Annotated in this window: 62 protein-coding genes and 1 pseudogene (1 of these 63 running past the window's edge); 12 read left to right on the top strand and 51 right to left on the bottom strand. The window is 70.0% G+C overall.

The annotated features are described in order from the left end of the window. From HHX31_RS28215 to HHX31_RS28200, 4 genes are all read right to left on the bottom strand, one after another. Nucleotides 1-144 carry the 5' portion of an alpha/beta hydrolase gene (locus HHX31_RS28215; protein WP_169951862.1) on the bottom strand. 909 nt of this gene lie to the left of the window's left edge, so only the first 144 of its 1,053 coding nucleotides appear in the window; its start codon is at nt 142-144; its stop codon lies off the left edge, out of view. Between the two features lie 24 nt (nt 145-168). Further along, nucleotides 169-1,314 (bottom strand): alanine racemase, encoded by a 1,146-nt coding sequence (alr, locus tag HHX31_RS28210; protein WP_169951860.1) that lies wholly within the window; start codon nt 1,312-1,314, stop codon nt 169-171. A gap of 54 nt (nt 1,315-1,368) precedes the next feature. After that, nucleotides 1,369-2,871 carry an NAD(P)H-hydrate dehydratase gene (locus HHX31_RS28205; RefSeq protein ID WP_169951858.1) on the bottom strand — a complete coding sequence of 501 codons (1,503 nt, stop codon included), beginning with the start codon at nt 2,869-2,871 and terminating at the stop codon, nt 1,369-1,371. An 89-nt stretch (nt 2,872-2,960) separates the two neighbouring features. Then, the gene (locus tag HHX31_RS28200; RefSeq protein ID WP_169951856.1) at nt 2,961-3,311 is read right to left on the bottom strand and encodes a holo-ACP synthase; all 351 of its coding nucleotides are present in this window, start codon (nt 3,309-3,311) and stop codon (nt 2,961-2,963) included. 105 nt (nt 3,312-3,416) lie between these two features. Between HHX31_RS28200 and coaA the strand changes: the two genes are divergently transcribed. From coaA to HHX31_RS28170, 6 genes are all read left to right on the top strand, one after another. Next, nucleotides 3,417-4,358: a type I pantothenate kinase gene (gene coaA, locus HHX31_RS28195; protein WP_169951854.1), complete on the top strand. Its 942-nt coding sequence runs from the start codon at nt 3,417-3,419 to the stop codon at nt 4,356-4,358. 10 nt (nt 4,359-4,368) lie between these two features. After that, the gene (locus HHX31_RS28190; RefSeq protein ID WP_169951852.1) at nt 4,369-5,304 is read left to right on the top strand and encodes a DUF389 domain-containing protein; all 936 of its coding nucleotides are present in this window, start codon (nt 4,369-4,371) and stop codon (nt 5,302-5,304) included. Nucleotides 5,305-5,380: 76 nt separating this feature from the next. Further along, nucleotides 5,381-6,307, top strand: coding sequence for an ABC transporter ATP-binding protein (locus tag HHX31_RS28185; protein WP_169951850.1), 927 nt, complete (start codon nt 5,381-5,383; stop codon nt 6,305-6,307). Beyond that, on the top strand, nt 6,304-7,167 hold the full coding sequence (locus HHX31_RS28180; RefSeq protein WP_169951848.1) for an ABC transporter permease subunit: 864 nt from the start codon (nt 6,304-6,306) through the stop codon (nt 7,165-7,167). The genes HHX31_RS28185 and HHX31_RS28180 overlap by 4 nt, the downstream gene beginning before the upstream one ends. Beyond that, nucleotides 7,164-8,117: an ABC transporter ATP-binding protein gene (locus HHX31_RS28175; RefSeq protein WP_311932275.1), complete on the top strand. Its 954-nt coding sequence runs from the start codon at nt 7,164-7,166 to the stop codon at nt 8,115-8,117. The genes HHX31_RS28180 and HHX31_RS28175 overlap by 4 nt, the downstream gene beginning before the upstream one ends. After that, nucleotides 8,114-8,830, top strand: a complete 717-nt coding sequence (locus HHX31_RS28170; RefSeq protein WP_169951846.1) for an ABC transporter permease — start codon at nt 8,114-8,116, stop codon at nt 8,828-8,830. Before HHX31_RS28175 ends, HHX31_RS28170 begins: the two co-directional genes overlap by 4 nt. Nucleotides 8,831-8,853: 23 nt before the next feature. Here the strand turns inward: HHX31_RS28170 and HHX31_RS28165 are convergent, their stop codons facing one another. From HHX31_RS28165 to HHX31_RS28155, 3 genes are read right to left on the bottom strand one after another with little or no spacing between them, the layout of a single operon-like run. Beyond that, complete coding sequence (locus HHX31_RS28165; RefSeq protein ID WP_169951844.1) at nt 8,854-9,612, bottom strand: SDR family NAD(P)-dependent oxidoreductase; 759 nt, start codon at nt 9,610-9,612, stop codon at nt 8,854-8,856. 29 nt (nt 9,613-9,641) lie between these two features. Then, entirely contained in the window at nt 9,642-10,622 is a 981-nt protein-coding gene (locus tag HHX31_RS28160) for an alpha/beta hydrolase (protein WP_169951842.1), read from the bottom strand. Nucleotides 10,623-10,661: 39 nt separating this feature from the next. Beyond that, the gene (locus HHX31_RS28155; protein ID WP_169951840.1) at nt 10,662-10,979 is read right to left on the bottom strand and encodes a putative quinol monooxygenase; all 318 of its coding nucleotides are present in this window, start codon (nt 10,977-10,979) and stop codon (nt 10,662-10,664) included. Nucleotides 10,980-11,123: 144 nt separating this feature from the next. Between HHX31_RS28155 and HHX31_RS28150 the strand changes: the two genes are divergently transcribed. From HHX31_RS28150 to HHX31_RS28140, 3 genes are all read left to right on the top strand, one after another. Further along, a complete protein-coding gene (locus HHX31_RS28150; RefSeq protein WP_169951838.1) occupies nt 11,124-12,029 on the top strand; it encodes an AraC family transcriptional regulator in 906 nt (301 codons plus the stop codon). Between the two features lie 199 nt (nt 12,030-12,228). Next, nucleotides 12,229-13,572, top strand: a complete 1,344-nt coding sequence (locus HHX31_RS28145; protein WP_169951837.1) for an AAA family ATPase — start codon at nt 12,229-12,231, stop codon at nt 13,570-13,572. 2 nt (nt 13,573-13,574) lie between these two features. Beyond that, nucleotides 13,575-14,042, top strand: a complete 468-nt coding sequence (locus tag HHX31_RS28140) for a hypothetical protein (RefSeq protein ID WP_169951835.1) — start codon at nt 13,575-13,577, stop codon at nt 14,040-14,042. 48 nt (nt 14,043-14,090) lie between these two features. On the opposite strand, the gene HHX31_RS28135 is transcribed toward HHX31_RS28140, so the two are convergent. From HHX31_RS28135 to rplM, 5 genes are all read right to left on the bottom strand, one after another. Continuing rightward, entirely contained in the window at nt 14,091-14,981 is an 891-nt protein-coding gene (locus HHX31_RS28135) for an alpha/beta hydrolase family protein (protein WP_396711897.1), read from the bottom strand. 152 nt (nt 14,982-15,133) lie between these two features. Then, entirely contained in the window at nt 15,134-17,974 is a 2,841-nt protein-coding gene (locus tag HHX31_RS28130; RefSeq protein WP_169951833.1) for a LuxR family transcriptional regulator, read from the bottom strand. 106 nt (nt 17,975-18,080) lie between these two features. Continuing rightward, the gene (gene glmM / locus HHX31_RS28125) at nt 18,081-19,466 is read right to left on the bottom strand and encodes a phosphoglucosamine mutase (RefSeq protein WP_169951831.1); all 1,386 of its coding nucleotides are present in this window, start codon (nt 19,464-19,466) and stop codon (nt 18,081-18,083) included. Beyond that, nucleotides 19,466-19,987, bottom strand: coding sequence for a 30S ribosomal protein S9 (gene rpsI / locus HHX31_RS28120; protein ID WP_169951829.1), 522 nt, complete (start codon nt 19,985-19,987; stop codon nt 19,466-19,468). The genes glmM and rpsI overlap by 1 nt, the downstream gene beginning before the upstream one ends. A 29-nt stretch (nt 19,988-20,016) precedes the next feature. Beyond that, entirely contained in the window at nt 20,017-20,460 is a 444-nt protein-coding gene (gene rplM, locus HHX31_RS28115; RefSeq protein ID WP_169951827.1) for a 50S ribosomal protein L13, read from the bottom strand. Between the two features lie 338 nt (nt 20,461-20,798). Between rplM and HHX31_RS28110 the strand changes: the two genes are divergently transcribed. From HHX31_RS28110 to HHX31_RS34760, 3 genes are all read left to right on the top strand, one after another. After that, nucleotides 20,799-21,524 carry a CAP domain-containing protein gene (locus HHX31_RS28110; protein ID WP_169951825.1) on the top strand — a complete coding sequence of 242 codons (726 nt, stop codon included), beginning with the start codon at nt 20,799-20,801 and terminating at the stop codon, nt 21,522-21,524. Nucleotides 21,525-21,565: 41 nt separating this feature from the next. Further along, entirely contained in the window at nt 21,566-22,753 is a 1,188-nt protein-coding gene (locus tag HHX31_RS28105; protein WP_169951823.1) for a hypothetical protein, read from the top strand. Between the two features lie 106 nt (nt 22,754-22,859). After that, nucleotides 22,860-26,261: a hypothetical protein gene (locus HHX31_RS34760; protein ID WP_169951821.1), complete on the top strand. Its 3,402-nt coding sequence runs from the start codon at nt 22,860-22,862 to the stop codon at nt 26,259-26,261. A 20-nt stretch (nt 26,262-26,281) separates the two neighbouring features. On the opposite strand, the gene truA is transcribed toward HHX31_RS34760, so the two are convergent. From truA to HHX31_RS27905, 39 genes and pseudogenes are all read right to left on the bottom strand, one after another. Continuing rightward, nucleotides 26,282-27,172, bottom strand: coding sequence for a tRNA pseudouridine(38-40) synthase TruA (gene truA, locus HHX31_RS28095; RefSeq protein WP_169951819.1), 891 nt, complete (start codon nt 27,170-27,172; stop codon nt 26,282-26,284). A 93-nt stretch (nt 27,173-27,265) separates the two neighbouring features. Beyond that, on the bottom strand, nt 27,266-27,799 hold the full coding sequence (rplQ, locus tag HHX31_RS28090) for a 50S ribosomal protein L17 (RefSeq protein ID WP_169951817.1): 534 nt from the start codon (nt 27,797-27,799) through the stop codon (nt 27,266-27,268). 146 nt (nt 27,800-27,945) lie between these two features. Next, entirely contained in the window at nt 27,946-28,962 is a 1,017-nt protein-coding gene (locus tag HHX31_RS28085) for a DNA-directed RNA polymerase subunit alpha (RefSeq protein ID WP_030508347.1), read from the bottom strand. Between the two features lie 155 nt (nt 28,963-29,117). After that, entirely contained in the window at nt 29,118-29,744 is a 627-nt protein-coding gene (gene rpsD / locus HHX31_RS28080; protein ID WP_030508346.1) for a 30S ribosomal protein S4, read from the bottom strand. 21 nt (nt 29,745-29,765) lie between these two features. Continuing rightward, entirely contained in the window at nt 29,766-30,170 is a 405-nt protein-coding gene (gene rpsK, locus HHX31_RS28075) for a 30S ribosomal protein S11 (RefSeq protein WP_020542285.1), read from the bottom strand. Between the two features lie 34 nt (nt 30,171-30,204). Further along, the gene (gene rpsM, locus HHX31_RS28070) at nt 30,205-30,585 is read right to left on the bottom strand and encodes a 30S ribosomal protein S13 (protein WP_169951815.1); all 381 of its coding nucleotides are present in this window, start codon (nt 30,583-30,585) and stop codon (nt 30,205-30,207) included. 222 nt (nt 30,586-30,807) lie between these two features. After that, a complete protein-coding gene (gene rpmJ / locus HHX31_RS28065) occupies nt 30,808-30,921 on the bottom strand; it encodes a 50S ribosomal protein L36 (RefSeq protein WP_003956441.1) in 114 nt (37 codons plus the stop codon). Between the two features lie 44 nt (nt 30,922-30,965). Next, nucleotides 30,966-31,187: a translation initiation factor IF-1 gene (gene infA / locus HHX31_RS28060; RefSeq protein WP_030508344.1), complete on the bottom strand. Its 222-nt coding sequence runs from the start codon at nt 31,185-31,187 to the stop codon at nt 30,966-30,968. Nucleotides 31,188-31,487: 300 nt separating this feature from the next. Continuing rightward, on the bottom strand, nt 31,488-31,949 hold the full coding sequence (locus tag HHX31_RS28055) for a DUF1707 domain-containing protein (RefSeq protein WP_169951813.1): 462 nt from the start codon (nt 31,947-31,949) through the stop codon (nt 31,488-31,490). 69 nt (nt 31,950-32,018) lie between these two features. Further along, nucleotides 32,019-32,846: a type I methionyl aminopeptidase gene (gene map / locus HHX31_RS28050; protein WP_169951811.1), complete on the bottom strand. Its 828-nt coding sequence runs from the start codon at nt 32,844-32,846 to the stop codon at nt 32,019-32,021. A gap of 88 nt (nt 32,847-32,934) precedes the next feature. Then, on the bottom strand, nt 32,935-33,588 hold the full coding sequence (locus HHX31_RS28045) for an adenylate kinase (protein WP_169951809.1): 654 nt from the start codon (nt 33,586-33,588) through the stop codon (nt 32,935-32,937). Further along, entirely contained in the window at nt 33,588-34,895 is a 1,308-nt protein-coding gene (gene secY / locus HHX31_RS28040) for a preprotein translocase subunit SecY (RefSeq protein WP_169951807.1), read from the bottom strand. The genes HHX31_RS28045 and secY overlap by 1 nt, the downstream gene beginning before the upstream one ends. A gap of 181 nt (nt 34,896-35,076) precedes the next feature. Then, complete coding sequence (rplO, locus tag HHX31_RS28035; RefSeq protein ID WP_169951805.1) at nt 35,077-35,532, bottom strand: 50S ribosomal protein L15; 456 nt, start codon at nt 35,530-35,532, stop codon at nt 35,077-35,079. A 2-nt stretch (nt 35,533-35,534) separates the two neighbouring features. Further along, entirely contained in the window at nt 35,535-35,717 is a 183-nt protein-coding gene (gene rpmD / locus HHX31_RS28030; protein ID WP_169951803.1) for a 50S ribosomal protein L30, read from the bottom strand. 2 nt (nt 35,718-35,719) lie between these two features. Next, on the bottom strand, nt 35,720-36,352 hold the full coding sequence (gene rpsE, locus HHX31_RS28025) for a 30S ribosomal protein S5 (RefSeq protein WP_030508336.1): 633 nt from the start codon (nt 36,350-36,352) through the stop codon (nt 35,720-35,722). 64 nt (nt 36,353-36,416) lie between these two features. Beyond that, nucleotides 36,417-36,800 carry a 50S ribosomal protein L18 gene (rplR, locus tag HHX31_RS28020; protein WP_169951801.1) on the bottom strand — a complete coding sequence of 128 codons (384 nt, stop codon included), beginning with the start codon at nt 36,798-36,800 and terminating at the stop codon, nt 36,417-36,419. Between the two features lie 2 nt (nt 36,801-36,802). Further along, complete coding sequence (rplF, locus tag HHX31_RS28015; protein WP_169951799.1) at nt 36,803-37,345, bottom strand: 50S ribosomal protein L6; 543 nt, start codon at nt 37,343-37,345, stop codon at nt 36,803-36,805. A gap of 18 nt (nt 37,346-37,363) precedes the next feature. Continuing rightward, a complete protein-coding gene (rpsH, locus tag HHX31_RS28010) occupies nt 37,364-37,762 on the bottom strand; it encodes a 30S ribosomal protein S8 (protein ID WP_169951797.1) in 399 nt (132 codons plus the stop codon). A 168-nt stretch (nt 37,763-37,930) separates the two neighbouring features. After that, nucleotides 37,931-38,116 carry a type Z 30S ribosomal protein S14 gene (locus HHX31_RS28005; RefSeq protein ID WP_030451489.1) on the bottom strand — a complete coding sequence of 62 codons (186 nt, stop codon included), beginning with the start codon at nt 38,114-38,116 and terminating at the stop codon, nt 37,931-37,933. 2 nt (nt 38,117-38,118) lie between these two features. After that, a complete protein-coding gene (gene rplE, locus HHX31_RS28000) occupies nt 38,119-38,703 on the bottom strand; it encodes a 50S ribosomal protein L5 (protein WP_169951795.1) in 585 nt (194 codons plus the stop codon). Then, on the bottom strand, nt 38,703-39,008 hold the full coding sequence (rplX, locus tag HHX31_RS27995) for a 50S ribosomal protein L24 (RefSeq protein ID WP_211590452.1): 306 nt from the start codon (nt 39,006-39,008) through the stop codon (nt 38,703-38,705). The genes rplE and rplX overlap by 1 nt, the downstream gene beginning before the upstream one ends. Nucleotides 39,009-39,016: 8 nt before the next feature. After that, nucleotides 39,017-39,385, bottom strand: coding sequence for a 50S ribosomal protein L14 (rplN, locus tag HHX31_RS27990; RefSeq protein WP_030508330.1), 369 nt, complete (start codon nt 39,383-39,385; stop codon nt 39,017-39,019). A 189-nt stretch (nt 39,386-39,574) separates the two neighbouring features. After that, nucleotides 39,575-39,859, bottom strand: a complete 285-nt coding sequence (rpsQ, locus tag HHX31_RS27985) for a 30S ribosomal protein S17 (RefSeq protein WP_169951791.1) — start codon at nt 39,857-39,859, stop codon at nt 39,575-39,577. Further along, the gene (rpmC, locus tag HHX31_RS27980; protein WP_169951789.1) at nt 39,852-40,088 is read right to left on the bottom strand and encodes a 50S ribosomal protein L29; all 237 of its coding nucleotides are present in this window, start codon (nt 40,086-40,088) and stop codon (nt 39,852-39,854) included. The genes rpsQ and rpmC overlap by 8 nt, the downstream gene beginning before the upstream one ends. Next, a complete protein-coding gene (gene rplP / locus HHX31_RS27975; protein WP_030508327.1) occupies nt 40,088-40,507 on the bottom strand; it encodes a 50S ribosomal protein L16 in 420 nt (139 codons plus the stop codon). The genes rpmC and rplP overlap by 1 nt, the downstream gene beginning before the upstream one ends. 2 nt (nt 40,508-40,509) lie before the next feature. Then, on the bottom strand, nt 40,510-41,358 hold the full coding sequence (rpsC, locus tag HHX31_RS27970; RefSeq protein ID WP_169951787.1) for a 30S ribosomal protein S3: 849 nt from the start codon (nt 41,356-41,358) through the stop codon (nt 40,510-40,512). Then, nucleotides 41,358-41,711, bottom strand: coding sequence for a 50S ribosomal protein L22 (gene rplV, locus HHX31_RS27965; RefSeq protein ID WP_036328517.1), 354 nt, complete (start codon nt 41,709-41,711; stop codon nt 41,358-41,360). The genes rpsC and rplV overlap by 1 nt, the downstream gene beginning before the upstream one ends. Nucleotides 41,712-41,744: 33 nt before the next feature. Further along, entirely contained in the window at nt 41,745-42,023 is a 279-nt protein-coding gene (gene rpsS / locus HHX31_RS27960; RefSeq protein WP_030508324.1) for a 30S ribosomal protein S19, read from the bottom strand. An 11-nt stretch (nt 42,024-42,034) separates the two neighbouring features. Continuing rightward, on the bottom strand, nt 42,035-42,871 hold the full coding sequence (gene rplB, locus HHX31_RS27955) for a 50S ribosomal protein L2 (RefSeq protein WP_169951785.1): 837 nt from the start codon (nt 42,869-42,871) through the stop codon (nt 42,035-42,037). A gap of 132 nt (nt 42,872-43,003) precedes the next feature. Next, a complete protein-coding gene (gene rplW, locus HHX31_RS27950) occupies nt 43,004-43,306 on the bottom strand; it encodes a 50S ribosomal protein L23 (protein WP_169951783.1) in 303 nt (100 codons plus the stop codon). After that, nucleotides 43,306-43,956, bottom strand: coding sequence for a 50S ribosomal protein L4 (rplD, locus tag HHX31_RS27945; RefSeq protein ID WP_169951781.1), 651 nt, complete (start codon nt 43,954-43,956; stop codon nt 43,306-43,308). Before rplD ends, rplW begins: the two co-directional genes overlap by 1 nt. Next, nucleotides 43,953-44,609, bottom strand: a complete 657-nt coding sequence (gene rplC, locus HHX31_RS27940) for a 50S ribosomal protein L3 (protein WP_169951779.1) — start codon at nt 44,607-44,609, stop codon at nt 43,953-43,955. The genes rplD and rplC overlap by 4 nt, the downstream gene beginning before the upstream one ends. Before the next feature lie 13 nt (nt 44,610-44,622). Continuing rightward, nucleotides 44,623-44,931: a 30S ribosomal protein S10 gene (gene rpsJ, locus HHX31_RS27935; protein ID WP_012887830.1), complete on the bottom strand. Its 309-nt coding sequence runs from the start codon at nt 44,929-44,931 to the stop codon at nt 44,623-44,625. A 246-nt stretch (nt 44,932-45,177) separates the two neighbouring features. Continuing rightward, nucleotides 45,178-46,371, bottom strand: coding sequence for an elongation factor Tu (gene tuf / locus HHX31_RS27930; RefSeq protein WP_169951777.1), 1,194 nt, complete (start codon nt 46,369-46,371; stop codon nt 45,178-45,180). Between the two features lie 164 nt (nt 46,372-46,535). Further along, the gene (fusA, locus tag HHX31_RS27925; protein WP_211590451.1) at nt 46,536-48,584 is read right to left on the bottom strand and encodes an elongation factor G; all 2,049 of its coding nucleotides are present in this window, start codon (nt 48,582-48,584) and stop codon (nt 46,536-46,538) included. An 84-nt stretch (nt 48,585-48,668) separates the two neighbouring features. Beyond that, the gene (rpsG, locus tag HHX31_RS27920) at nt 48,669-49,139 is read right to left on the bottom strand and encodes a 30S ribosomal protein S7 (RefSeq protein ID WP_142616379.1); all 471 of its coding nucleotides are present in this window, start codon (nt 49,137-49,139) and stop codon (nt 48,669-48,671) included. Between the two features lies 1 nt (nt 49,140). Beyond that, complete coding sequence (gene rpsL / locus HHX31_RS27915) at nt 49,141-49,515, bottom strand: 30S ribosomal protein S12 (RefSeq protein ID WP_030508316.1); 375 nt, start codon at nt 49,513-49,515, stop codon at nt 49,141-49,143. A gap of 569 nt (nt 49,516-50,084) precedes the next feature. Further along, nucleotides 50,085-53,960 (bottom strand): DNA-directed RNA polymerase subunit beta', encoded by a 3,876-nt coding sequence (locus HHX31_RS27910; RefSeq protein ID WP_169951773.1) that lies wholly within the window; start codon nt 53,958-53,960, stop codon nt 50,085-50,087. A 19-nt stretch (nt 53,961-53,979) separates the two neighbouring features. After that, nucleotides 53,980-55,115: pseudogene (locus HHX31_RS27905) on the bottom strand (DNA-directed RNA polymerase subunit beta); the annotation flags it as partial.

The raw sequence follows: 55,115 nt of genomic DNA, 5'->3' as shown, positions 1-55,115 counted from the left end.
GCCGAAGGGCTCACTCGCCTCCAGGTCCGGCCGCAGGCGGATGCGGCCGACGGCGTACCTCTTGGCGAGCGTGGCCGCGGCCACCCCCGCCGACGCCGCGCCGAAGACCGCTCCGGCGATCCCGACCTTGCGACGTGTGCCCATGCCTGCCCTCCTCGCAGCCGCGGCTCAGCGTTCGTCCAGGTGAACGCGAGGCACGCGGGATCCGATCCTCGTCACGATCTCATAGTTAATCGTGCCCAGGGAATCCGCCCAATCCTGACAGGTCGGCTCTCCTTGGCCCCCAGGTCCGAAAAGGAGCACCTCGTCCCCCGCTTCCGCCGGGTCGTCACCGAGATCGATGACGAACTGGTCCATGCACACCCGGCCGGCGATCCGCCGCCGGCGCCCCGCCGCGAGCACCTCCGCCTGGTTGGTCGCGTTTCGCGCGATGCCGTCCGCATACCCGAGAGGGACGAGACCAAGCGTGGTCTCGCGATCAGTTACGTACAGATGCCCGTACGACACGCCGGAGCCGGCGGGGACCTCCTTCACCTGCGCCAGCCGCGCCGCCAGCGTCATGGCGGGGCGCAGCCCGAAGTCCCCGAGCTCGGGGACCGGGCTCAGGCCGTAGATCGCGATGCCCGCGCGCACCATGTCGTACCTCGCCTGCGGCAGCGTGAGGGCGGCGGCGGAGTTGGCGATGTGGCGGATCGCGTCGCCCGGCACACCGGCCTTGCCCGCCACGGCGACGGCCTCGTCGAACGTCGCGAGCTGGCGTGCGATCGACGGATGGCCTGGGATGTCGGCGCAGGCGAAGTGCGACCACAGGCCGGTGATCTCGATGGCCCCGCTCGCCCGCGCGGCGAGCGCGTGCTCGACCAGCGACGGCCAGTCGGCGACCGTGGCGCCGCCCCGGGAGTTGCCGGTGTCGGCCTTCAGGTGCACCCGGGCCGTACGACCGGTGCGCCGGGCGGCGGCGACGATGTCGTCGACGACCCACGTCGCGCCCGCGGACAGCTCGACGTCCGCGAGCAGCGCGGCGTCGAGCGGCTCGCCCGGCGTGATGAGCCACGACAGGATCGGCGCGGTGACGCCCGCCTCGCGCAGCGCCAGCGCCTCGCGGACGAAGGCCGTGCCGAGGCGGGTCGCCCCCGCCTCCAGGCAGGCCCGCGCCACGGGCAGCGCGCCGTGGCCGTACGCGTCGGCCTTGACCACCGCCATGAGATCGGCGCCCGAGGCCCGCTCGGCGAGCAGCCTGACGTTGTGCCGGATCGCGGACAGGTCCACGCGCGCCTCGGCCGGGGTGGCGGAGCGCACCGTCGAGAAGCTCATTTCCCCAGTGTGTCAGGTGGACCCGGGTGCCCGCGCCCACCACGACACCGCACGTCAGAGCATACGCAGGGCCTCGGGAAGCGCCTGGGCCACGTCGAGCGCGGCGATCGGCGCCCGCCCGAGGCCCGTGGCGCCGCCCCCGGCGGCGATCCGCGCCGCCAGCCCGTGGACGTACGCCGCGCACGAGGCGGCGTCGTAGCCCTTCATGCCCGCGGCGAGCAGGGCGCCCGCGATGCCCGAAAGGACGTCGCCGGTGCCGCCCGTGGCCAGCCAGGGCGTCCCCGTCGTGTTGACCCGCACCGGGCGGTGCTCCTCGGCGACGAGCGTGGTCGAGCCCTTGAGCAGCACCGTCGCCCCCAGTTCCGCGGCGGCCCGCCGCACGTGGTCGAGCCGCCCGGCCTCGACCTGCTCGCGCGGCACGCCGAGCAGCCGCGACAGCTCCCCCGCGTGCGGGGTGAGCACGGTGGGGGCGGCCCTGCGCAGCAGCGAGCGGTCCTTGGCGACGAGCGTCAGCCCGTCGGCGTCCACCAGCACGGGCACGCCGGTGGACAGCACGGCGCGGGCCACCGCGTGGGCCTCGGGGCCGGTCCCGAGGCCGGGGCCGAGCACCCACGCCTGCACGCGCCCGACCTCGTCAAGCGAGCTCTTCAGCACCAGCGCCGGGTCGAGCACGGTCGTGATCGCCTCCGGCCACCTGGCCCTGACCAGCCGCACCGGCTCCGCCGAGCTCGCGAACCGCACCAGCCCCGCGCCCGCGCGCACCGCGCCGCCGACCGAGAGCACGGCGGCCCCCGTGTACCTGTCGCTGCCCGCGGCGACCCCGACGACACCCCGCCGGTACTTGTCGCTCTCCGCGCCGGGGCGGGGCAGCGCGTCGGACACGTCGTCGGCGGTCAGCGCCGCCATCTCGGGATCGGGCAGGAAGGGCCCGAGGCCGATGTCCACCAGCTCGACCGCGCCCGCGTGCGAGGCTCCGGGGTCGACGAGCAGGCCCACCTTGTACGCTCCGAAAGTCACCGTCATGTGCGCGCGTACGGCCGCCCCTTCGACCCTTCCGCTGCTCGCGTCCACCCCGCTCGGCACGTCGACCGCCACGACCAGGCCGTCGGCCTCGGCGGTCAGCTCCGCCAGCGTCCCGTACGGCTCGCGCAGCGCCCCGCCGCCCCCGATGCCGACGAGGCCGTCCATCACGAGGTCGGCGCCGCTGACCAGTTCGCGGGCCCGGGCGGCGTCGTACGGGTGGGCGCGGCCTCCCGCCTCGCGCAGCGCGGCCAGCCCGCCCTCGTGGGCGCGGGAGCCCGCGAGCACGGCCTCCACCCGAGCCCCCCTTCGGGCCAGCCGGGCGCCCGCGTACAGGGCGTCGCCGCCGTTGTCGCCGCCGCCCGCGAGCAGCGCCACGCGGGAGCCGTACACCCTGCCGCGGGAGCCGGCGAGCAGGTGGGCGCAGACCGCGGCGAGCCCGGCGGCGGCCCTGTCCATCAGCGTCCCCTCGGGAAGCCTCGCCATCAGCGCGTGCTCGGCAACGCGGATCTGTTCTGAGGTGTAGGCGGTCCGCATGGGTCCGACCGTAGCCTCCCGCGACGGCGAAGGCGATCACCGCCCCAGCGGCGGCGGACCCGGGCGGCGGCCTCGCAGGGGCCGCCGGCTCAGGACTCGGCGACGACGTAGGCGACCGCCATACCGCCGTCGTGTGAAAGGGAGACGTGCCATCTGCGTACGCCCAGGTCGCGGGCCACCTCGGCGGCCCGGCCGGTGATCCTCAGCTCGGGACGGCCGCGCCCGCCCGCCACGACCTCCGCGTCCAGGTGCCGCAGCCCCGGCGGCACCCCGAGGGCCTTGGCCACCGCCTCCTTGGCGGCGAACCGCGCGGCCAGCGAGGGCAGCGCCAGCGTGCCCTCGGCGGCGGTGAACAGGCGTTCCCGCAGCGCGGGCGTGCGCTCCAGGGCCGCGCCCAGGCGCGCCACCTCGACCACGTCCACCCCGATGCCCACGATCACACCGCCAGCGTACGGGCCGACATTCCTTCCCCGTCACGCGCTGAAGTAATCCATCGATTTTTGTCCACAGCCTGTGCACACCCGGCGTCGGGGTACCAGGACGCCATGGTTACGCTTGCCGTCGTGGCAGATGAGGACGCGTACGTCGAGCTGAGCCGCGAGCAGTGGCGTGACCTGCGCAAGAACACACCGCTCACGCTCACGGAGGCGGAGCTGGAGGAGCTTCGCGGCGTCCACGACCCGATCGACCTGTCCGAGGTGACGGACATCTACCTGCCGCTCACCCGGCTGCTGAACCTGCACTTCACGGGTTCGCGGCAGCGCGGCGCGGCCGTCGGCGCGTTCCTCGGCGAGCAGGACGCGCCCCCGCCGTACGTGCTGGGCATCGCGGGCAGCGTCGCGGTCGGCAAGTCGACCACGGCGCGGCTGCTGCACACGCTGCTCGCCCGCTGGCCCGAGCACCCGCGGGTCGATCTGATCACCACCGACAGCTTCCTCTACCCCAACAAGGTGCTCGAAGATCGCGGGATCATGCACCGCAAGGGCTTCCCCGAGTCCTACGACCGGCGGGCGCTGGTGAGCTTCGTGGCCGACGTGAAGGCGGGCCGTCCCTCGGTCGAGGCGCCCGTCTACAGCCACCTGGAGTACGACATCGTGCCCGGGGCGACGCACACCGTCGACCGGCCGGACATCCTGATCGTGGAAGGGCTCAACGTCCTGCAGCCCGCGCCGCCGGACGCCCTCGCCGTCTACGACTACTTCGACTTCTCCATCTACGTGGACGCCAGGATCGAGGACATCCGCACCTGGTACGTCGAGCGCTTCCACAAGCTGCGCCGTACGGCCTTCGCCGACCCGAAGTCCTACTTCCGGCACATCGCGGCGCTCTCGCGCGAGGAGGCGACCACGTTCGCGGAGTCCGTCTGGCGGGACGTCAACGAGCGCAACCTCGTGGAGAACATCACGCCCACGCGTGAGCGGGCCGGTCTGGTCCTCCACAAGGGTTCTGATCACTCGATCACCCACGTACGGCTCCGCCGTACCTGATAATCGTCCGGTGCTGCGGTTGCGGGTGATCGCCCCTTTTGAGCGTACGGACCGGGTCATCGAGATCTTCGACCACGCGCCGGGCGTCACCGACGTCGTGCTCCTCCGCGAGGCGGCGAGGCGGCCGGAGGGCGACGTCGTGCTCGCCGACGTCGCCAGGGAGGCCGCGGACTCGGTCATCGAGCAGCTCAAGGCGCTCGGCCTGGAACGGGACGGCTCGATCACGGCCGCGGACGTCGAGCTGTCCATCTCCCGGCGCGCGGCCGAGGCGGAGGAACAGGCGCCGGGAGAGGGCGACGACGCCGTCGTGTGGGACCAGTTCGAGCAGCGGGTGGCCCTCGACAGCCGCGTCACCTGGGCGTTCCTGGCGTTCCTCGTCATCGCCACGATGATCGCGGCGATCGGCGTGCTGATCCCGTCGCAGATCCTGATCGTCGGTGCGATGGTCCTCGGGCCGGAGTTCGGCGCGGTGGCCGCCGTCTCCTTCGGCCTGCTGCGCCGCCGGTGGCCGGTCGTCGGGGCGGCCTCCCGCACGCTCGCCGTGGGCTTCGCGTCCGCGATCGCCGTCACCCTGCTCTGCGCCCTCGCAACACGCGGCCTCGGCTGGATCTCCCCCGAGACGCTGCGGCACCACGACGAGGTCCGCTTCATCGTGACGCCCGACCAGTGGTCGTTCATCGTGGCGCTGCTCGCCGGCGCCGCGGGCGTGCTGTCGATCACGGCGGGCAAGTCGTCCGCGCTGGTGGGCGTCTTCATCTCCGTCACGACCGTCCCCGCGGCCGGCTACATGGCCGTCGCCCTGGCGCTCGCGCGCTGGGACGAGGTCGGCGGCTCCGCGCTGCAACTCCTCGTCAACATCGCCGGCATGGTCGTCGCCGGGGCGCTGACGCTGTTCCTCCAGCGTTTCCTCTGGAAGCGGTACGGCGGAGTCGTACGACGGGCGTGACGGGCATACCTGAGTCGTAGGCGCGTTCCTCCGTCAGAGGGAGGTCCGGCGATCCGCCGCCCACTAGGGTCGAATCATGACTGCGAGCGCGACCCCATGCTTCGCGACCGAGGGGCTGACCAAGCGCTTCCCCCGCGTCACGGCGCTCGACGACCTCACGGTCGCCGCCGGAACCGGCGTGACCGGCCTCGTGGGCGCCAACGGCGCGGGCAAGTCGACGCTGATCAAGATCCTGCTCGGCCTGCTCCCGCCGACCTCCGGGCGCGCCTCGGTGCTCGGCCTCGACACGGCCACCCAGGGCCTGGAGATCCGGCGGGCCGTCGGCTACATGCCCGAGCACGACTGCCTGCCCCCGGACATCTCCGCCACCGAGTTCGTGGTGCACATGGCCCAGATGTCCGGGCTGCCGCGTACGGCCGCCCGCGAGCGCGCCGCCGACACCCTCCGTCACGTGGGGCTCGACGAGGAGCGTTACCGCCCGATGGGCGGCTACTCCACGGGCATGCGGCAGCGGGTCAAGCTCGCCCAGGCCCTCGTACACGACCCACGACTGGTCTTCCTCGACGAGCCCACCAACGGGCTCGACCCGCAGGGCCGCGACGACATGCTCGCGCTGATCCGGCGTGTCGGCACCGAGTTCGGCATCGACGTGCTGGTCACCTCCCACCTGCTCGGCGAGCTCGAGCGGGTGTGCGACCACGTCATCGTCATCGACGGCGGACGGCTGCTGCGCTCGTCGGCCATCCGGGAGTTCACCCGGGCCGAGCAGACCATCGCGGTGGAGGTCGAGGAGGGACAGCGGCGCCTGGCCGAGCGCCTCGCCGCCCTCGGCGAGACCGTCGCCGCGCAGGGCAGGCTGCTGACGGTCCAGGTGTCCGCCGACGACCCCGGCCGCACGCACGACGCCGTACGCGACGCGGTCTGCGACCTCGGCCTGAGCCTTCTGCGGCTGGAGCAGCGCCGGGGCCGCATCGAAGACGTCTTCAAGGAGCCGGTGGCATGACAGAGCCGACCGCGGTCATCCACGACATCGGATACCGCCACTACGACGGCGTACGGCTGGGGCGCGGCAGGGCGACGCTCGCCCTCGGGGTGCAGAGCCTGCGCGGCGTCTTCGGGTTCGGCCGCACGACCCGCGCGAAGATCATGCCGCTGCTGCTGATGGCGATCATGCTGATGCCGACCGTCGTGTCGATCGGCGTGATGGCGCTCGCGAAGCAGTTCATCATGCCCTATCCGGGATACGCCGTCTTCATGCAGGCCGTGATCGCGGTCTTCCTGGCCGCCCAGTCGCCGTACCTGGTCGCGCCGGATCTGCGCTTCCGCGTGCTGCCGCTCTACCTGTCCCGGCCGCTCACCGTGACCGACTACGTCGTGGCGAAGCTGGCCGCGCTCGCGGTCGCGCTGTTCGGCCTGCTGGCCGTGCCGATCACGATCCAGTTCGTCGGCGAACTGCTGGTGGACCTGCCTGGACCGCCGCACACCGCCGACTACCTCGGCGCGCTGGGCGGCGCGGTCCTCTACGCGGTGCTGCTGTCCTCCGTGGGCATCGCCCTCGCGTCGTTCACCCCGCGCCGCGGGCTCGGCGTCGCGGTGGTGATCGCGTTCTACATGTTCACCGCCGCGGTCTCCACGCTCTTCTACGCCGTGCTCTCCTCGACCGGCCGGGACGACGTGGCTCCCTGGGCCCTGATCCTCAACCCGTTCTTCCTCGTCGACACCGTCCAGTCGGCGCTGTTCGGCACCGCGCCGATCAACGACGAGGGGTATCCGCCCGGCATCGCCGCGTGCCTGATCCTGCTGGCCGTGATCGCCCTGGCCGTGACGGGCGTCCTCCTGCGCTACCGGAAGGCGGCGTCGTGACCACCACGAGTCCCCCCGTGACCACCCGCCAGGGCGTGCTCGAACTCGCCCAGGTCTCCCGCTGGTACGGCAACGTCGTGGCGGTCAACGACGTCACGATGACGATCGGTCCCGGCGTCACCGGCCTGCTCGGGCCGAACGGCGCGGGCAAGTCGACGCTGCTGCACATGATGGCGGGGTTCCTCGCGCCGTCCAGCGGCACCGCGACCCTCGACGGCCGGCAGATCTGGCACAACCACGACATCTACCGGCAGATCGGGCTGGTCCCCGAGAAGGAGGCCGTGTACGGCTTCCTCACCGGATGGCAGTTCGTGCTCTCGTCCGCCCGGCTGCACGGCCTCCCCTCGCCCGCCGAAGCGGCCAAGCGGGCCCTCGACCTGGTGGAGATGACGGACGCCTCCGGCCGCCGCGTCGAGACCTACTCGAAGGGCATGCGGCAGCGGGTGAAGGTCGCCGCCGCCCTCGTCCACGACCCGCAAGTGCTGCTCCTGGACGAGCCGTTCAACGGCATGGACCCCCGGCAGCGGCTCCACCTCATGGACCTCGTCCGGCGCATGGGCGAGGAGGGCAGGACCATCCTGTTCAGCTCGCACATCCTCGAAGAGGTCGAGCGGGTCGCCCACCACATCGAGGTCCTGGTCGCCGGGCGGCACGCCGCGTCGGGCGACTACCGCGAGATCAGGCGCCGCATGGCCAACCGGCCGCACCTGTTCCGGGTCAGGTCGAGCGACGACCGGCGCCTGGCCGCCGCCCTCATCGCCGACCCCGCCTCCAGCGCGGTCACGCTGACCGAGCAGGGCGTCGAGGTCCAGGTCACCGACTACGCGCGCTTCACCGCGCTGCTGCCCCGGATGGCACGCGACCTCGCTGTACACCTGTGGCAGGTCTCCCCAACCGACGAGGACCTGGAAAGCGTCTTCTCCTACCTCATCTCAGGGAGCACGCGATGAACACGGTGGTGGCCGACATCACCTACCGGGCCATGCTCGGCCGCAAGCGGATCTGGCTGCTGGTGCTGCTGCCGGTGGCACTGGTCGTGCTCGCGGCGCTGCTCAGGCTGATCAACGGCCACGACGAGCAGACGGCCGTGACCCTGATGAAGAGCTTCGCCATCGGCACGATGCTGCCGCTGCTGGGACTGATCGCCGGGACGGGCGTCGTCGCCCCGGAGATCGAGGACGGCACGATCATCCACCTGCTGTCCAAGCCGATCTCCCGCCCGGTGATCGCGGTGACGAAGTTCGTGGTCGCCGCCTCGCTCGTCGCGGTGTTCGCGGCCGTCTCGACCTACGCCGCCGCCTATCTCCTGACCGGCTCGGAGTCGGGCGTCGCCACCGGGTTCACCCTCGGGGCGCTGTTCGGCGGCATCGCCTACGCTGCGGTGTTCCTGCTGCTGGGCGTGCTCACCCGCCACGCGGTCGCGGTCGGCGTCATCTACGCACTCGTGTGGGAGGGCGTGGTCGGCGGTTACGTGCCCGGCGCGCGCAAGTTCTCCATCCAGCAGTGGGCCCAGTCGCTCGCCGACCAGGTCTCCTCCTCGCCCTTCTTCTCCAGCGAGGTGACGCTCGGCTTCGCCGTGCCGGCGATGGTCATCGTCACGGTCGGCGCCGTCGTCTGGACCGGCCAGCGCCTGCGCTCCCTCTCCCTGACCGGCGACGAATAGCTCTCCGCCCGGCCACGAAGGTCCTAGAGGTTGAAGCCGCCCGACACCTCGATGTCCTGAGCGGTGACCCAACGGCTCTCGTCGGACACCAGCGTGGCGATCACCGCGCCAATGTCGCCGGGTTCGCCCACCCGGCCGAGCGCGGTCTTCGCGGCAAGAGCGGGGACGACCTCGGGGAACCTGGTGAAGGCGTCGTCACCGAGCCGGGTGCGGGTCGGGCCCGGTGAGACGGCGTTGACGCGGATGCCCCGCGCGCTGAACTCCTTGGCCATGTATCGGGTCAGCACGACCAGGCCGCCCTTCATCGACGCGTAGGCCGAGTAGCCGGGCTCCAGCCCGGCCTTCGCCACCGAACTGCTGCTCGTGTTGACGATGGCCCCGCCGTCCGCCATCAGGGGCAGCAGCCTCTGCGTGAGGAAGTACGGCCCCTTGAGCAGGACCCGCATGAGCCTGTCGAACGTCTCCTCGGTCGTGTCCTCGATCAACGACGCCGACGAGGCTCCGGCGTTGTTCACCAGGTAGTCGAAGGTGTCGCGCTGCCACATGTCGCGCAGCACGTCGGCCACCGTGTCGCGGAAGGCCGCGAAGGTGCCGGTCTCGCCGACGTCCAGCGGCAGTGCGACGGCGGTGCCGCCCTCCTTCTCGATCGCGGCGACCGTCTCCAGCCCTCCCCGCGAGTTGCCGCCGTAGGTCAGGATGACTCCGGTTCCGCGTTTGGCGATCTCGATGGCGGCGCTCCGGCCGATGCCGGAACTGGCGCCCGTGACGATGGCGACCTTCATGCTCATCTCCTGTGGTGTGGTCGTGGGTGTCAGCGAGTGGGCTCGGCGGCGGGCTCCGGGGACAGCACCCGGGCGAGCCAGTCCGTACGGGTCCTGCGCGCGGTGGCCGAGATCCGGGCCTGCGGATACAGGGCGTCGAACCCGTGGAAGCCGCCCGCCCAGACGTGCAGCTCGGCCTGGCCGCCGGCCGCCCAGATGCGGGTGGCGTAGTCGGCGTCCTCGTCGCGGAAGACCTCGGCCGAGCCGGTGTCGATGTACGTGGCCGGCAGGCCCGACAGGTCGTCCGCCAGCGCGGGCGAGACGTACGGGGGCACCTCGTCGCCGGTGAGGCCGCCGAGGACCGAGCGCCAGCCGAACTCGTTCATCTCGCGGGTCCAGACGCCGGGCCCGCCGGAGAACTGGCGGCTCGACGTGGTGGTGTTGCGGTGGTCGAGCATGGGGCAGATCAGCATCTGCGCGGCGATCGGCGGCGTGCCGCGGTCGCGGGCCAGCAGGGTGACTCCGGCGGCGAGGCCGCCGCCCGCGCTGGCGCCCGCGACGACGACCCGGGCGGGGTCGACGCCGAGCTCGGCGGAGTGCTCGGCGATCCAGAGCAGGCCCTGGTAGCAGTCGTCCACCAGGGCGGTGCCGGTGGCCTCCGGAGCGAGCCGGTAGTCCACGGAGACGACGACCGCGCCGAACCTGTCGAGCCACTCCAGCGGGATGTCGATCTGCGAGAAGCGGTCGCCCATGACCATTCCGCCGCCGTGCATCCAGTAGACGCAGGGCGCGGCGGTGGCGCGGGCGGCGTTCGCGGGGGCGAAGACCGACAGGGGGATCGGGGCGCCGTCCGTGGCGGGCACGGTGACCTCGCGTCGGTCGACCTCCCGGTGCGCGAGGAGGGCGTCTACGGGTGCCGACGGAAGTCGGCGCAGTTGCGTGAGCACTTCCGGGTTGAGCTGGGACATGAGGGGCATGTCGGCCAGCAGTTCACGCAGCTCGGGGTCCAGGTCGGGTCGTACGGGGGTCATGGTCACTGCCTTTCGCAAGAGAGGGGTCGGCGGGCGGGGTCAGAAGGCGGCCTTGCCGCGCACCGGGACGTAGTCGGCGTACTCGGACTCCTTGGCCAGCAGTCCGCCGATCCGGGCCACGATGTCCTGGGCGGCCTGACCGGCGAAGATCCGGTGGTGGTCCTCCTCGGTCGTCCAGCCCTCGATGACGTGGACGACGTCGGGGTCGGAGGCGGAACGGGAGACCAGGTAGACGGCGCAGTGCTCGCTCGCGCCGGGGCTCCCCTCGTCGAGGCCGGTCAGCAGCGCGTCGACCAGCCGGTCGCCCATTCCGGGCTTGGCGGTCAGGGTGGCGGCGAAGCCGTAGCCGACGGTCATGGCAGGGTCTCTCCTTCGGTAGTGGAATGACGTGATTCCATTCAATCGGGATGACCTGCGGAAACGTTAGAACGATGCTCCTGGGTGCTTGCACGATCCTCTCGTCTGCGAGAGCCAGGCGCGGAATCGTGCTGCAATGGCCGCATGTGCCTCGAAGAGCTCCGCACCCTGCTGGCCCGGCATGCCAGGCCCGACGGGACCACCCCGATCGACGGCGTCCTCGTCTCGAAGGTCGACCGGTCGGACCCGCCGGCGCCCTCGATGTCCGGCACCGTGCTGGCGGTCATCGCCCAGGGCGCCAAACGGCTCGCGCTCGGCGACCGGATCTTCGAGTACGGCGCCGGGCAGTACCTGATCGCCTCGGTCGACCTGCCGGTCACCGGGCAGTTCACCCAGGCGGACCCCGAGCGGCCCGCGCTGGGCTTCGGTCTCGTCCTGGAACCGTCCGCCGTCGCCGAACTGCTGCTGCGGGCCGCCCCCGGCGACGCTCCCTCCAGCGGTGGCGGCGCGGCGCCGGGGATCGCCGTCAGCGACGCTCCGGCTCCGTTGCTCGACGCGGTGGTCCGGCTGCTGCGCCTGCTCGACGAGCCCCGCGACCGGGCCGTGCTTGCCCCGCTGGTCAAGCGCGAGATCCTGTGGCGCCTGATCACCGGCGAGCAGGGCGCGACGGTGCGCCAACTCGGCCTCGCCGACAGCGGTCTCAGCCACATCTCCCGCGCCGTGAGCTGGATCCGCGAGCACTACGCGCGGCCCTTCCGGGTCGAGGAGGTGGCACGGCTGTCCGGCATGAGCGTCTCCGCCTTCTACCGCAACTTCCACGCGGTGACCGCGATGAGCCCCATCCAGTTCCAGAAGCAGATCCGGCTGCAGGAGGCCCGGCTGCTACTCACCACCCACCCGGGTGACGTCACCGGGGTCGGGCAGCGCGTGGGCTATGACAACCCGTCACAGTTCAGCAGGGAGTATCGCCGCCAGTTCGGCTCGCCTCCCAGCCAGGACGCCGCCCGCCTGCGCCGCGACGTCCGCGACCCCGCAGGCGTACGCCCCTGAGCAGCCGTTGCGGGAGCACCTCTCGCCAACCTGATCGAGGACGCACGCCAGGCGTTTCCGGGCGAGATTCCGGACCTTCCCAGAGGTCAACGCCACCGAGGACATCTCCGCGAGCGACAACCCGCCGAGCTCGGCGAAGGGCCGGGTGTGGGCACCGACGCGCTCTCTGACGTCCTATGGAGTCGCTACGGTGGGACACATGAGACCGCGCCTGGCGCAGCTTCGCCTCACCGAGTTCAAGTCCTTCCGCGATGCTTCGGCGATGCGGCTGGACGGCATGACCGTGCTCATCGGGCGCAACAGCAGCGGCAAGTCCAACGCCCTCGACGGGCTGGAGGTGCTTTCCCGGCTGGCGACGGGCGCTGACCTCCTGGAGGCGCTCGACAGCCGCCGCGGGGACGAGGGACCGCTTCGAGGAGGAATCGAGGGCTGCCCCCCGCACGGAACCGACCGCTTCCGACTTGGCTGCACGGTCGCGTCGCTCGATCGGGCCGGCAGCGGCTACGCACTCATCGATCTCGACGTCACCGTGCGGGTGCGACCGGAACCTGAGATCGTCAGCGAGACGCTGACGGGCGTGTCCGGCAGAGCGCGTAACACGAAGGACCCTTCCTCCAGAATCTGGCACAAACTACTGACGACCCGTGACCCGGAACCGGGAAGTGGGAGCATCGACGCCACGTGGTACCGGGGAACCCGGGGGCGTGGCCGCGTTGCGCCCTTCCGTGCGACCCGGCTGCTCACGGCGCAGCTTCCGCTCCGGCTGGCCCAGGACACCGAAACAGAACGACATGTAGTCCAAGCAGCCGAGGACATGCTGGAAGCCCTTCAGGGCGTCTTCCATCTCGATCCCGTCCCCCATCTCATGCGGCAGTACGTACCGGGGCGTGACGTGCGGCTGCGGCGCACCGGCGAGAATCTCTCGGCCGTCATCGGCCAGATGGCGGAGCGTGATCCTGATCAGTTCGCCCAGTTGGTCCAACTCGCCCGCGATCTCGTGGAACACGAGGTGACGGGCATCGAGATTGTCCGGTCCGAGCTGAACGACGTCATGCTCGCGCTGCGCGAGGGCCGGGCCATCACTCCCGCCCGTGAGATGAGCGACGGTCTCCTGCGCTTCATGGCCATCGCGACGACCCTGATCACTCGTGGCCGGGACGTGGATCTGGGCGGCATGCCGGACCACGAACGGCCCGTGACCGTCGTGATCGAGGAGCTGGAGAACGGCCTGCATCCCTCACAGGCGGGCAAAGCCCTCGAACTCGTACGCAGGGCAGTCAAGGACGACGGAGCTCAGGTGCTGTTCACCACCCACAGCCCCGCACTGCTGTCGGGGCTGTCCGCCGAGGACCACAAGTCGGTCGTCGTCTGTTCACGGGACCCGGAAACGCAGGAGTCGACGCTCACTCCGCTACCCGAGCTGGACGGATATCCCCGGCTGATGGCGCAGGGCGATCTAGGGTCCGTCGTGACCGCGAATCTGCTGAGCGAGGAGCGGCACAGCGACTTCTCCGAGTTCGACCGCCTCATGGGGATCGGGTGATCATGGCTCGCCGTGTGGAGTTCGTGGACACGTCGATTCTCTGCAACCTCCTCGACGTGCCGGGCAAGAACCAGCACCAGCGGAGGACCGTTGAGGAGCTGCGGCTGAAGCGACGCCAGTGCGATCTCATCCTGCCCGTCACCGCGGTCATCGAGACCGGCAACCACATCGCGCAACTCGGTAACGGACACGACCGGCGGGATCGAGCGGAGAAGCTCCATGCGCTCCTCGATCTGGTCATCAGGGGTGAAGCCCCCTGGGTGCTGCACACGGTCGAGTGGGGCGAGCCGTTCTTACGCGAACTCCTCGGAGGCGGCGGAACGGGGATCGGGCTGGCGGACCACGCGATGAGCGGGCTCGGCCTCGGCGACCTGTGCATCCTGACCGAGCGGGAGATGTACAGGCGACGCGTGGTCGGCGTCGACGTAGGCATATGGACGCTGGACGGACAGCTCAAAGCGCACGAATGATCTCGGGACGGCGGCCGCCGGGAGGGGCGGCCGCCGTCGTGAGGTGGGTCAGAACGGGCAGGTGCTGCGGTACTGGTCGACGGTCAGGCTGCTGCCGGGGCCGGGGCAGAGGAAGCGGTCATAGCGGGTGTCGTCGTCGACGAACCGCTTGATCCACGCCACGGAGTACTTGCCGATGGTGGTGTTGGACACGTTGGGCGCGAAGTGGGTCGCGTTGTTCAGCTCCAGGTACGCCTTGTCGAGCGACGAGGGCAGGCTGGTGTAGAACGGCAGCGAGTGGGTGGCCACCGGCGCGATGGTGTCGGCGTCCGCGCCGATGATCAGGGTGGGTGTCTGGACGCCCGGCCAGGTCTTGTCGAGGTTCCACGGCGTCAGCGGGACCGCGGCGCGCAGGGACGGCCGGGCGGCGACGGCCTCCAGCGTGCCGCCGCCGCCCATCGAGTGGCCCATGACGCCCAGCCTGGTCGCGTCCACCCGGGCGCGGACCGAGCTGCGCTGGGTCAGGTAGTCGAGCGCGGCCAGCAACTGCCGGCCACGGCTGTCGGGCTGGTCGAGCCGCGTCAGCGTGTCGATGTTGAAGACCACGAAGCCGTGCGAGGCGAGCCGGGCCGCCAGCCAGGCCATGCTGGACTTGTCGGCCGTGTAGCCGGGGGCGACGGCCACGCCGCCGAAGGCCCCCTCTGACGTGGTGGTCGGGTAGTAGATGGTCCCGCCGCCGAAGCCGCTCACGGACAACGACGACACGTCGGTCTGCGAGGTCGCGTACGGCCCGCGCGACGCTTCGAGGAGCGCGTCCGTCGGGTCGGGGCCGTGGACGGCGGCGTGGGCGGCGGGAGCGGTGAGGAGACCGCCGGCCAGCGCGAGCAGCACGACGAGCGTCAGCGTCGTGACCGCGGAGCACAGGCGGCGCGGAAGCGGGGTCGGGGGGTGTGTCGGCACGTCGGTGCACTCCCTGGGGGTAGGAGTGGGAACGGGCACGCGGGCCGGTTCCCTCGAACGGGTTGACCGCCGTCACTGTCGCGCCGCCGGCCCCCCACGCGCATCGGTGAAATCACCGGCCGCCCCGAACTACCGGCCCGCACCCACCGGTCTCACGACAGCAGGCGGGCCAGTTCGACCCGGGAGCGCACCCCGAGCCTGGCGAAGATGTTCCTCAGGTGGTGCTCCACCGTGCGCGGGCTGATGAACAGCCGGGCCGCCACCTCACGGTTCGTCGCCCCCTCCGCCACCAGGCCGGCGATCTGGAACTGCTGCGCCGTCAGCAACCGGCCGGCCTCCGACCGGGAGCCCGAGGGTCGCACCGACTCCCCCGCCGCCCGAAGTTCCGCGCGGGCGTGCGCGCTCCACAGGCGCGCGCCGTACCGCTCGAACATCTCCAGCGCGCCGTGCAGGTGCTCACGGGCCACGCCGGGGCGGCGCGACCGCCTGAGCATGCCGCCGTACAACAGCCGCGTGCGCGCGGTCTCGAACGCGCACGACCCCTGCCGGTGCAGTTCCAGTGCCTGGGTGAAACGCTCCCCGGCCTCGTCCGGGGGCGCGAGCAGCGCGTGGCACCGGGCCGCCAGCGCCAGCCTGTCGGGGTCACGGGTGCTGTCCGCCCAGCGTTCCAGCACGACCAGCGCGTCCCGCGCCTGCGCGACGTCCCCCGTCCGTACGGCGCTCTCGACGAGCAGCGGCGTCGCCATCACCCGTACGACGAGGGGGTCTCCCGTACGGGCCACCGCGCGCAGGCGGTTCACGGCGTCGGCGTGGCGGTTGGCCGCGACGTCCAGATGGGCGAGGGCGAGCGTGCCGACCGCCTCGGCCACGCTGACGCCGTGGGCGGCGGCCAGTTCGACGGCACGTGCCGCCCGCAGGGCGCAGGTCTCCTCGTCGCCTTCGACGGCGGCGGTGAAGGCGAGCCAGGCCAGGTGCTGCGCGCCGCTGACGGCGCGGCCCGTCTCCTGCGCCAGGCGCAGGCCGTCCGTGGCGTTGGCCGCCACCGCGTCGTAACGCCCCATCCACTGCTGGGCCTGGATGAGGATCTCCAGCATCTGCGGCATCCTGGCGACCGCGCCGTTGGCGCGCGCGACCTCCACCGCCCGGGTGGTCAGGGTGAGCGCGGCGGCGCCGTTGCCGAGCAGGAGGTTCGCCACGCCGCCCCACACGAGCGCCGAGGGGCTGCGTGCCAGGGAGTGCGCCGTCACCCCGGCGGCGACGCGCCGCAGCGACTCGGTCGCCTCACGGTGGCGGCCACGGAACGTCGCGGCCATGCCCCCGAGATACTCCAGCGCCATGGCGGTGACGTGGTCGTCGCCGGGCCGCCGCAGCGTCTCGGCCCGCCGCGCGATCGTCAGGAACCGCCGGTTGTCGCCCGCCAGGTAGCTCGCCTCACCCGCCCGGACCAGCGCGCGTACGGCCTGCTCGCGGTCGGTGCCGAGCAGCCGCTCCGCGGCGGCGAGCAGCGTGTCGCAGGCGCTGTCGGTCTTGCCGGCCCGCAGCTCCAGGCTGCCCCTGAGCAGCTCGGCCCTGCCGCGCACCTCGGCGCCGGCCGTGAGCGCGTCGATCCTGGACAGCAGCGACCTCGCCCGCTGCGGCCGGCCCGCCTGCCACGCGTGCTGAGCGGCGGCCGCCAGCCGTGCGGCCTTGAGCTCGCCGTGCCCGGTGAGCTCGGCCGCCCGTTCGAGGACGCGGAACGGCTCGGGGAAGGCCGCCGTCGCCGCCTTCGGCACAGCGGCGAGCGCCCGCACGAGGTCCTCGGCCAGCTCGCCCGCGGTGCCGTCGAGGGCGGCGGCGCGGTGCCACGCCCGCCGCAGATGCGGGCGCTCCCCGCCGGAGGCGTCGTCGAGGAGTCCCGCGAGCAGGCGGTGGGCGGCCCGCCGCCGGGCGAGGGACGCCTCGGCGTAGGCCACGTGGCGCAGGAGCGGGTCGGCCAGGTCGAAGCCGCCGTCCGGCGACTCGACGACGACGCCCGCGGCCTCCGCGGCCTCCAGGGCCGCGAGCCCGGACCGCGCCTCCGCCGCTCGTGTCAGCGTGACCGCGTCGATGCCGGGATCGGCCGCGATCAGCAGGACGAGTTCCGCCGTGTCGGCGGGCAGGCCGCGGAGCCGGTCGGCGTACGCCCGCCACAGCCGGCCGCCACGCGGCGGCGTCTCGGGCGGTGGCGCCGCACCGGCACGGTGCTCGCCGGTCAGCGAGCCCGCGAGTTCCGCCAGCGCGAGCGGGTTGCCCCCCGCCGTCCGCACCAGTGCCGTACGCAGGTCCGCGGGGAGGCCTTCGGGGATGAGGTCGTCGAGCACCTGCCGCGACGCCCTCTCGTCGAGCGGGCCGAGCGGCAGTGGCGGCAGGTCGCCGGGCGCGGCGCCGGGCTCCGAGGTGGCCAGCAGCACGGCGACGGGGATCGTCGCCACCCTGCGGGCCACGAAGCAGATCGCCTCCCGGCTCGGGGCGTCGAGCCACTGGAGGTCGTCGGCGCAGACCAGCACGGGACGCCCGGCGGCCCGCAGGAGCCGCAGCAGCGCGGCGGGCAGCGCCAGGCCGCCCCCGCCCACGCCGGTACGCAGCGCCTCGGCGAGCACCCGCGTGTCGTCGTCCGCCTGGTCCTCCAGCCGGTCGGCGATCGGGCCGAGCAACGCGTGCAGCCCGGCGTACGGCAGGTGGGTCTCGGCTCTGACGCCCCGGGCGCGGAGCACGAGGAATTCCGGCCCGCCGGGGACGCCGGGGGCCGCGTGCCTGTCCGGAAGGCCGTTGGCCGCGTGCTCGGCGGGGAGGCCCGTGTCCGCGTGCGCGGCGGCGAGGTCGAGCAGCGTGGTCTTGCCCGCGCCCGGCCCGCCGAGGAGGAGCAGGCAGCCGCCCGCACCGGTCCTGGCCCGCTCCATCAGCGCGCGGAGCGCGTCCGACTCCTTTTCACGGCCCCTTACGGGATCCGACCGCACACCGGTCAAATACGACATACATCAGTGTTACGCCCGCATTACGCAATTGAGTAGTGCTTCCAATAAGAGAACCCCGCCGGGCGGACGCCCGGCGGGGTTCTCAGGAGTGGTGACGCGTGGAGCGTCAGACGCAGACCGTGCGGACGACCTGCGCGAGGCGGTCCGCCACCAACTTGGCCTGGTCGTGCGACTCGGCCTCGACCATGACCCGGATCATGGGCTCGGTCCCGCTCGGCCGGATCAGCACGCGGCCGGTCGCCCCGAGCTCCGCCTCGGCCCCGGCCACCGCCGCCCGCAGTTCGGGCGCGGACGCCTTCGACTTCGCCACGTCCCGGACGTTGACGAGCACCTGCGGCAGCTTCGTCATCACGGAGGCGAGGTCGGAGAGGGAGCGGCCCTGCCGGGCCACCTCGGCCATAAGGTGCAGCGAGGTGAGCAGGCCGTCGCCGGTCGTGGCGTGATCGAGCATGATCACGTGGCCGGATTGCTCGCCGCCCAGGTTGTAGCCGCCGTCCTGCATCGCCTCCAGGACGTACCGGTCGCCGACCGCGGTCTCCACCACGGACAGGCCGGCCTCCTTCATGGCGATCTTGAAGCCGAGGTTGGACATCACCGTCGCCACGACGGTGTCCTTGGCGAGCCGGCCGTCGGCGTGCATCGACAGGGCCAGGATCGCCATGATCTGGTCGCCGTCGATCTCCTCGCCCGCGCCGGTGACCGCGAGGCAGCGGTCGGCGTCGCCGTCGTAGGCGATGCCGAGGTCGGCCCCGCGCGCGGCGACGGCCTCCCTCAGGAGGGCCAGGTGGGTCGACCCCACGCCGTCGTTGATGTTGAGCCCGTCAGGGGCGGCACCGATGGTGTCCACGACCGCGCCGGCGCGCAGCAGCGCCTCCGGAGCGACCATGTGCGCGGCGCCGTGCGCGCAGTCGACGACGACGCGCAGCCCGTCGAGGCCGTGGGGCAGCGTGGTCAGCAGGTGTGAGACGTACCGGTCGGCCTCGCCGTACGCCTCCCTGACCCGGCCGACGAACGCGCCGACCGGCCGGTCCCACTTCTCCCCGAGCCGCTGCTCGATCTCGTTCTCCACAGAGTCGGGCAGCTTGTAGCCGCCGCGGGTGAAGAACTTGATGCCGTTGTCGGGCGCGGGGTTGTGCGACGCGGAGAGCATGACGCCGAGGTCGGCTCCCAGCGCGTTGGTCAGGTACGCCACCGCGGGAGTGGGCAGCACCCCGAGCCGCAGGACGTCCACGCCCGACGACGCGAGGCCCGCGACCACCGCGGCCTCCAGGAACTCACCCGAGGCCCGCGGGTCCCTGCCCACGACGGCCATCGGACGGCCACGCCGCCCGACGCTGGCGTGGAACGCCCCGGCATCGCCGAGGACGTGCGCGGCGGCCACGGACAGGTCCATGGCCAGCTCCGCCGTCAGGTCGCGCCCGGCGACCCCGCGTACCCCGTCCGTGCCGAAGAGGCGCCCCCGTGAGGAGGCGCCTGCGGGTTCCTCCGACATTAACGCTTGCTGTACTGAGGAGCCTTGCGGGCCTTCTTGAGGCCGTACTTCTTCCGCTCCGTGGCGCGGGCGTCACGGGTGAGGAAGCCGGCCTTCTTCAGCGGCGGGCGGTTCACCTCGGCGTCCAGCAGGGCGAGCGCGCGGGACAGGCCCATGCGCAGCGCGCCGGCCTGGCCGGTCACGCCGCCGCCGTCGATGCGCGCGATGACGTCGAACGCGTCCTCGGCGCCGAGCACGACGAACGGCTCGTTGATCAGCTGCTGGTGGACCTTGTTCGGGAAGTAGTTGTCCAGCGAGCGGCCGTTGATCGTCCACTTACCGGTGCCAGGCACGATGCGGACCCGGGCGATGGCCTCCTTGCGGCGGCCCGTGCCGTACGAGTTGCCCGTGGTGACGGGCTTGCGGACGACGCCGTCACCGGCGGGAGCCGACTCGGTGGTGTACTCGGAGGGGAACTCCTCCGCGGTGTACTCTTCCGGCTCGCCCTCGACGAGCGTCTCGATACCGGTGGTCTCGGCCACGGTTCTCCTCTAACTTTCCTGGCTCGCGATTACTGGGCGATCTGCGTGATCTGGAAGGGCACCGGCTGCTGGGCCTGGTGCGGGTGCTCGGCACCGGCGTAGACCTTGAGCTTCTTGGCCATCTTGCGGCCGAGAGCGTTCTTGGGAAGCATGCCCCGGACGGCCTTCTCCACGGCACGGTCGGGACGCTTCTCCATGAGCTCGCCGTAGCTGATGGCGCGCAGACCACCAGGGTAACCCGAGTGGCGGTAGGCCTTCTTCTGCTGGAGCTTGTTGCCGCTCAGGGCGATCTTCTCGGCGTTGACGACGATGACGAAGTCACCCGTGTCGACATGCGGAGCGAAGATCGGCTTGTGCTTCCCGCGGAGCAGGGTAGCCACCTGACTGGCCAGCCGGCCGAGCACGACATCGGTCGCGTCGATGACGTACCACTGACGTTCGACGTCGTTGGGCTTCGGTGAGAACGTGCGCACGGCAGTGCCTTCTGTCGGAATGTGAACTCTCGGTAGGTTGCGCAGGCACGGCGACAACCTCCGTCTCCACATGTACGGGAGAAGACGCCGGACGCGCCGTGCACCGGTCTGCGGGCAGACCGATCCACACACAACGAACTAGCAGACTACCGACCCCGCGTCGCCCGGTCAAAACAGCGGGAGAGTACGCGCGGTTGGAACGACACATTTGAACGCTCATCAAATCAGTACCCAATAGCCCCTTCTTCCCCACGACCCAGATCCATATATTTGACTGCGCTATGTCGCAGACCCCTCACAAAAATCACACCTTCCGTGCTCCCCGGCGGGGGCCGCTGATGGGTCTGCTGGCGTGCGCCGTGGCGATTCTGCTCACCGGCGTCGTGATCGGCCGGATGAGCGCCAGGTCGAGCGTGGTCGACGACCTCTATCTCCGTAACTCGGAGCACTCCCCTTCGCCCGTCGCGAGCGCGCGGGGCGCGACGCCCCGCGACCGGCCCACCCTCGACCACGTCCTGCGCACCGTGACTCCGGTCGCCCCCGCGGAGCAGCCGCAGCGCAAGACGCGGGGCGAACAGCCGCCTTCCAACGTGATCGACGGCTCCGGCGGCGGATCGCCGTACTCCGTCCTCACCCCGGGAGCGAACGGAGGCGACGGCGCGAACGACGCCGACGCCAGGCGGGCCGCCTCGATGGAGGCCGAGGTCGTGCGCCTTGTCAACGTCGAGCGCCGCAAGCGCGGGTGCAGGCCCCTGCGGGTGGACCCCCGCCTCGTGGAGTCCGCCCGCGCGCACTCCGCGGAGATGGCGTCGAGCGGGCTGTTCCGGCACAACTCGCCCGGGGGCGCCACCCCCTGGGACCGCATGGGCGCGGCGGGCTACTCCGAGGGCGGAGCCGAGACGATCGCGCGGGGCTACCAGACCGCGACGGAGGTCGTACGCGGCTGGATGGCCGGGCGGAGCGACCGCGCCACGCTGCTCAACTGCCGCCTGGTCGCGACCGGGGTCGGCGTGAGCATGGGTGAGGGCGGCCCGTGGTGGACGGAGGACTTCGGGTATTCCTGACCCTTCGTCGTCTGTCCGAATCGCCGACTAATCTCAGCGCCATGGGTTACCCCGGCGACCAGCAACCACCTCCGCCGCACCAGCCGCCCGACCCCCGCAGACGGGACCTGCCGCCGTACTCGGGCGAGGGCGACTCGCCTCTCGCCGCCCGTCGCGACGCGTCCCCGCACGGCGGGGGCCAGCCGCCCTACCAGCGTGAGCAGTCGCCGTACGCCCGCGAGCGATCGCCGTACGAACGAGAGCAGGCCCCCTACCAGCCCTACCGGCCCGAGCAGCCGCCGTACGCCGAGCAGCCGCCCTACGGCGGGCAGGGGCCGTACGGACAGGAGAGCCCGCTCCGCGCGGAGGAACCCCCGCCTGCCCCCGGCGGCCCCTTCGCGCCCCCGCCCGGCGGTCACCAGGGCGGCCAGCCGGGCGTTCAGCCGGGCGGTGACTGGGACGCTCGCCGGCAATCGTCGGCGCCGCGGGCGCCCCTGCCGCCGGAGCCCGTGTGGGATCCCTACGCGAAACCCCCTCTGTGGCGTCGCCCCTGGGCGCTCGGCCTCGTCCTGCTTGGCATGATCGGGGCGCTGCTGACCGGTCTGTGGTACGCCGCGAGCAACGAGAAGCCGCAGGTCGCGGCTCCCACGCCCACCGCCCGGCCCACGCCGCTCGTCCCCGCGGGCCCGACCGGCAAGTACGGCTACACGGGCTCCAGGACGACCGACAAGAAGCCGCTCACCCTCGGGGAGCTGTTCCCCCAGCGCAAGTTCGTCAAGGACAAGCGGTCGTACGTCCGCACGGTCGTGCGCAGGGAGAAGAAGTGCGCCGACGGCGTCACCGGCGACAAGATCACGAAGGCGCTCAAGGCGGGCGGATGCACGCAACTCCTGCGGGCGAGCTTCGCGGACTCCAAGGGCACGATCATCGGCACCGTGGGCGTCGCCAACCTGCGGACCTCCGCCGCGGCGAAGCTGGTCGCCTCCGCCGGAGGCGGCGGCGAGCGCAAGGACTACCTCAAGCCGCTGCCGGGCAAGGACGAGGCCAGCAAGCACCTCGGCACTGGCGAGGCATACGCGGGCGGCTGGACCCACGGCCACTACGCGCTGCTGCTGTGGTTCCAGTTCAAGGACGGCCATAAACCGACCAAGACCGAGCAGAAGCGGCTCTACCAGGCCGCGGTGGACGTCACCGACGCGACTGTTTTCCCTGCCCTCGACACCCGATCGCTGAACGGTGGCCCCAGGTGAGGCCGGGCGTTCGCTGAGGTGGGAGCCGCTGGGCGACCTGGGGCGGCACGGACCGAAACGCCCATAGGGGCACGCCGATCGCGCCCACGCCGTTACGCTTCGGGCTATGCGTGGCAAGGATTCCGGCTCCGAGCACGAACACGAAACGGCGTGGACCGCCCGCGAGGCGGACGCCGAGGGCTCGGCGGCGACACCCCCGACGCCACCCCCGAGCTTCGGGCAGACCCCGGCGCCCGGGTACGGGCAGCCGCCCGTGGACGACGGCACGGCCTGGGCCCCCGACGCCGCCGGCGCGGCGCACGGGCCCACGCCCATGCCGCCCGCCGTTGCCTACCCCACCAGGTATGGGCCGCCCGGCGGCCTCGGGGGGCCGGAACCGGCCGCCGAGGACCCGGAGAGCACCAACAGGTTCCGGGCCGTTCCCGCGTACGGTCCCCCGCCGCCCTCCTCCGGCGCCCCGGGGGACACCGGGTCACCGGCCGGCATCGGCTCGCCGGGGAACACCGGGGCTCCGGGGAACGCCGGGGCTCCGGGGAACGCCGGGGCCCTTCCCGCGCCGCGTCCGCCCGGCGACGAAGGCCTCGGCTCGCCCGCGCCCGGTGAGGCACAGCCCGGCGCCGTGCCGCCGCAACCCGCGTACGGCGAGGCACCTGGCCCCGTGCCGGCACAGCCCGCATACGGCGAGACGCATCCCGGCCCCGTGCCGCCGCAACCCGCGTACGGCGCGGGACCGCACTCCGGGCCGCCTCAGGAGAGCCAGGGGATCCACACGTGGCAGCCTCCGGCCGGTCAGGGCGACCAGCGGCCACCGGGGTACGGCCCGCCCGCGTGGCAGCCGCCCGCCCCCGCCGGACCCCACTGGCAGCCCCAGCCTGATCCGAATGTCCCCCGATGGGAGCACCCGCCGGGCCAACAATCCCACTCAGGGCACCCAGGCCAGCCGGCCTGGCAGCCCGGGTCGCCGTCCTGGCAGCCCGGCCAGAGCGCGGGCGGCCCCGCGTACCCGCAGAACCCGCCGCCGCCCCCGCCGCAGCAGCCCGCCTACGGCTTGGGGCCGCACGCCTGGCAGCCCCCGGCTGACGAGGTGAACCCGGCCTGGGAGCCGCCCCCGCCCGGCGCGGGTGCGCAGCCATGGCAGCCGCCGCCCGGCCCTGGAGGCCCCTCCTGGGAGCCGCACGCGGGTCCGGCTCCCCAGCAGGGTCCGGCTCCCCAGCACTGGCAGCAGGAGCCTCCCCCGTGGCCAGCCCCCGGCGGCGAACCCGGCCCGCAGCCAGGCCCGCAGCCAGGCCCGCAGCCTGGTCCGCAGCCAGGTGTGAACGCGTGGCCCTACGCGGGCAACGAGCCGCAGTGGCAGCAGGGTCCCCCGCCGCCCGCGCCGGGTGGCGCCGGCCCCACGACGTGGTCGCCCCCGCCGCCCGGTGAACCTGCCGCTCCCGGCGCCTTCGGCGCGGCCCCCTCGCCGTACGACGCCGGACCCCACGGACACCCCGGCGCCGTGCCGCCCCACGACGCGTCCCCGGGGCAGCCGTGGCAGGACCCAGGATCCGGCTGGCAGCCCGGTGGGCCTCCGGCACCGGGGCCCTACGTCCCTCATCAGCAGAACGCCGGGGGCCCCCAGCCCGCCCCGCCCGGCGTGCCGTCGTTCCCCGCGTGGGGGCCCCCACCGGCCGGCGGGCAGCCGTACGGCGGGGAGGCGTGGCCCCAGACCCCGCAGGGATATCCGCCCGCGGACATGCCGCAGGCGCTGCCGCCGGGGCCTCAGCCCCTTGGCGGCCAGCAGCGGACGCACGACCACGAAGCCGCCTCGCCGGAGCAGATCCGGCCCGGGGAGCCCGGCGACATCGCCGTATGGCCTCCCCGGCTCCCGGGTGAGCCGCACCCGCAGGGTGAACTGCCCGCGGGCACCTCCTGGCCCCCGGCGTACGCCTACCAGGGCGAGCACGGCCAAACCACCGGACACCCCGGCGACCCCGGACACCCCGGCGACCCTGGGCGCACCGACCCTTCCGCGCACCCCGGCGCCTCGAACCACCCCGGCGCCTCCGACCACCCGGGCGCCTCCGGCGACCCCCACCCGTACGCGCGGCAGGGCGGGGAGCCGCTCGCCGCTCCCACGGAGTGGACGACCCAGGAGGCCCAAGGAACGGGTGCGCCCGGCGACCCGCCACGGGAGGTCCCCGAGGGAAGCGGCCCGCCGTACCCCCTCCCGCAGGGCCCCGCCGGACCGCACGCCGACTTCGCGAGCGACATCGCCCATGCGACGACGCCGGCCGAAGGGTTCCAGGCGCCCGGCGCTCCGCACGAACCCAACCGCCGTCCCGGCGACCCCGAACCGGGCACGGCACACGGCGAACCGCAGCCCGCGTCCCCCGAAAGGGCGACGCAGCCGCTGCCGCCCCCGCCCACACCCGGCGCACCGTCCGCGACAGCGGCCACGGCGCCGCCGGGGACACCGTCCGAGGAGCCCACGGCGGATGTTCCGCCATCCGCCGTGGCGGCCGTGCCCGCGGGCGCGGCGTCATCCGACACGCCGCCCCCGCACACACCCGGCGCACCGTCCGCGAGCGACGGCGCCGACGGGGCGGGCTCCCCCACCACCACACAAGGACAGATGGCGACAACCTCTCCCACGACCGGTTCGCCCTCGCAGCCGACCGACGAGACTCCGTTCGCGTTCACGCCGGTGACACCCGCCAAGGCGGGCAAGCCGGCGCCTCCGCCCGGATTCGGGCCGGATCCCTCCACCCCCGGCGGTGGCAACCTCCCCGCGACCCTCGGCCCCACCGGGACTCCCCCTGCGGGCGGGAAGGTCAGGCGCATCCTGATGGCCGCCGGCGCGGCGGTCGTCGTGGGGGTGATCGGCACCGCCGCCTACTTCGCGTACACCGGTGAAACCGGCGGTCAGGCCGCCCCCACTCCGGGGGCCTCCGCCCCGCCGCCCGCCTCCCAGGAGCCGCAGCCGACCTCCACGACCGCCTCCGTGATCCTCGACTCTGAGCAGACCGACCCCAAGACCCTCAAGCCGGACGAGGCGTTCCCCGACGAGAAGGTGACGCTGGCCGGGCGGACGTACCGCCGCGTCAAGGTCGACGTGACCGACGACTGCGAGAAGGCCGCGGCGGGCGCGTTCGCGCAGGCCCTCACCGAGCAGCAGTGCCGCAGGGTGCTCAGGGCGACGTACGTCGACGGCAAGCGTCAGTACGCCGTGACCACGGGCATCGCAGTGCTTCCCGGCAAGACCGAGGCGCTCGCCGTGGACCAGACGAAGAACCTCGGCACGAACGTCTGGTTCCGCGGCCTCGACGGCGACAAGAAGAGCGGCGGCGACAAGGTCTCGATCTCCGGCGGCTACGCCGCGGGCATGGTGTGGGGCCGCTACATCGTGTTCAGCTACGCCACCTACGCCGACGGGCACACGCCGGAGGCGGAGGACAAGAACCTCGGACCGGTCAGCGGCGCCTTCCGCGACAACACGGCGAAGGTGATCGAGAAGCGGGCGAGCCGCTGACGACGAACAGCTGACGAGCGTCAGGCTCTCAGCGTGCGCACGCGGCGGGTCGCGGCGGCCCGCCGCGCCAGTTCCCCTGGCTCGGGATAGCGCACCTCCTCCAGCGTGAGGCCGTGCGCGGGCGCGACGTGCACGCCCGAGTCCCGTACGGCTCTCGCCAGCACCTCCCCAGGCCACGTGACGGGCCGCCTGCCCTCGCCCACGGTGAGCAGCGACCCGACCAGCGCACGGACCATGGAGTGGCAGAACGCGTCGGCGACCACCGTCGCGAGGAGGATCCCGTCCTCGCCCCTGACCCAGTCGAGCCGCTGCAGTTCGCGGATCGTCGTCGCGCCCTCACGCCTGCGGCAGAAGGCGGCGAAGTCGTGCTCGCCGAGCAGCAGGGCGGCGGCCTCGTTGAGCAGGTCCACGTCCAGCGGACGGGCGTACCACAGCACCTCGCGCCGCCTCAGCGGGTCGACGCCCCCGGGGGCGTCCCCGACCCGGTAGCCGTACCGCCGCGACAGCGCGGAGAACCGGGCGTCGAAGCCCTCTGGGGCCACGCTGACGGCGTGCACCCGCACATCCGGGGGCAGGACGCCTGCCAGCCGCCTCGTCAGCGCAGCGAGCCACTCAGCGCCGTGCTCCTCCCACGCCTCCTCCGGCTCCGCCGGGACGGGGGCGCGCCGCGCGGCCACGGCGGCCAGGGCGGCGGGCGGCAGGTCGGCGTGCGCCACCTGCCCCCTCGCGTGGACTCCCGCGTCCGTGCGGCCCGCGACCGTCAGCGACGGCGGCGCGTCCAGGCGCAGGATCCGGCCGAGCGCGTCCTCGATCTCCCCCTGCACGGTCCGGAGCCCCGGCTGGCGCGCCCAGCCGGAGAAGTCGGTCCCGTCGTACCCCAAGTCCAGCCTTAACCGCAGTTCTCGCGTCACGCCATCCCTCGTACGGTGCTCGTACGGTGCACAGAAAAAGAGCGGGCCCAGCGTCCCGGGAAGGGAAGCTGAGCCCGCTCACACAGCCTGAGATCAGGCCTGGTCCTTCTTCTCGCCCTCCGCCGGGGCGGCCTCGGGGGCCTCGGCGGTGGTGCTCTCGGCGGCCTCGCTGTCCGCCGGACGCGTCTCCTCGGCCTCCGCGGGGGCCGGAGCGGCCTCGGCGGCGGGCTCGGCCGCGGCCGTGCGGGAGGAGACCCTGACCGGGTTCAGCTGCTCGGTCACGAGCTCGATGACCGCCATGGGGGCGGCGTCGCCCTTGCGCGGGCCGAGCTTGGTGATCCGGGTGTAGCCACCGGGACGCTCGGCGTACGTCGGGGCGATCTCGGTGAAGAGGTGGTGGACGACGCCCTTGTCGCGGACGACCGTCAGCACCTGGCGACGGTTGTGGATGTCGCCCTTCTTCGCCTTGGTGATCAGCTTCTCCGCGAGCGGGCGGAGCCGCCTGGCCTTGGCCTCGGTGGTGGTGATCCGGCCGTTCTGGAAGAGCGCGGTGGCGAGGTTCGACAGAATCAGGCGCTCGTGGGCCGGGCTGCCGCCGAAGCGGGCGCCCTTGGTGGGCTTGGGCATGTGATGCTCCTCATGGATAACCCGCTCCGGCCGTGTCAGGTACCGGGGTCGGGCCGACCGGCGTACCGGTCGTGACTTGTCATCGCCGTCTCATGCCGCCCAGGAGGGCGGCATGAGACGGTGGTGCGTCGCTCGAAGACGGGCGATCAGTACTGCTCGGTCTCGATGAACCCGCCGTCCTCGTCGTCGTACCCGCCGCCGGCGACGGCGGAGGGGTCGAACCCGGGCGGGGAGTCCTTGAGAGCCAGGCCCATCTCGTGCAGCTTCTGCTTGACCTCTTCGATCGACTTGGCGCCGAAGTTGCGGATGTCCAGCAGGTCCTGCTCGCTGCGGGCGACGAGCTCACCCACGGTGTGGATGCCCTCGCGCTTGAGGCAGTTGTACGAACGGACGGTGAGGTTGAGCTCCTCGATCGGCAGCGCCAGGTCGGCCGCGAGAGCCGCGTCCGTCGGCGACGGGCCGATGTCGATGCCCTCGGCCTCGACGTTGAGCTCGCGGGCCAGGCCGAACAGCTCGACCAGGGTCTTGCCGGCCGAGGCCACCGCGTCGCGGGGCTTCATGGACGGCTTGGTCTCGACGTCGAGGATGAGGCGGTCGAAGTCCGTGCGCTGCTCGACACGGGTGGCCTCGACCTTGTAGGTGACCTTGAGCACCGGGGAGTAGATCGAGTCGATCGGAATCCGCCCGATCTCCTGGCCCGGCTGCTTGTTCTGCGCGGCGGATACGTAACCGCGGCCGCGCTCGACGGTCAGCTCCATCTCCAGCTTCGCCTTGCCGTTCAGCGTGGCGATGTGAAGGTCCGGGTTGTGCACCTCGACACCGGCCGGAGGCGCGATGTCGGCGGCGGTGACCTCACCGGGGCCCTGCTTGCGCAGGTACATGACCACGGGCTCGTCGTGCTCGGAGGAGACGACCAGCGACTTGAGGTTCAGGATGATGTCGGTGACGTCTTCCTTGACCCCGGGCACGGTCGAGAACTCGTGGAGCACGCCCTCGATGCGGATGCTGGTGACCGCCGCCCCCGGGATGGAGGACAGCAGCGTGCGCCGCAGAGAGTTGCCGATGGTGTAGCCGAAGCCCGGCTCGAGCGGCTCGATGATGAACCGGGACCGGTGCTCCTCGAGCGACTCCTCCTGGAGGCTCGGGCGCTGTGCGATGAGCATCAGGATCTCCTGGATCCGGGACGACCCCGTCACTGCGGAGGGGAGGCCCCTGTGTCACGGCGACGCCCGCTATTTGACGCCGCTCGCCTACAACCATGATGCCGTACGGCCGGGAGTGTACCGGCCGTACGGCGTCACTAAATGCCGGGACCCTACTACTTGGAGTAGAGCTCGACGATCAGCTGCTCCTGGACCAGCGTGTCGATCTGCTGGCGGACCGGGAGCTGGTGCACGAGGATGCGCATGTTGTCGGCGGAGACGCCCAGCCAGGCCGGAACCGTCTTGTCGCCGGCGGTCGCGCGGGCCACCTCGTACGGGAGGAGGTTGCGCGACTTCTCGCGGACCTCGATGATGTCGTGCTCGCGCACGCGGTACGACGGGATGTCGACCTTCTTGCCGTTCACGAGGAAGTGGCCGTGGCGCACCTGCTGGCGGGCCGCGTCACGCGACTCGGCGAAGCCGGCGCGGTAGACCACGTTGTCGAGACGGCTCTCCAGGATCTGGAGGAGGTTCTCACCCGTCTTGCCCGCCTTGCGGTTGGCTTCCTCGTAGTAGTTGTGGAACTGCTTCTCGAGGACGCCGTAGATCCGGCGGGTCTTCTGCTTCTCACGGAGCTGGAGCTGGTACTCCGACTCCTTCGGCCGACCACGGCCGTGCTCACCCGGCGGGTACGGGCGGATCTCGATGGGGCACTTGGCGGACTCGCACTTCTTGCCCTTGAGGAAGAGCTTGGTCTTCTCACGGCGGCAGAGCTTGCAGTCCGGACCCGTGTAACGAGCCATTTCTCTCTACTCTCCTGAGGCTCAGACGCGCCGGCGCTTGGGCGGACGGCAGCCGTTGTGCGGAACCGGGGTCACGTCCTGGATGGACCCGACCTCGAGCCCGGTCGCCTGCAGCGAACGGATCGCGGTCTCACGGCCGGAGCCGGGGCCCTTGACGAAGACGTCGACCTTGCGCATGCCGTGCTCCATGGCGCGGCGAGCGGCGTTCTCGGCAGCCATCTGGGCGGCGAACGGGGTGGACTTACGGGAGCCCTTGAACCCGACGTGGCCGGCGCTGGCCCAGGAGATCACGTTCCCGTTCGGGTCGGTGATCGAAACGATGGTGTTGTTGAACGTGCTCTTGATGTGGGCGTGCCCGTGAGCGACGTTCTTCTTTTCCTTGCGGCGCACCTTCTTCGGTGCGCCCTGGCGGCTCTTCGGCGGCATTTAAGCGCTATCTCCTGGCAGTGGCTGCTAAGGACTACTTCTTGCCCGGCTTCTTCTTGCCGGCCACGGTCTTCTTCTTCCCCTTGCGGGTGCGCGCGTTCGTCTGCGTCCGCTGACCGTGGACAGGCAGCCCCTTGCGGTGCCGGATGCCCTGGTAGCAGCCGATCTCGATCTTGCGGCGGATATCGGCCTGAATCTCGCGGCGAAGGTCGCCCTCGATCTTGTAGTTCGCCTCGATGAAGTCACGCATCGGGACGAGTTCGGCGTCCGTGAGCTGGTGGACGCGCAGATCGGGGCTGATGCCGGTCGCGTCAAGGATCTCCTTGGCGCGGGTGCGGCCGATTCCGAAAACGTAGGTGAGAGCGATCTCCAGCCGCTTGTCGCGGGGGAGGTCGACGCCAACCAGGCGGGCCATGGTCGGGCATTCTCCTTCAGTGTGGCGGAGGTCTTGCGCCACACTTCCCCTCCCATGCCCGGGCGAGGGCCCCGGCCTCCGACCGGGGGTCTCCCGCGTGGTACGGCTTGCGCCGCCTGCGCGGGTGTGTGACGCGACTTCGTTGTTCCGGCCCTCACGCGGGTGGAGCCCGTCACACCGACGGACTCAGCAGGGGCCTGGTGGCGACGTCCTGAGCTGGGCTCAGCCCTGGCGCTGCTTGTGGCGCAGGTTGTCGCAGATCACCATGACTCGACCGTGCCGGCGAATCACCTTGCACTTGTCGCAGATCTTCTTGACGCTCGGCTTGACCTTCATAGTCCTTATTCGTTCCGCATACGGCCCGTCCCGCGTCGGGCGGGCTACTTGTACCGGTAGACGATCCGTCCGCGACTCAGGTCGTAGGGGCTCAACTCCACGACCACCCGGTCATCGGGCAGGATCCTGATGTAGTGCATCCGCATCCGCCCACTGATGTGGGCCAGGACCTTGTGACCGTTGTCGAGCTGCACCCGGAACATCGCGTTCGGGAGCGACTCAATAACAGTGCCCTCAATCTCGATGGCGCCGTCTTTCTTGGCCATGGCCCTCGCGTTTCACTGATCGGATCGTCCAGAGGCTTCGGAACACTAAGCAGCCGCGACCTTCGGGCGCTTCCAGAGAGCGGCGACCAGCAAGGCCGCCTAGGCGCAAAGGTCATAGTGAACCGACAAAGGAGTGTACGACAACCCGGGCCGAATAGCGAAACGACGGCAGGGGTCCCAACACAACCAGATCACAGGCTACCCCCTGCAGGACCCGGCGGCGAACCGAACGCGGACGCCTCACCGCCGGATGGCGCGGCCCGAGCGGCGCCCGTACGCGGCTCACCTCGGGCGGAGCGCTCAGGTGTCGCGCCCCCGGGAGCCTCCGGCCATACCGGTGATCGTGCTGATGAGGAGGATGACGCCCCAGGGGCCCATCACCCACAGCGGCCAGGGGTTGGCGAAGTGGCCGGAGGAGAGACCGGCGACGAGCCAGACGGTCCAGGTCACGCCGACGGCGCCCGCCCAGGTGGACCAGGCGGCCTGCAGACCTGTTCGCGCCCTGCCGTCGGGCCGGGCCGGCCGGGCCCGGCGGGCCTGCGGCGCGGGTTCGACGGCGCTCTGCAGCCGGTGCAGGTCGATGCCGGGCAGGTCGGAGGTGAGCGTGTCCAGTTCCCCGTACGTGCGACTCTGGTAGACCCGCTCAAGCCGCTCGTTGAACTCGTCCAGCGTGAGCCTGCCCTCGGCCATGTGCTCGCGCAGCGCGGCGGCGACCCGCTCCCGGTCGCCGTCGGAGGCGCGCATCTCGGGCGCTAGCGCCATCACCATCTCCCGGCTGTTCGAGCGATATGACCATTATGCTGCACGGGCCTCCGCCATGGCGGGGAGTCGTCAGACGGTCTCCCCCGCCTCGGCACCCGCGCCCGGGAGGCGCGAGGCGCCTCCGTCGAGCGCGGTGAGGACCAGCGGGCCGTTCTCCGTCACCGCGACGCTGTGCTCGAAGTGCGCGGACGCGCGGCCGTCGATGGTGACGACCGTCCAGTCGTCGGCCAGCACCTTGGTGCGATCGGTGCCGAGGTTCACCATCGGCTCGATCGCCAGGCACATGCCCGCCTCCAGGCGGGGGCCGCGTCCCGGCCGGCCGTGGTTGGCCACCCAGGGGTCCATGTGCATCTCGGTGCCGATGCCGTGACCGCCGTACTCCTGGGGGATGCCGTAGCGGCCCTGGGACCGCACGTACTTCTCGACCTGGTAGCCGATGTCCGACAGGTGCCCGCCGACCCGCAGGGCGGCGATGCCGCGCCACATGGCCTCCTCGGTCACCCGCATCAGCTCGGTCAGCGCGGGGTCGACCTCGCCGATCCCCACGGTGATGGCCGAGTCGCCGTGCCACCCGTCGAGGATCGCGCCACAGTCGATGGAGATGATGTCGCCCTCGCGCAGCGCGCGGCGGTCGGTGGGGATGCCGTGCACGACCTCGTCGTTCACGGAAGCGCAGATCGTCGCGGGGAAGCCCTGGTATCCCTTGAACGAAGGGATCGCGCCCTCGCTCCGGATGGCCTCCTCGGCGATGGCGTCGAGGTCGAGCGGCGTCATCCCGGGCCGGACCGACGTCCGGAGCAGCTCCAGCGTCCGGCCCACGACCAGGCCGGCCGCGCGCATCTTCTCCAGTTGCTCCGCGCTCTTGATCTGGATTCCGTGCCGGTTCTTCTTGAACACGCGATACACCCCCTTTCCCGAAATTGTCCCATACAAGCCTGAACGCCACCCCATGGAGAGGAGTGGCGTTCACGACCGCGGTAATGGTTCAGTCAGCGAACCGTCTCAGTGCCGACATGGCCCGCTGGGTGATCTCCTCGACCGGTCCGGTCGCGTCGACCCCCTGCAGGATGCCCTCGTCGGCGTAGAACGAGATGAGCGGCGACGTCTGCTCCTGGTAGACCTCCAGGCGCCGCCTGATGGTCTCCTCGCGGTCGTCGTCCCGCTGGAAGAGCTCCCCGCCGCAGGCGTCGCAGACGTCCTCCACCGCGGGCGGGTCGAACAGCACATGCCACACCTTGCCGCAGGAGCGGCAGGTACGACGCCCCGCGAGGCGGCGTACGACCTCGTCGTCCTCGACGACCAGGTTGAGCACCACGTCGAGCGCCGTGCCGAACTCGGCCAGCATCTTCTTCAGGACCTCGGCCTGGGGCACGTTACGGGGGAAGCCGTCCAGGAGGAAGCCCTCCTGCGCGTCGTCCTCCGACAGCCGGTCCCTCACCATGGCCACGGTCACCTCGTCGGGTACGAGGTCACCGCGGTCCATGTACTCCTTGGCAAGTTTGCCTAGCTCCGTGCCGCCGGAGACGTTGGCACGGAAGATGTCGCCTGTCGAGATTTTCGGGATCGACAGGTGCGATGCGATGAACTGGGCCTGCGTCCCCTTACCCGCTCCGGGGGGCCCTACCAGGACGACGCGCACTATCTCAGGAAGCCCTCGTAGTTGCGCTGCTGAAGCTGGCTCTCGATCTGCTTGACCGTGTCCAGACCAACACCAACCATGATCAGAATGCTGGTCCCTCCGAACGGGAAGTTCTGGCTCGCCCCGGCCACCGCGAGCGCGACGATCGGGATGAGCGAGATGACACCCAGATACGGAGCGCCTGCGGCCGTGAGCCTGTTGAGCACGTAGCCCAGGTACTCAGCGGTCGGCCGGCCCGGGCGGATGCCCGGAATGAACCCACCGTACTTCTTCATGTTGTCAGCCACTTCAGGGGGGTTGAAAGTGATGGACACGTAGAAGTACGTGAAGAAGACGATCAACAGGAAGAACGTGGCCATGTAGATGGGGTGGTCGCCCCTGACCATGTTCTGCGCCAGCCACTCGACCACCACGTTGGGGTTCTGGGTGTTGCCGAACAGCGTCACCAGAAGCTGCGGGAGGTACAGCAGCGACGAGGCGAAGATGACCGGGATGATGCCGGCCTGGTTCACCTTGAGCGGGATGTAGGTCGAGGTGCCGCCGTACATGCGCCGGCCGACCATCCGCTTGGCGTACTGCACCGGGATCCGGCGCTGCGCCTGCTCGATGAACACGACCACGCCGATCATCACGACGCCGACGATCATCACGACGACGAACTTGAACGGGCTGAGCCGGTAGATGTTCACGAGCTCGGACGGGAACACCGCGATGACCTGCGTGAAGATCAGGATCGACATGCCGTTGCCGACGCCGCGGTCGGTGATGAGCTCGCCGAGCCACATGATCACGGCCGTGCCGGCGGTCATGGTGATGACCATCGTCACCAGCGGGAACACGTCCTGGCTCAGCAGGATCTGCTCGTTACAGCTCGGGAAGAGCTGCCCGCTGCGGGCCAGCGCGACGAACGCCGTCGACTGGAGCACCGCAAGCCCGATGGTCAGATAACGCGTGTACTGCGTGATCTTCGACGTGCCCGCCTGGCCCTCCTTCTTGAGGGCCTCCAGCCGGGGGATCACCACCGTCAGCAGCTGCAGGATGATGCTCGCGGTGATGTACGGCATGATGCCGAGCGCGAACACTGAAAGTTTCAACAGGGCGCCGCCGCTGAAGAGCTGCACCATCCCGTAGATGTTGCCGGCGTCTCCCGCCTGGGCCTGGTCTAGACACAGGGCAACGTTCTGGGCGTTCACGCCTGGAGTCGGCAGCACCGAGCCCAGCCGGAACAGCACGATGATGCCCAATGTGAAGAGCAGCTTATTGCGCAGGTCCGGCGTCCGGAACGCCCGGGTTATCGCGGTTAGCACGGTCCCTCCTGCGCGCCAGTGACGCGGTTACGGTCGGCGATGGCCCGCAAGACGTCCATCGACATGTCTTCCTGCCAGAGTGCTTGGTCAGACACGGGCGGAGCCTCGTGCCAGGCGAACTCTAACGCACTACGGGCGCGGAGGCTCATAGGGAACCTCCGCGCCTCGCGTAGCGTCATGCCTACAGCTCGGAAACCGAGCCACCGGCCGCGGCGATCTTCTCCTTGGCGGTGGCGGAGAAGGCGTGCGCCTGCACGTTCACCGCCACGGAGATGTCACCGGTACCCAGCACCTTCACGGGCTGGTTCTTGCGGACCGCACCCTTGGCAACCAGCGCGTCGATCGTGACGTCGCCGCCCTGGGGGAACAGCTCCCCGATCCTGTCCAGGTTGACGACCTGGTAGGTCGTCTTGAACAGGGCGTTGGAGAAGCCCTTCAGCTTCGGCAGCCGCCGCTGGAGCGGAACCTGGCCACCCTCGAAGCCCGGCATCACCGACGTACGGGCGCGGGTGCCCTTGGTGCCACGGCCGGCCGTCTTGCCCTTGGAGCCCTCGCCACGACCCTTGCGGATCTTGGCCTTGTTGGAGCCCGGAGCCGGACGGAGGTCGTGGATCTTGAGCGGAGCGTTCTCGGTCATGATTAGTCGACCTCCTCAACCGCGACGAGGTGCGACACCTTGGCGACCATGCCCCGGATCTCCGGACGGTCCTCCTTGACGACCACGTCGCCGATTCGCTTCAGGCCCAGCGAACGCAGCGAGTCACGCTGGTTCTGCTGGCCGCCGATCTTGGACCGGGTCTGGGTGATCTTCAGACGAGCCATCGTCAGCTCACCGCCTTCGCGGCCGCCGCGGCCTCCGCCAGACCCTCGGCGCGAGCCTTGAGCATGGCCTTGGGGGCGACGTCCTCGATCGGCAGGCCACGACGGGCGGCGATCTCCTCGGGGCGGCTGAGGCCCTTCAGAGCCGCCACGGTGGCGTGCACGATGTTGATCGGGTTGTCGGAGCCGAGCGACTTGGACAGCACGTCGTGGATCCCGGCGCACTCCAGGACCGCGCGGACCGGGCCACCCGCGATGACGCCCGTACCGGGCGACGCCGGACGCAGGAGGACGACGCCGGCGGCGTCCTCGCCCTGCACCGGGTGCGGGATGGTGCCCTGGATGCGCGGGACCTTGAAGAAGTGCTTCTTGGCCTCCTCGACGCCCTTGGCGATCGCCGCGGGCACCTCCTTGGCCTTGCCGTAGCCGACCCCGACCAGCCCGTTGCCGTCGCCGACGATGACCAGCGCGGTGAAGCTGAAGCGCCGGCCGCCCTGGACGACCTTTGCCACTCGGTTGATCTTTACGACGCGCTCGATGTACGAGACGCCCTTGTCTGCGGCGCCACCGCGGCGGTCATCACGACGGTCACGCCGCTCGCCACCGCCGCCGGCACCGCGACGCGGAGCTGCAGCCATCAGTGGTTCCTCTTCTCGTTGCTCTTGGGACGGGTCGCGAGGCGCGACCCACGGGCCGGAGCCATCAGAACTCCAGCCCGCCTTCACGGGCGCTGTCCGCGAGAGCGGCGATACGCCCCGCGTAGCGGTTGCCACCGCGGTCGAACACGACAGCGGTGATCCCGGCGCTCTTGGCCCGCTGAGCGAGAAGCTCGCCGACCTTCTTCGCCTTCTCGGTCTTGTCACCCTCGGCGCCGCGCAGGGAGACGTCCATGGTGGACGCGCTCACCAGCGTGTGCCCCTGAGTGTCGTCGACGATCTGCACGAACAGGTGACGCGTGGACCGGTTGACGACCAGCCGCGGACGCTCGGCGGAGCCGAAGACGTTCTTGCGGACGCGGCGGTGCCGGCGGGCCCGGGAGACCGTGCGGGCGGCCGTGTGCTTGCCGAACGCAGTCTTTCCAGCCATGCCTACTTACCAGCCTTTCCGACCTTGCGGCGGACAACCTCGCCCTGGTAGCGCACGCCCTTGCCCTTGTACGGGTCCGGCTTGCGCAGCTTCCTGATGTTGGCGGCGACCTCGCCGACCTTCTGCTTGTCGATGCCGTCCACGTGGAACAGGGTCGGCTTCTCGACACGGAAGCTGACACCCTCCGGCGCGTCGACGATCACCGGGTGGCTGAAGCCAAGCGAGAACTCCAGCTGAGCCGGGCCCTTGGCCTGGACTCGGTAACCGACGCCGACGATCTCCAGCGTCTTCGTGTAGCCCTGCGTGACGCCCGACACCATGTTGGCGATGAGCGTCCGAGACAGGCCGTGCAGCGCACGGACCTTGTTCTCGTCGTTCGGGCGGGTGACGGAGATGACGCCGTCCTCGCCGCGCGAGACCTCGATGGGCTCGGCGACCGTGTGAGTGAGCGTGCCCTTGGGCCCCTTGACCTGGACTTCCCGACCGTCGATCGTGATGTCGACACCCGCCGGTACGGGGATGGGCAGCCGTCCGATTCGCGACATGCTGAGTTCCTCCCCTCGTTACCAGACGTAGGCGAGGACTTCCCCGCCCACTCCACGCTTGGTCGCCTGCCGGTCCGTCATGAGCCCGCCGGACGTCGAGATGATCGCGACGCCCAGACCGCCCAGGACCCGGGGCAGGTTGTCCTTCTTTGCATAGACCCGCAGACCGGGCTTGGACACCCGGCGCAGGCCCGCGATGGAGCGCTCGCGGGTGGGGCCGAACTTCAGCTCCATCACGAGGTTCTTGCCAACCTTCGCGTCCTCGACGCTCCAGCCCTGGATGTAGCCCTCCTGCTGGAGGATCTCCGCGATGTGTGCCTTGATCTTCGAGTAAGGCATGCTCACGGTGTCGTGATAGGCCGAGTTCGCGTTACGCAGACGCGTCAGCATGTCTGCGATCGGGTCGGTCATCGTCATGGCCGGTGGCCTTCCTCACCGCGGTTTCCCGATGGGACCTTCGGTGTGGTCGTGGGCGCTGCGGACAGCGCCCGGTTGATAAGACTTCATGCGGGACGATCCCCGCGCTCCCCCGGCGGCACCGCAGCCAGTGCGATGCCGTCAGGGAATGACATCCCTACCGGGACGTCACCAGCTCGACTTGGTGATGCCGGGCAGCTCGCCCCGGTGCGCCATCTCGCGGAAGCACACGCGGCACAGCCCGAACTTACGGTAGACAGCGCGGGGACGACCGCAGCGCGAGCACCGAGTGTACGCCCGAACCTCGAACTTCTGCTTGCGCGCTGCCTTGACCTTCAGCGACGTCTTCGCCATGATCAGGCCTCCTTGAAGGGGAAACCGAGGAGCTTCAGCAGCGCCCGGCCCTGCTCGTCGTTCTTCGCGGTGGTCACGACCGTGATGTCCATGCCCCGCTGCCGGTCGACCTTGTCCTGGTCGACCTCGTGGAACATGACCTGCTCGGTGAGGCCGAAGGTGTAGTTCCCGTTGCCGTCGAACTGCTTCGGCGACAGGCCGCGGAAGTCCCGGATACGCGGCAGCGCCAGGGAAAGCAGGCGGTCGAGGAACTCCCACATGCGGTCGCCGCGCAGCGTCACGTGCGCGCCGATCGGCATGCCCTCGCGCAGCTTGAACTGCGCGATGGACTTGCGGGCGCGGGCGACGGCCGGCTTCTGCCCGGTGATGGCGGTCAGGTCGCGCACGGCGCCCTCGATGAGCTTCGAGTCGCGGGCGGCCTCGCCGACACCCATGTTCACCTTGATCTTGGTGATCGTGGGCACCTGCATGATGTTCTCGATGCCGAACTCCTCGCGCAGCTTCGCGATGATCTCCTCGCGGTAGCGCTGCTTGAGGCGCGGGACAACGCGCTCGGTCTCAGTGGACGCAGTAGTGGTGGCGGTCATCAGCTGTCCTCACCCTCACCCGTCGCCTCGGCGTCGCCCTTGCCGGCGGCCTTCTTCTCGGGCTTCTTCTCTTCATCCTTGAGCTTCTTGACGTTGCTCACGTGGATGGGAGCCTCCATGGTCTGCACGCCGCCTTCCTTGGCGCCGCGCGGTCCCTGGTTGGTGACCTTGGAGTGCTTCTTGATCATGTTGACGCCCTCGACCACCACGCGCTCCTCGCGCGGGTAGGAGGCGATGATCCGGCCCTTGGCGCCCTTGTCCTTGCCGGCGATGACCAGGACGAGGTCGCCCTTCTTCACATGCAGCTTGGGCATCACAGCACCTCCGGCGCGAGCGAGATGATGCGCATGAACTTCTTGTCGCGCAGTTCCCGGCCGACCGGGCCGAAGATACGGGTGCCCCGAGGGTCGCCACTGTCCTTGATGATGACCGCGGCGTTCTCGTCGAAGCGGATGTAGGAGCCGTCGGGGCGGCGGCGCTCCTTCACGGTGCGCACCACGACAGCCTTGACAACGTCGCCTTTCTTAACGCCTCCGCCCGGAATGGCGTCCTTCACCGTGCCCACGATGATGTCGCCGATTCCCGCGTAGCGCCGACCCGAGCCACCGAGAACGCGGATGCAGAGAATCTCCTTGGCACCCGTGTTGTCGGCGACCTTGAGCCGCGACTCCTGCTGGATCACGTCTACTCCTGTGTGTCGTGCCGGTTCTCACCCTGACGGTGAGCCTGGCCGAACTGAATTGGTCTTTTTCCCTCGGCGACAGCCGTACGACCGCCGCCGCTGGCGGACGGGGCCGACAGCCGGCCCCACCCCTTGGACACCGTCGTGGGGGGCGGTCACCCACCCCCCACGAGGCGCGTCTATGCGACGTTACTTGGCCTTCTCGAGGATCTCGACGACCCGCCACCGCTTGGTGGCGGACAGCGGCCGGGTCTCCATCAGGAGGACACGGTCGCCGACGCCGCAGGAGTTCTGCTCGTCGTGGGCCTTGTACTTCGTCGTACGGCGGATGACCTTGCCGTACAGCGGGTGCTTGACGCGGTCCTCGACGGCGACGACGACGGTCTTGTCCATCTTGTCGCTGACGACCAGACCCTCACGGGTCTTGCGGTAGTTCCGCGTCTCAGTGGTCTGGGTCTCGGTTGCTTCAGACATCGCTCGGCTCCTTCTCGACCGTGACGATCCCGAGCTCGCGCTCGCGCATCACGGTGTAGATGCGGGCGATCTCGCGGCGGACGGCGCGCAGCCGCCCGTAGCTCTCCAGCTGTCCGGTCGCCGACTGGAAGCGGAGGTTGAACAGCTCCTCCTTGGCTTCCTTCAGCTTCTGGACCAGGACCTCCTGGTCCTCGACTCGCAGCTCCGCGGCGGTCAGACCCTTAGCCATCACGCCTCACCCACTTCACGCTTGACGAAACGGCACTTCATGGGGAGCTTGTGCATCGCGCGCCGCATGGCCTCGCGGGCCACGGGCTCGGCGACACCGGACAGCTCGAACATGACACGGCCGGGCTTGACATTGGCGATCCACCACTCCGGAGAACCCTTACCGGAACCCATGCGGGTCTCGGCCGGCTTCTTCGTCAGCGGACGGTCAGGGAAGATGTTGATCCACACCTTGCCGCCACGGCGGATGTGCCGGGTCATGGCGATACGTGCGGCCTCGATCTGGCGGTTGGTCACGTAGGAGTGCTCAAGCGCCTGAATGCCGAACTCGCCGAAGACGACCCTGGTGCCGCCCTTGGCGGCGCCGCTGCGGTCGGGCCGGTGCTGCTTGCGGTGCTTGACCCTGCGCGGGATCAGCATGGTCAGCTCCCTTCAGCACCCGGCTGATCCGCCGGGCCGGTCTCGGGGGCGGCCTGCGCGGCCGCCTCGGTCCTGGGTGCGCGGTCGGTACGGCCCGCGCCGCCGCGACGCGGACGCTCGCCGCCGCCGCGACGCGGACGCTCACCCGCACCACCACGACGGTCGTCACGCTCACGACGCTGGCCCGCACGGGCGCCGGCCGCGGCCGCCTCCCGCTCGGAGCGGCTGGTCGGGGCCTCGCCCTTGTAGATCCACACCTTCACGCCGATGCGGCCGAAGGTGGTGCGGGCCTCGTAGAAGCCGTAGTCCACGTCCGCCCGGAGCGTGTGCAGGGGCACGCGGCCCTCGCGGTAGAACTCGGAGCGCGACATCTCGGCGCCGCCGAGACGGCCGGAGCACTGGACCCGGATGCCCTTGGCGCCGCTCTTCATGGCGGACTGCATGGCCTTGCGCATGGCCCGGCGGAACGAGACGCGGCTGGACAGCTGCTCGGCCACGCCCTGCGCGACGAGCTGCGCGTCGATCTCGGGGTTCTTCACCTCGAGGATGTTCAGCTGGACCTGCTTCTTGGTCAGCTTCTCCAGGTCGCCGCGGATGCGGTCGGCCTCCGCGCCGCGACGGCCGATGACGATGCCCGGCCGGGCGGTGTGGATGTCGACCTGGACGCGGTCGGTCGTGCGCTCGATCTCGACCTTGGAGATGCCGGCCCGCTCCATGCCCTTCTGCAGCATGCGGCGGATCGACACGTCCTCGGCGACGTACGACTTGTACAGCTTGTCGGCGTACCACCGGCTCTTGAAGTCGGTCGTGATGCCGAGGCGGAACCCGTGCGGGTTAACCTTCTGGCCCACTAGCGGGTCCTTCCCTTCGGCTCGCGGGACTCCACGATCACGGTGATGTGGCTCGTCCGCTTGTTGATCCGATAGGCACGACCCTGGGCGCGCGGACGGAAGCGCTTGAGCGTCGGGCCCTCGTCGACCCACGCCCGGCTCACGAACAGCGTGTCCCGGTCGAGCTTGAAGTTGTGCTCAGCGTTCGCGATCGCGCTCGAGAGCACCTTGTAGACGGTCTCGCTCGCCGACTGGGGAGCGAACTGCAGCACGGCCTGCGCCTCCGAAGCGGGCAGCCCGCGAATGAGGTCCACCACACGGCGGGCCTTCCGGGGCGTGTGGCGCGCGTACCGCGCCTGTGCCCTGGCTTCCATCGCTTTCTCCTCTAACTGCTGGCTTGAAGGCGCTTACCGCCGGCTGCGGCGGTCTTCCTTGACATGGCTGCGGAACGTCCGCGTGGGGGCGAACTCACCGAGCTTGTGACCGATCATCGACTCGGTGACGAACACCGGGACGTGCTTGCGGCCGTCGTGCACGGCGATCGTGTGGCCGATCATGTCCGGCACGATCATGGAGCGCCGCGACCACGTCTTGATGACGTTCTTGGTGCCCTTCTCGTTCTGGGCGTCCACCTTCTTCTGCAGGTGGTCGTCCACGAAGGGACCCTTCTTAAGGCTACGTGGCATATCGGCTGCTCCTACCGCTTCTTCCTCTTGCTCCGACGACGGATGATCAGCCGGTCGCTCGGCTTGTTCGGCTGGCGCGTACGGCCCTCGGGCTTGCCCTTCGGGTTCACCGGGTGGCGACCACCGGAGGTCTTGCCCTCACCACCGCCGTGCGGGTGGTCGACCGGGTTCATGGCGACACCGCGGACCGTGGGGCGCTTGCCTTTCCAGCGGTTACGCCCGGCCTTGCCGATGTTGATGTTGGCCTGCTCGGCGTTGCCGACCTGGCCCACAGAGGCCCGGCAGCGCACGTCGACCTGGCGCATTTCTCCGGACGGCATACGCAGCGTGGCGTACATGCCCTCCTTGGCGAGCAGCTGGATCTGCGCGCCGGCGCTGCGGCCGAGCTTGGCACCGCCACCGGGACGGAGCTCCACCGCGTGGATGAAGGTACCGGTCGGGATGTTGCGCAGCGGCAGGCAGTTGCCCGGCTTGATGTCGGCCGTGGGGCCGTTCTCGACCTGGTCGCCCTGCTTGAGGCCGGTCGGGGCGAGGATGTAGCGCTTCTCGCCGTCCGCGTAGTGCAGCAGCGCGATGCGGGAGGTCCGGTTGGGGTCGTACTCGATGTGCGCGACCTTGGCCGGGATCCCGTCCTTGTCGTGGCGACGGAAGTCGATGATGCGGTAGGCGCGCTTGTGCCCGCCACCCTGGTGCCGGGCGGTGACCCGGCCGTGGACGTTGCGGCCGCCCTTGCTGTGCAGTGGGGCAAGCAGCGACTTCTCCGGCGTGCTGCGCGTGATCTCGGCGAAGTCCGAGACGCTCGCGCCGCGCCGACCCGGAGTCGTCGGCTTGTACTTACGGATGCCCATCTTTTTCGTTCATCCTTCGTCGGTTCGTACCGGTCGGGGTCCGCCTCACGACGGTCCCCCCGGTGCTTTCTTCCTTGGGGCGCTCCCTCGCGCGACGCGCGAGGGGCCCCTGTCTCCCCGCTGCGGCAGGTGCTAGCCGATCTGACCGAAGATGTCGATCCGCTCGCCCTCGGCCAGACTCACGATCGCGCGCTTGGTGGTCGGCCGCTGGCCGTAACCGTGCTTGGTCCGCTTGCGCTTACCCTGCCGGTTGATCGTGTTCACGCCGGTCACCTTGACGCCGAAGATCTGCTCGACGGCGATCTTCACCTGCGTCTTGTTGGCACCCTTGCGCACCAGGAACGTGTACTTGTTGTGCTCATCGATCAGGCCGTAGCTCTTCTCGGAGACGATCGGCTTGACGATGATGTCACGCGGGTCGGCGATCTTCTGCATCAGGCCTCTTCCTTCCCGCTGTTCGCCAGCCGGGCCACGACCTGGTCGTAGGCCTCACGGGTGAAGACCAGGTCGTCGTGGCACAGCACGTCGTAGGTGTTGAGCTGCCCCGCGTCCAGGAGGTGGACCTCGGGCGCGTTGCGCAGGCTGAGCCAGGTCAGCTCGTCGTTCTCGTCGACCACGACGAGGACGCTGCGGGCCTGCGTGATCTTCCGCAGAGCCTCCAGGGTCGCCTTGGTCTTGGGCGTGTCACCCGTGACCAGGCCGCTCACCACGTGCACGCGGCCACCGGCGGCGCGGTCGGACAGCGCGCCCTTCAGGGCCGCCGCCTTCATCTTCTTGGGCGTCCGCTGCTCGTACGAGCGCGGCTGCGGGCCGTGGACGACGCCACCGCCGGCGAACTGCGGAGCGCGGGTCGAGCCCTGACGGGCGCGGCCGGTGCCCTTCTGCCGGTACGGCTTCTTGCCGCCACCGGAGACGTCACCGCGGGTCTTGGTCGCGTGGGTGCCCTGCCGGCGCGCGGCGAGCTGGGCGACGACCACCTGGTGGATCAGCGGCACGTTGACCTTGGCGCCGAAGACCTCCGCGGGGAGGTCGACGGTCCCGGCCTTGGCGCCACTGGCGTCGAGGACGTCGATGGTCGTGGTCACTTGGCAGCAACCCCCTTCTTGGCGGCGGTGCGAAGGAGAACCAGGCTGCCGTTGGCGCCGGGGATCGCACCCTTGATCAGGATGAGGCCCTTCTCGGCGTCCACGGCGTGCACCTTGAGGCTCTGGACCGTCGTACGGACGTTGCCCATCCGGCCGGCCATGCGCAGGCCCTTGAAGACGCGGCCCGGGGTGGCGCACCCGCCGATGGAGCCCGGGGAGCGGTGCTTGCGCTGGGTACCGTGCGAAGCGCCGAGACCACGGAAGTTGTGGCGCTTCATGACACCGGCGAAGCCCTTGCCCTTGCTCTTGCCAGTGACGTCGATGTACTGCCCGGCCTCGAAGGCGTCGGCGAGGACCTCCTGGCCGACCGTGTACTCGGAGGCGTCCTCGGTGCGTACCTCGGCGAAGTAGCGGCGCGGGGTGATGTCGTGCTTGCGCAGGTAGTCGCCCAGGGGCTTGTTCACCTTGCGCGGGTCGATCTGCCCGTAGCCGAGCTGGATGGCGGAGTAGCCGTCCTTCTCCGGAGTGCGGACCCGGGTCACCACGCACGGACCGGCCTCGACGACGGTGACCGGGATCACCCGGTTCGCCTCGTCGAAGACCTGGGTCATGCCGAGCTTCTTGCCCAGGACGCCCTTGATCTGCTTAGCCATGTCAGTGCGTTCCTTAGAGCTTGATCGAAATGTCCACGCCGGCGGGAAGGTCGAGCCGCATGAGCGAGTCGACCGTCTTCGGCGTCGGGTCGATGATGTCAATCAGCCGCTTGTGCGTACGCATCTCGAAGTGCTCACGGCTGTCCTTGTACTTGTGCGGCGACCGGATGACGCAGTACACGTTCTTCTCGGTCGGCAGCGGCACCGGGCCAGCGACCTTGGCACCGGTCCGCGTCACCGTCTCGACGATCTTCTTGGCCGAGCTGTCGATGACCTCGTGGTCATACGCCTTAAGCCGGATGCGGATCTTCTGTCCCGCCATAATGGCCTCGGTGTCCTTCGCTGTCGTCCTATAAAGCTACGCGCGGCCTGTTGCCGCAGGTCAGTTTCCACGAGACCGACGCCCGGAGCCCGTCCGGTGTTCCGTGATCTGGCAGTGGCTTCGGTCGAATTGCGGCCGAAAGCACTGCGAGATCACGGCCTCGTCGTCCGTGGGGGGCCGTTTCCGGCCCCTCCGTGGTGCGGCGGCCAGGCCCCTTCGGGGCCCGACCGCCGCCCAGCGGTGCTACTACTTGATGATCTTCGTCACGCGGCCGGCGCCGACGGTGCGGCCACCCTCGCGGATCGCGAACTTGAGGCCCTCCTCCATCGCGATCGGCTGGATGAGCTGGACGGACATCTCGGTGTTGTCACCGGGCATGACCATCTCGGTGCCCTCCGGCAGGTTCACGACACCGGTCACGTCCGTCGTACGGAAGTAGAACTGCGGCCGGTAGTTGTTGAAGAACGGCGTGTGGCGGCCGCCCTCGTCCTTGGACAGGATGTAGACCTGCGCCTCGAACTCGGTGTGCGGGGTGGTCGTGCCCGGCTTGATGACACACTGGCCGCGCTCGACGTCCTCGCGCTTGATGCCGCGCAGGAGCAGACCGACGTTGTCGCCCGCCTGGCCCTCGTCAAGGAGCTTGCGGAACATCTCGACACCGGTGACGGTGGTCGTGGTGCTCTTCTCCTTGATACCGATGATGTCGACGGTCTCGTTGACCTTGACGATGCCGCGCTCGATACGACCGGTGACGACGGTGCCGCGACCGGTGATCGAGAACACGTCCTCGATCGGCATGAGGAAGGGCTTGTCGGTGTCACGAACGGGCTCGGGGACGTTCTCGTCCACGGCGTTCATGAGCTCGATGATCGAGTCGCCCCACTTCTCGTCGCCCTCGAGGGCCTTGAGCGCGGAGACGCGCACGACCGGCAGGTCGTCGCCCGGGAACTCCTGGGCGGACAGCAGCTCGCGGACCTCGAGCTCGACGAGCTCCAGGATCTCCTCGTCGTCGACCATGTCGGCCTTGTTGAGGGCCACGACGATGTAGGGGACGCCGACCTGGCGGGCCAGGAGGACGTGCTCCTTCGTCTGCGGCATCGGACCGTCGGTCGCCGCGACCACCAGGATCGCGCCGTCCATCTGGGCGGCACCGGTGATCATGTTCTTCACGTAGTCGGCGTGACCGGGGCAGTCCACGTGGGCGTAGTGGCGCTTCTCGGTCTGGTACTCGACGTGCGCGATGGAGATGGTGATTCCGCGAGCCTTCTCCTCGGGCGCCTTGTCGATCTTGTCGAACGGGGTCGCCTCGTTGAGCTGCGGGAAACGGTCGTGAAGCACCTTGGTGATCGCCGCGGTCAGAGTGGTCTTGCCGTGGTCGATGTGCCCAATGGTGCCGATGTTCACGTGCGGCTTGTTCCGCTCGAACTTGGCCTTGGCCACTGGTCTGTCTCCTTAGAGATTTCTGACTTGACTTGCGTCTTCTACCTCAGGCTGTGTACGGCGGAGGAACTCCCCCGCCGTACACCGAGCGGAACTCATTCGTCCCGAGCCCCTCTGGCTACGGGGCGACGATCTCTACCGCGCCCCGCCACAGTGGTGCGGAACTATTCGCCCCGAGCCTTCGCGACGATCTCCTTGGCGATGCCCGGGGGCACCTCCGCGTAGGAGTCGAACTGCATGCTGTAGCTCGCCCGTCCCTGAGTACGGCTGCGCAGGTCGCCCACGTAGCCGAACATCTCGGAGAGCGGAACGAGCGCCCTGATGACGCGGGCGCCGGACCGTTCGTCCATTGCCTGGATCTGCCCGCGACGACCGTTGAGGTCGCCGATGACGTCTCCCATGTAGTCCTCGGGCGTGGTGACCTCGACGGCCATCATCGGCTCGAGGAGCACGGCGTCCGCCTTGCGCGCGGCCTCCTTGAAGGCCATCGAGCCAGCGATCTTGAAGGCCATTTCCGACGAGTCGACCTCGTGGAAGGCACCGTCCTGCAGCGTGACCTTGACGCCGACCATCGGGTAGCCGGCGAGCACGCCGAACTCGGCCGCCTCCTGCGCGCCCGCGTCCACCGACGGGATGTACTCCCGCGGGATGCGGCCACCGGTGACCTTGTTCTCGAACTCGTAACCGTCGTTGCCCTCGCCCAGCGGCTCGAGGTCGATGATCACGCGCGCGAACTGGCCGGAACCACCGGTCTGCTTCTTGTGCGTGTACTCGACCTTGGCCACCTTGCGGCGGATGGTCTCGCGGTAGGCGACCTGCGGGCGGCCGACGTTCGCCTCGACCTTGAACTCGCGGCGCATCCGGTCGACGAGGATCTCCAGGTGGAGCTCACCCATACCCCAGATGACCGTCTGCCCGGTCTCCTCGTCCCGGCGGACCTGGAAGGACGGGTCCTCCTCGGCCAGCCGCTGGATCGCGGTGCCCAGCTTCTCCTGGTCGCCCTTGGTCTTGGGCTCGATCGCGACGTTGATGACCGGCGCGGGGAACGTCATCGACTCGAGGACGACCTGCTTGACCGGGTCCGACAGAGTGTCGCCGGTGGTGGTGTCCTTCAGGCCCATGACGGCCACGATCTGACCAGCGGTCGCGGACGGGCGCTCCTCGCGCTTGTTCGCGTGCATCTGGTAGATCTTGCCGATCCGCTCCTTCTTGCCCTTGACCGAGTTCACCACGGTGGTGCCGGTCTCGAGCGTCCCGGAGTAGACGCGGATGTAGGTGAGCTTGCCCAGGTGCGGGTCGCTCATGATCTTGAACGCCAGCGCCGCGAAGGGCTCGTTCGGGTCCGCGTGGCGCTCGACGATCTCCTCCTCGTTGCCCACCGCGTGGCCCTTGAAGGCCGGGATGTCGGTGGGGGCGGGGAGGTAGGCGACGATCGCGTCGAGCAGGGGCTGCACGCCCTTGTTCTTGAACGCGGTGCCGCACAGGACCGGGTTGATCGTGCCGGCGACCGTCGCCCTGCGGATGGCCGCGACGAGCTGCTCCTCGGTGGGCTCGACGCCCTCCAGGAAGAGCTCCATGAGCTCGTCGTCGTTCTCGGCGACCGTCTCGACCAGCTTGTCGCGCCACTCGCGGGCCGCGTCGGCGTGGTCGGCCGGGATGTCGACGGTGTCGTACATCTCGCCCTTGGCCGCCTCGGCGCTCCAGAGCAGGCCCTTCATCTTCACCAGGTCGATGACGCCCTTGAAGTCGGCCTCGACGCCCCAGGGAAGCTGGATGACCGCCGGGGTGGAACCCAGCCGGCTGATCATCATGTCGACGCAGCGGTGGAACTCCGCGCCGACCCGGTCCATCTTGTTCACGAAGCAGATGCGGGGCACGCCGTACCGGTCGGCCTGACGCCAGACCGTCTCCGACTGCGGCTCCACGCCGGCGACGCCGTCGAACACCGCGACCGCGCCGTCGAGAACGCGCAGCGACCGCTCGACCTCGATGGTGAAGTCCACGTGCCCGGGCGTGTCGATGATGTTGATCGTGTGATCAAGCCAGCTGCAGGTGGTGGCGGCAGACGTGATGGTGATGCCGCGCTCCTGCTCCTGCTCCATCCAGTCCATGGTGGCAGCGCCCTCATGGACTTCACCCAGCTTGTAGTTGATGCCGGTGTAGAACAGGATGCGCTCAGTCGTCGTGGTCTTGCCCGCGTCGATATGGGCCATGATCCCGATGTTGCGGACCCTGGCCAGGTCAAGAGCGGTCGTGGTGGCCACTTCTTCGCGTCCTTAACTCGTCGTCGGTGCTCACTACCAGCGGTAGTGCGCGAAGGCCTTGTTGGACTCGGCCATCTTGTGCGTGTCCTCGCGCCGCTTGACGCTGGCGCCGAGGCCGTTGCTCGCGTCGAGCAGCTCGTTCATGAGCCGCTCGGTCATGGTCTTCTCGCGGCGCGCCCGGGAGTACTGGACGATCCACCGCAGCGCCAGCGTGGTGCTGCGCGAGGCCTTGACCTCGACCGGCACCTGGTAGGTGGCGCCACCGACACGGCGGCTCTTCACCTCGAGCGTCGGGCGGACGTTGTCGAGAGCGCGCTTGAGGGTGACGACCGGGTCGTTGCCGGTCTTCTCCCTGCAGCCCTCGAGGGCGCCGTAGACGATCGACTGCGCGAGGGAGCGCTTGCCGTCCAGGAGAACCTTGTTGATGAGCGCGGTGACCAGCGGCGAGTTGTGCACCGGGTCAGCGACCAGCTGGCGGCGGCCAGGGGAACCCTTGCGCGGCATGTCAGCTCTTCTCCTTCTTGGCGCCGTAGCGGCTGCGGGCCTGCTTGCGGTTCCGGACGGCCTGGGTGTCCAGCGAACCACGGATGATCTTGTAGCGAACACCCGGCAGGTCCTTAACACGACCACCACGCACGAGCACCATCGAGTGCTCCTGGAGGTTGTGGCCCACACCAGGGATGTAAGCCGTGACCTCGATGCCGTTGGTGAGCCGAACACGGGCCACCTTGCGCAGCGCCGAGTTGGGCTTCTTGGGGGTGGTCGTGTAAACGCGGGTGCAGACGCCGCGTCGCTGCGGGCTCCCCTTGAGGGCAGGAGTCTTGGTCTTGCTGACCTTGTCCTGCCGGCCCTTCCGGACCAACTGCTGAATGGTGGGCACCGCGTCTCCGTTTCGTGCCTAGCCGGTGATACGTGGGACCTGGTCGAGGTGGCGATGCCGCCTCTCACAGGCTTGCAGGTACTGCCGGTGTCATGACCTGCGGTTTTTCCATCCTCTTCGACCCACGCGCTCGGGCGTGTCGCGCTCTGCTCGCAGCACACCCGGGCGGACCCGGTCGATCTGGAGGAGTCACCCGGCGCCCCACACGCCTCCCTCATCGGGAAGCGGCATCTGAGCGCACGCGTGCGAGCCCATAGACGGGCACGAACGTAAAGCCTACCCGCCCCCGTACAACACGTCAAAACAGAGGAGGACGCCTCGGAGGGACGTGCCCCGCTGCCCTGACATGCCGCTTCGCCGACGACCTGACAGGACCGTCGAAGGACTCCGCCGCACATCATACCGTCCCCATGCGGGGCTTCTCACAGTTTCGACGCCGTCCCCGATTCGTGCCGCCGCAGGCCGCCACGCCACCACACACCGCTGGTAACGGAAAACGGCCCGGGGCGAGTGCCCCGGGCCCGCTTTCTCACGTCCCCGCCGCGGCGATCGCGCGCCGCGGCGACCTGTCAGCGACCGTACTGGCCGAAGTCGTACTCCTCCAGCGGGACGGCCTCGCCGCTGCCCGAACCGAAGGTGTAGTCCGCCGCCGAGCCGTCGTAGCCGCCGACCGTGTACATCGCGGCCTTGGCCTCCTCGGTCGGCTCCACCCGGATGTTGCGGTACTGGGGCATGCCCGTACCGGCCGGGATGAGCTTACCGATGATGACGTTCTCCTTGAGGCCGAGCAGCGAGTCCGACTTGGCGTGGATCGCCGCGTCGGTGAGGACTCGCGTCGTCTCCTGGAAGGACGCCGCCGACAGCCACGACTCGGTGGCCAGCGAGGCCTTGGTGATGCCCATCAGGACCGGACGGCCGGCAGCCGGCTGGCCGCCCTCCGCCACGGTCTGACGGTTGATCGCCTCGAACCGCGGCCGCTCGACCAGCTCGCCGGGCAGCAGCTCGGTGTCGCCGGACTCCAGCACGTTCACGCGCTTGAGCATCTGCCGGACGATGACCTCGATGTGCTTGTCGTGGATCGACACACCCTGCGAGCGGTAGACCTGCTGCACCTCGTCCACCAGGTGGAGCTGGACGGCACGCGGGCCGAGGATGCGCAGGACCTCGTTCGGGTTGCGCGCACCGGCGATCAGAAGCTGGCCGACGTCCACGTGCTGACCCTCGGAGACCAGCAGCCGCGACCGCATCGACACCGGGTAGGCGACCTCTTCCGAGCCGTCGTCCGGAGTGATGACGATCTTGCGGGTCTTGTCGGTCTCGTCGATCCTGACCCGGCCCGCGACCTCGCTGATCGGGGCGACACCCTTGGGGATGCGCGCCTCGAACAGCTCCTGGACACGCGGCAGACCGTGGGTGATGTCGGCGCCCGCCACACCACCGGTGTGGAAGGTACGCATGGTCAGCTGGGTGCCGGGCTCACCGATCGACTGGGCCGCGATGATGCCGACGGCCTCACCGACGTCCACCAGCTTGCCGGTGGCCAGCGAGCGGCCGTAGCAGGTCGCGCAGACACCGATCTTCGCCTCGCAGACCAGCGTGCTGCGGGTCCTGACGGTCTCGATGCCGGCGTTCACCAGCGCCGTGACGGTGTCGTCGTTGATGTCGACACCCGCCGCGGCGACGAGCTTGCCGTCCACCTCGACGTCCTCGGCCAGGATGCGGCCGTGCACGTTGCTCTCGGCGTTCTCGGCCTTGACCAGGTTGCCCTGGGCGTCGCGCTCGCCGACGTGCAGCGGAACGGCCCTGTCGGTGCCGCAGTCGATCTCGCGCACGATGACGTCCTGCGCCACGTCGACCAGACGACGGGTCAGGTAACCGGAGTCGGCGGTCCGCAGAGCGGTGTCCGCCAGACCCTTCCGCTGACCGTGGGTCGAGATGAAGTACTCCAGCACCGACAGGCCCTCGCGGAACGAGGACTTGATCGGACGCGGGATCGTCTCACCCTTGGTGTTGGACACCAGGCCGCGGATGCCGGCGATCTGCCGGACCTGCATGCGGTTACCACGGGCGCCGGAGTTGACCATCATCCAGACCGGGTTCGTCGCCGGGAACGCGTTGACCATGTCGGTCTCGACGTCCGCCGTCGCGTGGGTCCAGATCTCGATGAGCTCCTGACGGCGCTCCTCGTCGGTGATCAGACCACGGTCGTACTCGCGCTGCACCTTGTCGGCGCGCCGCTCGTACGACTCCATGATGGCGCCCTTGTTCGGCGGCGCCACGACGTCCTCGATGGAGATCGTGACACCCGCGCGGGTCGCCCAGTAGAAGCCGGCGTCCTTCAGCGAGTCGAGCGCGTTGGCCACCTCCACCTTCGGGTACCGCTCGGCCAGCTCGTTGACGATCGCCGAGAGCTGCTTCTTGCCGACCTGGTAGTTCACGAAGGGGTAGTTGGCGGGCAGCGTCTGGTTGAACAGGCACCGGCCCAGCGTGGTCTCCAGCCGGATCGGGTCGCCTGCCTCCCAGCCCTCCGGGGCCTCCCAGCCGCGCGGCGGCGGGACGTCCTTGAGGCGGACCTGGATCTTGGCCTGGATGTCCAGCTCGTGGCGGTCGTGGGCCATGAGGGCCTCCGACACCGTGGTGAACACCCGGCCCTCGCCCGCGCCGCCGTCCTTCTGGGTGGTCAGCCAGTAGAGACCGATGACCATGTCCTGGGTGGGCATCGTCACCGGCTTGCCGTCCGCCGGCTTGAGGATGTTGTTGGTGGACAGCATCAGGATCCGCGCCTCGGCCTGGGCCTCGGCCGACAGCGGCAGGTGCACCGCCATCTGGTCGCCGTCGAAGTCCGCGTTGAACGCGGTGCAGACGAGCGGGTGGATCTGGATGGCCTTGCCCTCGACCAGCTGCGGCTCGAAGGCCTGGATGCCCAGGCGGTGCAGGGTCGGCGCACGGTTGAGCAGCACCGGGTGCTCGGTGATGACCTCTTCGAGCACGTCCCACACGACCGGCTTGGACCGCTCGACCATCCGCTTGGCGGACTTGATGTTCTGCGCGTGGTTGAGATCGACCAGGCGCTTCATCACGAACGGCTTGAACAGCTCCAGCGCCATCTGCTTGGGCAGGCCGCACTGGTGCAGCTTGAGCTGCGGGCCGACGACGATGACCGAACGGCCGGAGTAGTCGACACGCTTGCCGAGCAGGTTCTGCCGGAAACGACCCTGCTTACCCTTCAGCATGTCGCTGAGGGACTTCAGCGGACGGTTGCCGGGGCCCGTGACCGGGCGGCCGCGGCGGCCGTTGTCGAACAGGGCGTCGACGGCCTCCTGGAGCATCCGCTTCTCGTTGTTCACGATGATCTCGGGCGCGCCGAGGTCGAGCAGACGCTTGAGGCGGTTGTTCCGGTTGATGACCCGGCGGTAGAGGTCGTTCAGGTCCGAGGTGGCGAAGCGGCCACCGTCGAGCTGGACCATCGGCCGCAGGTCCGGCGGGATCACCGGGATGCAGTCGAGGACCATGCCGCTGGGCGAGTTGCGGGTGTTGAGGAACGCCGCGACGACCTTGAGCCGCTTGAGCGCGCGGGCCTTCTTCTGGCCCTTGCCGCTGCGGATGGTCTCGCGCAGGTTCTCCGCCTCGGCCTCCAGGTCGAAGCTGGCCAGCCGCTCCTGGATGGCCTGGGCGCCCATGCCGCCGCGGAAGTAGCGGCCGAACCGGTCGCGCATCTCGCGGTAGAGCAGCTCGTCGCCCTCCAGGTCCTGGACCTTGAGGTTCTTGAAGCGGCTCCAGACCTCCTCGAGCCGGTCCAGCTCACGCTGGGCCCGGTCGCGGAGCTGGCGCATCTCGCGGTCGGCGCCCTCGCGCACCTTGCGGCGGGCGTCGCCCTTGGCGCCGGCGGCCTCCAGCTCGGCCAGGTCGGCCTCGAGCTTCTTCTGCCGGGACTCGATGTCCGCGTCGCGGCGCTGCTCGATGTGCTGCCGCTCGACGGAGATCTTCGCCTCCAGCGACGGCAGGTCGCGGTCACGCATCTCGGCGTCGACATGCGTGATCATGTACGCCGCGAAGTAGATGACCTTCTCCAGGTCCTTCGGGGCGAGGTCGAGCAGGTAACCGAGGCGGGAAGGGACACCCTTGAAGTACCAGATGTGGGTGACCGGCGCGGCCAGCTCGATGTGGCCCATCCGCTCACGGCGCACCTTGGCGCGCGTGACCTCCACGCCACAGCGCTCGCAGATGATGCCCTTGAAGCGGACGCGCTTGTACTTACCGCAGTAGCACTCCCAGTCCCGGGTCGGACCGAAGATCTTCTCGCAGAAGAGCCCGTCCTTTTCCGGCTTGAGGGTCCGGTAGTTGATGGTCTCCGGCTTCTTCACCTCGCCGTGCGACCACTGCCTGATGTCGTCGGCGGTCGCGAGGCCGATGCGCAGCTCGTCGAAGAAGTTGACGTCGAGCACTAGATAATCCCCTTTTGAATCAGACCTCGTCGACGGTCATCGCGCCCTCGTGGGGACGCCGGGACAGGTCGATGCCCAGCTCCTCCGCCGCGCGGAAGACGTCCTCGTCGGTGTCCCTCATCTCGATCGACATGCCGTCGCTGGAGAGAACCTCGACGTTCAGACAGAGTGACTGCATCTCCTTGATGAGGACCTTGAAGGACTCGGGAATGCCCGCCTCGGGGATGTTCTCGCCCTTGACGATGGCCTCGTAGACCTTCACGCGGCCAAGCACGTCGTCGGACTTGATCGTCAGGAGCTCCTGCAGCGCGTACGCCGCGCCGTAGGCCTCCAGGGCCCACACCTCCATCTCGCCGAAGCGCTGGCCGCCGAACTGCGCCTTACCACCCAGCGGCTGCTGGGTGATCATCGAGTACGGGCCGGTCGAACGAGCGTGGATCTTGTCGTCGACCAGGTGCAGCAGCTTCAGGATGTAGATGTAGCCGACCGAGATCGGGTGCGGGAACGGCTCGCCGGAGCGGCCGTCGAACAGGCGGGCCTTGCCGTTCTCCCCCACCATGCGGGATCCGTCCCTGTTGGCGAGGGTGCTGCCCAGCAGGCCGACGATCTCTCCCTCGTGGGCGCCGTCGAACACCGGGGTGGCGACGTTGGTCCAGGGCTCGACCCTGTCCATGTCCTTCTCGCGCAGGCGCTCCGCCCACTCCTCCTCGATACCGGAGACGTCCCATCCGCGGGCGGCGATCCACCCGAGGTGTGTCTCCAGCACCTGGCCGACGTTCATCCGGCCGGGCACGCCCAGCGGGTTCAACACGATGTCGACCGGAGTGCCGTCCTCAAGGAACGGCATGTCCTCCACCGGCAGGATCTTGGAGATGACGCCCTTGTTGCCGTGACGACCGGCGAGCTTGTCCCCATCGGTGATCTTCCGCTTCTGCGCCACGTACACGCGCACCAGCTCGTTCACACCCGGAGGAAGCTCGTCACCCTCCTCACGGCTGAACACCCGAACACCGATGACCTTGCCGGACTCGCCGTGCGGCACCTTCAGCGAGGTGTCACGCACCTCACGCGCCTTCTCACCGAAGATCGCCCGCAGCAGCCGCTCCTCCGGCGTCAGCTCCGTCTCACCCTTCGGCGTGACCTTCCCCACCAGGA

Source organism: Microbispora sp. H11081, assembly GCF_012999535.1.
Taxonomy (GTDB): Bacteria; Actinomycetota; Actinomycetes; order Streptosporangiales; family Streptosporangiaceae; genus Microbispora.
This window is presented reverse-complemented; position numbering and strand designations above follow the sequence as displayed.

What these genes read in the sequence shown, in the direction of transcription:
- rplC (WP_169951779.1), bottom strand. Translation starts at nt 44,609, where the DNA reads ATGGCTAAGCAGATCAAGGGCGTCCTGGGCAAGAAGCTCGGCATGACC.
- HHX31_RS28160 (WP_169951842.1), bottom strand. Translation starts at nt 10,622, where the DNA reads ATGACCCCCGTACGACCCGACCTGGACCCCGAGCTGCGTGAACTGCTG.
- HHX31_RS28155 (WP_169951840.1), bottom strand. Translation starts at nt 10,979, where the DNA reads ATGACCGTCGGCTACGGCTTCGCCGCCACCCTGACCGCCAAGCCCGGA.
- infA (WP_030508344.1), bottom strand. Translation starts at nt 31,187, where the DNA reads ATGGCCAAGAAAGACGGCGCCATCGAGATTGAGGGCACTGTTATTGAG.
- HHX31_RS28110 (WP_169951825.1), top strand. Translation starts at nt 20,799, where the DNA reads ATGGGTCTGCTGGCGTGCGCCGTGGCGATTCTGCTCACCGGCGTCGTG.
- rpsD (WP_030508346.1), bottom strand. Translation starts at nt 29,744, where the DNA reads ATGGCTCGTTACACGGGTCCGGACTGCAAGCTCTGCCGCCGTGAGAAG.
- HHX31_RS28150 (WP_169951838.1), top strand. Translation starts at nt 11,124, where the DNA reads ATGTGCCTCGAAGAGCTCCGCACCCTGCTGGCCCGGCATGCCAGGCCC.
- rplW (WP_169951783.1), bottom strand. Translation starts at nt 43,306, where the DNA reads ATGCAGAAGATCGCCGACCCGCGTGACATCATCGTCAAGCCGATCGTC.
- rpsG (WP_142616379.1), bottom strand. Translation starts at nt 49,139, where the DNA reads ATGCCGCGCAAGGGTTCCCCTGGCCGCCGCCAGCTGGTCGCTGACCCG.
- rpsE (WP_030508336.1), bottom strand. Translation starts at nt 36,352, where the DNA reads ATGGCTGCAGCTCCGCGTCGCGGTGCCGGCGGCGGTGGCGAGCGGCGT.
- rpsM (WP_169951815.1), bottom strand. Translation starts at nt 30,585, where the DNA reads ATGGCCCGCCTGGTTGGCGTCGACCTCCCCCGCGACAAGCGGCTGGAG.
- rplR (WP_169951801.1), bottom strand. Translation starts at nt 36,800, where the DNA reads ATGGCTGGAAAGACTGCGTTCGGCAAGCACACGGCCGCCCGCACGGTC.
- HHX31_RS28105 (WP_169951823.1), top strand. Translation starts at nt 21,566, where the DNA reads ATGGGTTACCCCGGCGACCAGCAACCACCTCCGCCGCACCAGCCGCCC.
- rpmJ (WP_003956441.1), bottom strand. Translation starts at nt 30,921, where the DNA reads ATGAAGGTCAAGCCGAGCGTCAAGAAGATCTGCGACAAGTGCAAGGTG.
- rplE (WP_169951795.1), bottom strand. Translation starts at nt 38,703, where the DNA reads ATGACCGCCACCACTACTGCGTCCACTGAGACCGAGCGCGTTGTCCCG.
- HHX31_RS28185 (WP_169951850.1), top strand. Translation starts at nt 5,381, where the DNA reads ATGACTGCGAGCGCGACCCCATGCTTCGCGACCGAGGGGCTGACCAAG.
- HHX31_RS28085 (WP_030508347.1), bottom strand. Translation starts at nt 28,962, where the DNA reads ATGCTCATCGCACAGCGCCCGAGCCTCCAGGAGGAGTCGCTCGAGGAG.
- fusA (WP_211590451.1), bottom strand. Translation starts at nt 48,584, where the DNA reads ATGGCCCATATCGACGCGGGCAAGACCACGACGACTGAGCGCATCCTG.
- alr (WP_169951860.1), bottom strand. Translation starts at nt 1,314, where the DNA reads ATGAGCTTCTCGACGGTGCGCTCCGCCACCCCGGCCGAGGCGCGCGTG.
- rpsS (WP_030508324.1), bottom strand. Translation starts at nt 42,023, where the DNA reads ATGCCACGTAGCCTTAAGAAGGGTCCCTTCGTGGACGACCACCTGCAG.
- HHX31_RS28165 (WP_169951844.1), bottom strand. Translation starts at nt 9,612, where the DNA reads ATGAAGGTCGCCATCGTCACGGGCGCCAGTTCCGGCATCGGCCGGAGC.
- rpsK (WP_020542285.1), bottom strand. Translation starts at nt 30,170, where the DNA reads ATGCCGCCGAAGAGCCGCCAGGGCGCACCGAAGAAGGTGCGCCGCAAG.
- rpsH (WP_169951797.1), bottom strand. Translation starts at nt 37,762, where the DNA reads ATGACGATGACCGACCCGATCGCAGACATGCTGACGCGTCTGCGTAAC.
- coaA (WP_169951854.1), top strand. Translation starts at nt 3,417, where the DNA reads ATGGTTACGCTTGCCGTCGTGGCAGATGAGGACGCGTACGTCGAGCTG.
- glmM (WP_169951831.1), bottom strand. Translation starts at nt 19,466, where the DNA reads ATGTCGGAGGAACCCGCAGGCGCCTCCTCACGGGGGCGCCTCTTCGGC.
- rplO (WP_169951805.1), bottom strand. Translation starts at nt 35,532, where the DNA reads ATGACCGAGAACGCTCCGCTCAAGATCCACGACCTCCGTCCGGCTCCG.
- rplV (WP_036328517.1), bottom strand. Translation starts at nt 41,711, where the DNA reads ATGGAAGCCAGGGCACAGGCGCGGTACGCGCGCCACACGCCCCGGAAG.
- HHX31_RS28170 (WP_169951846.1), top strand. Translation starts at nt 8,114, where the DNA reads ATGAACACGGTGGTGGCCGACATCACCTACCGGGCCATGCTCGGCCGC.
- HHX31_RS28005 (WP_030451489.1), bottom strand. Translation starts at nt 38,116, where the DNA reads ATGGCGAAGACGTCGCTGAAGGTCAAGGCAGCGCGCAAGCAGAAGTTC.
- rpsQ (WP_169951791.1), bottom strand. Translation starts at nt 39,859, where the DNA reads ATGTCTGAAGCAACCGAGACCCAGACCACTGAGACGCGGAACTACCGC.
- HHX31_RS28130 (WP_169951833.1), bottom strand. Translation starts at nt 17,974, where the DNA reads ATGTCGTATTTGACCGGTGTGCGGTCGGATCCCGTAAGGGGCCGTGAA.
- rplF (WP_169951799.1), bottom strand. Translation starts at nt 37,345, where the DNA reads ATGTCGCGAATCGGACGGCTGCCCATCCCCGTACCGGCGGGTGTCGAC.
- HHX31_RS28140 (WP_169951835.1), top strand. Translation starts at nt 13,575, where the DNA reads ATGGCTCGCCGTGTGGAGTTCGTGGACACGTCGATTCTCTGCAACCTC.
- rplQ (WP_169951817.1), bottom strand. Translation starts at nt 27,799, where the DNA reads ATGCCCAAGCCCACCAAGGGCGCCCGCTTCGGCGGCAGCCCGGCCCAC.
- HHX31_RS28055 (WP_169951813.1), bottom strand. Translation starts at nt 31,949, where the DNA reads ATGGCGCTAGCGCCCGAGATGCGCGCCTCCGACGGCGACCGGGAGCGG.
- rplB (WP_169951785.1), bottom strand. Translation starts at nt 42,871, where the DNA reads ATGGGCATCCGTAAGTACAAGCCGACGACTCCGGGTCGGCGCGGCGCG.
- rplP (WP_030508327.1), bottom strand. Translation starts at nt 40,507, where the DNA reads ATGCTGATCCCGCGCAGGGTCAAGCACCGCAAGCAGCACCGGCCCGAC.
- HHX31_RS28205 (WP_169951858.1), bottom strand. Translation starts at nt 2,871, where the DNA reads ATGCGGACCGCCTACACCTCAGAACAGATCCGCGTTGCCGAGCACGCG.
- rpsJ (WP_012887830.1), bottom strand. Translation starts at nt 44,931, where the DNA reads ATGGCGGGACAGAAGATCCGCATCCGGCTTAAGGCGTATGACCACGAG.
- HHX31_RS28145 (WP_169951837.1), top strand. Translation starts at nt 12,229, where the DNA reads ATGAGACCGCGCCTGGCGCAGCTTCGCCTCACCGAGTTCAAGTCCTTC.
- rpmC (WP_169951789.1), bottom strand. Translation starts at nt 40,088, where the DNA reads ATGGCTAAGGGTCTGACCGCCGCGGAGCTGCGAGTCGAGGACCAGGAG.
- HHX31_RS28180 (WP_169951848.1), top strand. Translation starts at nt 6,304, where the DNA reads ATGACAGAGCCGACCGCGGTCATCCACGACATCGGATACCGCCACTAC.
- HHX31_RS34760 (WP_169951821.1), top strand. Translation starts at nt 22,860, where the DNA reads ATGCGTGGCAAGGATTCCGGCTCCGAGCACGAACACGAAACGGCGTGG.
- rpmD (WP_169951803.1), bottom strand. Translation starts at nt 35,717, where the DNA reads ATGGCTCGTCTGAAGATCACCCAGACCCGGTCCAAGATCGGCGGCCAG.